At 40.4% G+C, this 57,671-nt stretch carries 49 protein-coding genes (1 of these 49 running past the window's edge); 39 read left to right on the forward strand and 10 right to left on the reverse strand.

Going from position 1 to position 57,671, the window contains the following annotated elements:
• Window positions 1-301 precede the first annotated feature (301 nt).
• The 3 genes from rpsF to rpsR all read left to right on the forward strand — a co-directional run bounded on the left by rpsF (window position 302) and on the right by rpsR (window position 1,537).
• The gene (rpsF, locus tag ACVRZ8_RS06585) at window positions 302-592 is read left to right on the forward strand and encodes a 30S ribosomal protein S6 (protein ID WP_447448525.1); all 291 of its coding nucleotides are present in this window, start codon (window positions 302-304) and stop codon (window positions 590-592) included.
• An 11-nt stretch (window positions 593-603) separates the two neighbouring features.
• Window positions 604-1,104: a single-stranded DNA-binding protein gene (locus tag ACVRZ8_RS06590; RefSeq protein WP_447448526.1), complete on the forward strand. Its 501-nt coding sequence runs from the start codon at window positions 604-606 to the stop codon at window positions 1,102-1,104.
• Window positions 1,105-1,297: 193 nt separating this feature from the next.
• The gene (gene rpsR, locus ACVRZ8_RS06595) at window positions 1,298-1,537 is read left to right on the forward strand and encodes a 30S ribosomal protein S18 (protein WP_000068665.1); all 240 of its coding nucleotides are present in this window, start codon (window positions 1,298-1,300) and stop codon (window positions 1,535-1,537) included.
• 349 nt (window positions 1,538-1,886) lie between these two features.
• Here rpsR and ACVRZ8_RS06600 read toward each other — a convergent pair whose 3' ends face one another.
• Entirely contained in the window at window positions 1,887-2,561 is a 675-nt protein-coding gene (locus tag ACVRZ8_RS06600) for a DUF1129 domain-containing protein (protein ID WP_447448527.1), read from the reverse strand.
• 307 nt (window positions 2,562-2,868) lie between these two features.
• Window positions 2,869-3,813, reverse strand: a complete 945-nt coding sequence (locus ACVRZ8_RS06605; RefSeq protein WP_447448528.1) for a magnesium transporter CorA family protein — start codon at window positions 3,811-3,813, stop codon at window positions 2,869-2,871.
• Between the two features lie 474 nt (window positions 3,814-4,287).
• Between ACVRZ8_RS06605 and uvrA the strand changes: the two genes are divergently transcribed.
• The 8 genes from uvrA (at window position 4,288) to ACVRZ8_RS06645 (ending at window position 11,476) form a co-directional block, all read left to right on the forward strand.
• Entirely contained in the window at window positions 4,288-7,113 is a 2,826-nt protein-coding gene (gene uvrA / locus ACVRZ8_RS06610) for an excinuclease ABC subunit UvrA (protein ID WP_447448529.1), read from the forward strand.
• A 135-nt stretch (window positions 7,114-7,248) separates the two neighbouring features.
• Window positions 7,249-8,319: a M24 family metallopeptidase gene (locus ACVRZ8_RS06615; RefSeq protein WP_447448571.1), complete on the forward strand. Its 1,071-nt coding sequence runs from the start codon at window positions 7,249-7,251 to the stop codon at window positions 8,317-8,319.
• 44 nt (window positions 8,320-8,363) lie between these two features.
• Window positions 8,364-8,825 (forward strand): deoxycytidylate deaminase, encoded by a 462-nt coding sequence (locus tag ACVRZ8_RS06620; protein ID WP_447448530.1) that lies wholly within the window; start codon window positions 8,364-8,366, stop codon window positions 8,823-8,825.
• A 187-nt stretch (window positions 8,826-9,012) separates the two neighbouring features.
• Window positions 9,013-9,573: an elongation factor P gene (gene efp / locus ACVRZ8_RS06625; RefSeq protein WP_447448531.1), complete on the forward strand. Its 561-nt coding sequence runs from the start codon at window positions 9,013-9,015 to the stop codon at window positions 9,571-9,573.
• A gap of 59 nt (window positions 9,574-9,632) precedes the next feature.
• Window positions 9,633-10,022, forward strand: a complete 390-nt coding sequence (locus tag ACVRZ8_RS06630; RefSeq protein WP_447448532.1) for an Asp23/Gls24 family envelope stress response protein — start codon at window positions 9,633-9,635, stop codon at window positions 10,020-10,022.
• Complete coding sequence (gene nusB / locus ACVRZ8_RS06635; RefSeq protein ID WP_447448533.1) at window positions 10,015-10,449, forward strand: transcription antitermination factor NusB; 435 nt, start codon at window positions 10,015-10,017, stop codon at window positions 10,447-10,449. Before ACVRZ8_RS06630 ends, nusB begins: the two co-directional genes overlap by 8 nt.
• A gap of 137 nt (window positions 10,450-10,586) precedes the next feature.
• A complete protein-coding gene (locus ACVRZ8_RS06640) occupies window positions 10,587-11,021 on the forward strand; it encodes a LytTR family DNA-binding domain-containing protein (protein ID WP_447448534.1) in 435 nt (144 codons plus the stop codon).
• Window positions 11,022-11,032: 11 nt separating this feature from the next.
• Entirely contained in the window at window positions 11,033-11,476 is a 444-nt protein-coding gene (locus ACVRZ8_RS06645; RefSeq protein ID WP_447448535.1) for a DUF3021 domain-containing protein, read from the forward strand.
• 49 nt (window positions 11,477-11,525) lie between these two features.
• On the opposite strand, the gene ACVRZ8_RS06650 is transcribed toward ACVRZ8_RS06645, so the two are convergent.
• The 4 genes from ACVRZ8_RS06650 to ACVRZ8_RS06665 all read right to left on the reverse strand — a co-directional run bounded on the left by ACVRZ8_RS06650 (window position 11,526) and on the right by ACVRZ8_RS06665 (window position 16,058).
• Window positions 11,526-12,647 (reverse strand): Acg family FMN-binding oxidoreductase, encoded by a 1,122-nt coding sequence (locus ACVRZ8_RS06650; protein ID WP_447448536.1) that lies wholly within the window; start codon window positions 12,645-12,647, stop codon window positions 11,526-11,528.
• Window positions 12,648-12,650: 3 nt separating this feature from the next.
• Window positions 12,651-13,289, reverse strand: a complete 639-nt coding sequence (locus ACVRZ8_RS06655) for a TetR/AcrR family transcriptional regulator (protein ID WP_447448537.1) — start codon at window positions 13,287-13,289, stop codon at window positions 12,651-12,653.
• Window positions 13,290-13,645: 356 nt separating this feature from the next.
• Window positions 13,646-14,611, reverse strand: coding sequence for a LacI family DNA-binding transcriptional regulator (locus ACVRZ8_RS06660; RefSeq protein WP_447448538.1), 966 nt, complete (start codon window positions 14,609-14,611; stop codon window positions 13,646-13,648).
• 4 nt (window positions 14,612-14,615) lie between these two features.
• Window positions 14,616-16,058 carry a sucrose-6-phosphate hydrolase gene (locus ACVRZ8_RS06665; protein ID WP_447448539.1) on the reverse strand — a complete coding sequence of 481 codons (1,443 nt, stop codon included), beginning with the start codon at window positions 16,056-16,058 and terminating at the stop codon, window positions 14,616-14,618.
• A 188-nt stretch (window positions 16,059-16,246) separates the two neighbouring features.
• Here ACVRZ8_RS06665 and ACVRZ8_RS06670 point away from each other — a divergent pair, with 188 nt between their 5' ends.
• From ACVRZ8_RS06670 to alr, 8 genes are all read left to right on the forward strand, one after another.
• The gene (locus tag ACVRZ8_RS06670; RefSeq protein ID WP_447448541.1) at window positions 16,247-18,202 is read left to right on the forward strand and encodes a sucrose-specific PTS transporter subunit IIBC; all 1,956 of its coding nucleotides are present in this window, start codon (window positions 16,247-16,249) and stop codon (window positions 18,200-18,202) included.
• A 161-nt stretch (window positions 18,203-18,363) separates the two neighbouring features.
• Window positions 18,364-19,254, forward strand: a complete 891-nt coding sequence (gene scrK, locus ACVRZ8_RS06675; protein WP_447448542.1) for a fructokinase ScrK — start codon at window positions 18,364-18,366, stop codon at window positions 19,252-19,254.
• 167 nt (window positions 19,255-19,421) lie between these two features.
• Window positions 19,422-20,372 (forward strand): mannose-6-phosphate isomerase, class I, encoded by a 951-nt coding sequence (gene manA, locus ACVRZ8_RS06680; protein WP_447448572.1) that lies wholly within the window; start codon window positions 19,422-19,424, stop codon window positions 20,370-20,372.
• 152 nt (window positions 20,373-20,524) lie between these two features.
• The gene (gene secA / locus ACVRZ8_RS06685; RefSeq protein WP_447448543.1) at window positions 20,525-23,074 is read left to right on the forward strand and encodes a preprotein translocase subunit SecA; all 2,550 of its coding nucleotides are present in this window, start codon (window positions 20,525-20,527) and stop codon (window positions 23,072-23,074) included.
• 14 nt (window positions 23,075-23,088) lie between these two features.
• Complete coding sequence (locus ACVRZ8_RS06690; RefSeq protein WP_447448544.1) at window positions 23,089-24,120, forward strand: 3-deoxy-7-phosphoheptulonate synthase; 1,032 nt, start codon at window positions 23,089-23,091, stop codon at window positions 24,118-24,120.
• An 88-nt stretch (window positions 24,121-24,208) separates the two neighbouring features.
• A complete protein-coding gene (locus ACVRZ8_RS06695) occupies window positions 24,209-25,234 on the forward strand; it encodes a 3-deoxy-7-phosphoheptulonate synthase (RefSeq protein ID WP_447448545.1) in 1,026 nt (341 codons plus the stop codon).
• 41 nt (window positions 25,235-25,275) lie between these two features.
• Window positions 25,276-25,632 (forward strand): holo-ACP synthase, encoded by a 357-nt coding sequence (acpS, locus tag ACVRZ8_RS06700; RefSeq protein WP_447448546.1) that lies wholly within the window; start codon window positions 25,276-25,278, stop codon window positions 25,630-25,632.
• Window positions 25,629-26,732, forward strand: coding sequence for an alanine racemase (alr, locus tag ACVRZ8_RS06705; protein ID WP_447448547.1), 1,104 nt, complete (start codon window positions 25,629-25,631; stop codon window positions 26,730-26,732). Before acpS ends, alr begins: the two co-directional genes overlap by 4 nt.
• Before the next feature lie 82 nt (window positions 26,733-26,814).
• Here alr and ACVRZ8_RS06710 read toward each other — a convergent pair whose 3' ends face one another.
• The gene (locus ACVRZ8_RS06710) at window positions 26,815-27,186 is read right to left on the reverse strand and encodes a MerR family transcriptional regulator (RefSeq protein ID WP_447448548.1); all 372 of its coding nucleotides are present in this window, start codon (window positions 27,184-27,186) and stop codon (window positions 26,815-26,817) included.
• Window positions 27,187-27,287: 101 nt separating this feature from the next.
• On the opposite strand from ACVRZ8_RS06710, the gene ACVRZ8_RS06715 reads away from it, so the two are divergent.
• Together ACVRZ8_RS06715 and recG are read left to right on the forward strand one after the other, a co-directional pair.
• A complete protein-coding gene (locus tag ACVRZ8_RS06715; RefSeq protein ID WP_447448549.1) occupies window positions 27,288-27,668 on the forward strand; it encodes a carboxymuconolactone decarboxylase family protein in 381 nt (126 codons plus the stop codon).
• A 46-nt stretch (window positions 27,669-27,714) separates the two neighbouring features.
• Entirely contained in the window at window positions 27,715-29,730 is a 2,016-nt protein-coding gene (recG, locus tag ACVRZ8_RS06720) for an ATP-dependent DNA helicase RecG (RefSeq protein WP_447448550.1), read from the forward strand.
• Window positions 29,731-30,372: 642 nt separating this feature from the next.
• Here the strand turns inward: recG and ACVRZ8_RS06725 are convergent.
• Window positions 30,373-30,525: a hypothetical protein gene (locus tag ACVRZ8_RS06725; RefSeq protein ID WP_447448551.1), complete on the reverse strand. Its 153-nt coding sequence runs from the start codon at window positions 30,523-30,525 to the stop codon at window positions 30,373-30,375.
• Between the two features lie 44 nt (window positions 30,526-30,569).
• Entirely contained in the window at window positions 30,570-31,538 is a 969-nt protein-coding gene (locus ACVRZ8_RS06730; RefSeq protein ID WP_447448552.1) for an asparaginase, read from the reverse strand.
• A gap of 71 nt (window positions 31,539-31,609) precedes the next feature.
• On the opposite strand from ACVRZ8_RS06730, the gene ACVRZ8_RS06735 reads away from it, so the two are divergent.
• From ACVRZ8_RS06735 to addA, 11 genes are all read left to right on the forward strand, one after another.
• A complete protein-coding gene (locus tag ACVRZ8_RS06735; protein ID WP_447448553.1) occupies window positions 31,610-32,992 on the forward strand; it encodes a Cof-type HAD-IIB family hydrolase in 1,383 nt (460 codons plus the stop codon).
• Window positions 32,993-33,119: 127 nt separating this feature from the next.
• Window positions 33,120-34,181: a DUF6574 domain-containing protein gene (locus ACVRZ8_RS06740; protein WP_447448554.1), complete on the forward strand. Its 1,062-nt coding sequence runs from the start codon at window positions 33,120-33,122 to the stop codon at window positions 34,179-34,181.
• A 13-nt stretch (window positions 34,182-34,194) separates the two neighbouring features.
• Window positions 34,195-35,955, forward strand: a complete 1,761-nt coding sequence (locus ACVRZ8_RS06745) for a zinc ribbon domain-containing protein (protein WP_447448555.1) — start codon at window positions 34,195-34,197, stop codon at window positions 35,953-35,955.
• Between the two features lie 68 nt (window positions 35,956-36,023).
• Entirely contained in the window at window positions 36,024-37,622 is a 1,599-nt protein-coding gene (locus ACVRZ8_RS06750; RefSeq protein ID WP_447448573.1) for an Hsp70 family protein, read from the forward strand.
• On the forward strand, window positions 37,619-38,140 hold the full coding sequence (locus tag ACVRZ8_RS06755) for a hypothetical protein (protein ID WP_447448556.1): 522 nt from the start codon (window positions 37,619-37,621) through the stop codon (window positions 38,138-38,140). The genes ACVRZ8_RS06750 and ACVRZ8_RS06755 overlap by 4 nt, the downstream gene beginning before the upstream one ends.
• Window positions 38,141-38,145: 5 nt before the next feature.
• The gene (locus ACVRZ8_RS06760) at window positions 38,146-38,934 is read left to right on the forward strand and encodes an ATP-binding cassette domain-containing protein (protein WP_447448574.1); all 789 of its coding nucleotides are present in this window, start codon (window positions 38,146-38,148) and stop codon (window positions 38,932-38,934) included.
• Window positions 38,935-38,942: 8 nt separating this feature from the next.
• Window positions 38,943-39,758, forward strand: a complete 816-nt coding sequence (locus tag ACVRZ8_RS06765) for an ABC transporter permease (RefSeq protein WP_447448557.1) — start codon at window positions 38,943-38,945, stop codon at window positions 39,756-39,758.
• Window positions 39,759-40,007, forward strand: coding sequence for a hypothetical protein (locus ACVRZ8_RS06770; RefSeq protein WP_447448558.1), 249 nt, complete (start codon window positions 39,759-39,761; stop codon window positions 40,005-40,007). It abuts the gene before it with no gap.
• Between the two features lie 9 nt (window positions 40,008-40,016).
• Window positions 40,017-41,345: a DUF6287 domain-containing protein gene (locus tag ACVRZ8_RS06775; RefSeq protein ID WP_447448559.1), complete on the forward strand. Its 1,329-nt coding sequence runs from the start codon at window positions 40,017-40,019 to the stop codon at window positions 41,343-41,345.
• Between the two features lie 236 nt (window positions 41,346-41,581).
• Window positions 41,582-44,809: an ATP-dependent nuclease subunit B gene (gene rexB, locus ACVRZ8_RS06780; protein WP_447448560.1), complete on the forward strand. Its 3,228-nt coding sequence runs from the start codon at window positions 41,582-41,584 to the stop codon at window positions 44,807-44,809.
• 1 nt (window position 44,810) lies between these two features.
• Window positions 44,811-48,434, forward strand: coding sequence for a helicase-exonuclease AddAB subunit AddA (gene addA, locus ACVRZ8_RS06785; protein WP_447448561.1), 3,624 nt, complete (start codon window positions 44,811-44,813; stop codon window positions 48,432-48,434).
• A 78-nt stretch (window positions 48,435-48,512) separates the two neighbouring features.
• Here the strand turns inward: addA and ACVRZ8_RS06790 are convergent, their stop codons facing one another.
• A complete protein-coding gene (locus ACVRZ8_RS06790; protein WP_447448562.1) occupies window positions 48,513-49,244 on the reverse strand; it encodes a DUF554 domain-containing protein in 732 nt (243 codons plus the stop codon).
• A 361-nt stretch (window positions 49,245-49,605) separates the two neighbouring features.
• Here ACVRZ8_RS06790 and ACVRZ8_RS06795 point away from each other — a divergent pair, with 361 nt between their 5' ends.
• The 7 genes from ACVRZ8_RS06795 to pbp2x form a co-directional block, all read left to right on the forward strand.
• The gene (locus tag ACVRZ8_RS06795) at window positions 49,606-50,337 is read left to right on the forward strand and encodes an ABC transporter ATP-binding protein (protein WP_447448563.1); all 732 of its coding nucleotides are present in this window, start codon (window positions 49,606-49,608) and stop codon (window positions 50,335-50,337) included.
• A gap of 2 nt (window positions 50,338-50,339) precedes the next feature.
• Complete coding sequence (locus tag ACVRZ8_RS06800; RefSeq protein WP_447448564.1) at window positions 50,340-51,926, forward strand: ABC transporter permease; 1,587 nt, start codon at window positions 50,340-50,342, stop codon at window positions 51,924-51,926.
• Window positions 51,927-51,955: 29 nt separating this feature from the next.
• On the forward strand, window positions 51,956-52,756 hold the full coding sequence (gene proB / locus ACVRZ8_RS06805; protein WP_447448565.1) for a glutamate 5-kinase: 801 nt from the start codon (window positions 51,956-51,958) through the stop codon (window positions 52,754-52,756).
• 20 nt (window positions 52,757-52,776) lie between these two features.
• On the forward strand, window positions 52,777-54,024 hold the full coding sequence (locus tag ACVRZ8_RS06810; RefSeq protein WP_447448566.1) for a glutamate-5-semialdehyde dehydrogenase: 1,248 nt from the start codon (window positions 52,777-52,779) through the stop codon (window positions 54,022-54,024).
• Window positions 54,025-54,134: 110 nt separating this feature from the next.
• Window positions 54,135-55,085 carry a 16S rRNA (cytosine(1402)-N(4))-methyltransferase RsmH gene (gene rsmH, locus ACVRZ8_RS06815; protein WP_447448567.1) on the forward strand — a complete coding sequence of 317 codons (951 nt, stop codon included), beginning with the start codon at window positions 54,135-54,137 and terminating at the stop codon, window positions 55,083-55,085.
• A 2-nt stretch (window positions 55,086-55,087) separates the two neighbouring features.
• Window positions 55,088-55,411, forward strand: a complete 324-nt coding sequence (ftsL, locus tag ACVRZ8_RS06820) for a cell division protein FtsL (RefSeq protein ID WP_447448568.1) — start codon at window positions 55,088-55,090, stop codon at window positions 55,409-55,411.
• Between the two features lie 3 nt (window positions 55,412-55,414).
• On the forward strand, window positions 55,415-57,671 hold the 5' portion of the coding sequence (pbp2x, locus tag ACVRZ8_RS06825; RefSeq protein ID WP_447448569.1) for a penicillin-binding protein PBP2X. 11 nt of this gene lie beyond the right edge of the window; the window shows 2,257 of its 2,268 coding nt (coding positions 1-2,257); it begins with the start codon at window positions 55,415-55,417; the stop codon falls past the right edge of the window.

A 57,671-nucleotide genomic window follows, 5' to 3' on the forward strand; every position in this document is an offset into this window, starting at 1 on the left:
TAGGAATCTTTCTAATGATGGTTTTGTCGCTTTTCATTATAAGTCATATGGGACTTTTTGTGTATACACTCAAAAAGCCCTATAATATCTGAATGAGATTTACCCACTACAGATATTATAGAGCCCCGATTTCAGTTTTGAAGTCGGATTTCTGTTGTTCTATTATGTGATTTTTAAGAATTCTATTAAAAGATTTTACTTGCATTTACTATAGGAATCGGTTATAATTAATTTTTGTGAGCATACCTCACTTACTCATGGCAGAGTCCATGAGTCATTAGACCAAAAGGAGGAAAAATCAATGGCTAAATACGAAATTCTTTATATTATTCGTCCAAACATTGAAGAAGAAGCTAAAAACGCTTTGGTAGAACGTTTTGATGCAATCTTGACAGATAACGGTGCAACTGTTGTTGAATCAAAAGATTGGGAAAAACGCCGTCTTGCTTATGAAATCCAAGATTTTCATGAAGGACTTTACCATATTGTTAATGTTGAAACAGCAGATGCGGTTGCTCTTAATGAGTTTGACCGTCTGTCAAAAATCAACACAGATATTCTTCGTCACATGATTGTCAAACTTGACGCATAAGAAGGTAGTTTATGATTAATAATGTAGTACTAGTTGGTCGTATGACCCGTGATGCAGAGCTTCGTTACACACCGTCAAATCAAGCAGTTGCGACATTTTCTCTTGCAGTAAACCGCAACTTTAAAAACCAAAATGGTGAACGTGAAGCTGACTTTATTAACTGTGTGATTTGGCGCCAGCAGGCTGAAAATCTGTCAAACTGGGCCAAAAAAGGAGCACTCATCGGAATTACAGGACGCATTCAAACCCGTAATTACGAGAATCAGCAGGGTCAGCGTGTTTATGTAACAGAAGTTGTTGCAGACAATTTCCAGCTCTTGGAAAGCCGTGCTACACGTGAAGGATATAGCGGTGGTGCCTACAATGCAACTGGAAATTCATTTGGTGAATCTTCAAACAGCAGCACCTACCAAACGCAGTCTTCACAGCAAACACCTAACTTTGGTCGTGATGAGAGTCCATTTGGCAATTCAAATCCAATGGATATCTCGGATGACGATCTTCCATTTTAAGGAAGGGTTGGACAATTTAAGTTCGGGTAGAAAGTCTGGAGTTTAGAGGCACAATTGTTTCAATTTTAGTTGAATTACAAATGTGACTGCTTATAGTGCAGACTGTCTAAGAAATCAGGATTTCTTGTCAGTTTTCCCAAATTCAGTTACTTTCTGGTCGCCCTTAACATCATATTTATAAAGGAGAAAACACATGGCTCAACAACGTCGTGGCGGATTCAAACGCCGTAAAAAAGTTGACTATATCGCAGCTAACAAGATTGAATATGTTGATTACAAAGATACTGAATTACTTAGTCGTTTCGTGTCAGAACGTGGGAAAATTCTTCCACGCCGTGTAACAGGAACGTCAGCTAAGAACCAACGTAAAGTAACAACGGCTATCAAACGTGCTCGCGTTATGGCACTTATGCCTTACGTTAATGAAGATTAATAATTGAAAGAGCTTGGAACGACATTTGTTCCAGGCTCTTTTTTTACTTGAGCTTTTTGTTTGAATCGCAGAGGTTGAGAGTAAGACAACTGGCTGTATCACTCCTACCCCTCCCTCTTTATAGTTATTAAGTGATTTTTGATACTTACTTAACAAACTCTATTTCCCTTCTCAATTCATTATCAATTATTTGAGAAATCAACTACTGCTGATTGGAATTCTTGCGTTTTATTTTTTAGGCTTAAATCTGTCCAGCAAACCGCATGTTCAAAAACCTATTTCTTTTATTGAACAATAAAAAAACTTCTCTCTAGCGTTAGCCTAGGGAGAAGGTTTTGTGTATCAGTTGTTAAACTGCTGGTGCAAAAGTACTTTGGGTATTATACTTACGTTTAAGATAGTATTTAACAAGAGCAGCAGCTACTCCAATAATAATAAGAGCAATAGCAGGAAGCTGAGGGTTTAAAATAGTTGGTAAAAATGCTGTCAGTGAGAAAAGAACAAACCAAGAAGTAATCGAAGCTACGATAATAAGGGTACTTCTCCACCATTTTGGACGCTCTTCTTTAGGTTTGTTGGCATGACGATAAACAAAGTGGTAGGGAGTATACATAGCAAGTCCACCCACGAAAGAAAGAATCAGCAAAGAAATCAGACCGTAAGTGGTTTGATTTCCTGTTAAAGCTAGAAAACCATTGAGTAAAGCAACTACTGCTAAAAGAAAGAGTGATGTGTCTAACCACATTTTCCAGGGTGTTTTATCTGTTTCAGCTGTTTTTTTAGCAGTGGCTGAGGTGTTTTCAAGATTTGAATGTTTTTCTGGTGAAAATTGGGCTGCCCAAGTTGTTGGAGCACCTAAAAGTCCGCGGCCAGTGATTCCCTTCTTTTGATTTTCAATCAGAGTTGGAATAATGTCCTCAAGGATAGTCTTGATTTCAGCATCTGATTTACCATCCTGCATTAATTGATGTGTTGCGATATTGATGAATTCTTGGTTTTTCTTGGTTAAATCTTGGATATTCATGTTTTTTCCTTTTGTTTTATGAATAATATTTTATGGTGTGAAAGAGTTTGTCTGCAAAAGCAGCTACCTAGTCATTAGTCAAATAATGAGTCGGTTCAGTATGAAAATTGTCCTATGTGTCTGGCTTCTTTGACAGTTGACATTTAATAACTATGACACGATTTTAAGCAAACGATAATTTACTTAAAAGAGCTAGTAAGTGAGTTAGGTCATTGCCAATAGCAATGGCCGTAGTTTGCCGAGATGCTTTAGCATCCGACATTTGGTAGTTACGACGCGATTTTAAGCATCCGACAAACTTACTCAGTTAAAACCATTTCTTACGGATAAAGTAAGCTACAACTCCGGCGGATCCCATAGCAGCAATCATAACGATAAGCCAGAAAGCATTATCCAGACCGTTTAAAGGCATGGTGTTGTTTTTAAAGTTCATGCCGTAGGCCGAAAAAATAACTGTCGGGATATCTAATGCCATGGTCATCAATGCCAATGTTTTCATGATGGTGTTCTGATTGTTGCCGATGATAGAAGCGGACGTTTCAGCCATAGCATTGAGGACGTTTTCGTAGATGCCAGCCATCTCAATGGCCTGCTGAGTTTCGACTAAAGTATCATCCAGCAAGTCTTCATCTTCAATATATTTTTTAAGGCTGGAAGCATTACCCGTCAGTTTTTTGACAATTCGTTCATTCATTTTTAAGGAAGCTTTCAGGTAGACAATAGATTTTTCCAGCTCCATCATGTCAATAAGCTGTGCATTACGGGTAGCATTTTCCAGTTGTGCTTCCAGTTTATCACTTTGTCGGTCAATGGAACGCAGGGCTGTCAGAAAAAGCTGTGCATTACGATAGAGAATCTGAAAGACAAAACGTGTTTTCATGAAAGTGTAAAAATTACGAACACGGTGATTGAGAAAATTATCAAAAAGAGCAATCTCTTCCAAACAGGTCGTGATAACGACATCATCAGTTACGATGATACCAAGCGGAATGGTCACATAATAGGATTTGTTATTGCGTTCTTCCTGAGTTGGAACGTCAACCAAAATCAAAGTGTAGTCATCTTCGACATCAATACGTGAGGTTTCTTCGACGTCAAGAGGAGCGCGGAGATCTTGGATATCAATGTTGAAACGCTCCGCGACTTTCATGGCTTCTTCCTGGGAAGGATTGACCAAATGAATCCAAGCGCCTGGCTCGAATGTTTCGATTTCTTTGAACTCTGTTCCAGTTGATAAAAACATCTGTTTCAATGGAAAATCCTCCTTAGTTGTTAGTCTCGTCCCTGCAGAAACTGTCTTTAGGACGGTTTTTCTACCGATAATAAAGCAAAGCTGTATTATCAAAATAGACATACTCTACTATTATACTATAAAACATAGTTCTTGGCTCAAGAGTTTGTTAGAAAATTTTGGTATAATGGAAAAGCTAAATCAAAAGACTTTAAAATAGAAATGCATATGAGTTGGAAAACATAGATTAAGCCAATAATTCCTGTGCCGTAGAAAGGATTAGAACACGGGCTAAACACTGTGTGAAAAAGATAGATGAGAGAGTAATTGTCAAACCAGTTTATCTCTTCCACCTATCGTCGTAGACGTCTGGACTTTCTTTAGTGTCATTTTTGAAAGTCCTAGTCGTCTTGACGGGGGTGCGTCTACAAAATCAAAGATTTTGGACTTACCGCCTATTTTCACTTTGTGTTTTACGCCCTTTGTATCATAATTATGCAAGATAAATTAGTTATTCATGGGGCGCGTGCCCATAATTTGAAAAATATTGATGTAGAAATTCCGCGGGATAAGCTGGTTGTGGTGACAGGTTTGTCAGGTTCAGGGAAGTCCAGTCTGGCTTTTGATACCATTTATGCGGAAGGTCAGCGCCGTTATGTGGAAAGTCTGTCGGCTTATGCTCGTCAGTTTCTGGGAAATATGGAAAAGCCTGATGTGGATTCCATTGACGGTCTCAGTCCTGCTATTTCCATTGACCAAAAGACTACTAGTAAAAATCCTCGTTCAACGGTTGGAACGGCAACAGAGATCAATGATTATCTGCGTTTGCTCTATGCTCGTGTTGGTGTGCCTTACTGCATCAATGGACATGGTGCTATTTCAGCTTCATCGGTGGAGCAGATTGTTGATGAGGTGCTAGACCTTCCAGAACGGACTCGTATGCAAATTCTGGCGCCTATTGTCCGCCGTAAAAAAGGGCGGCATAAAGGAATAGTTGAGCGCGTGCAAAAAGATGGTTATGTACGTGTGCGTGTAGACGGAGAGATCTATGATGTAACTGAGGTTCCTGAATTATCCAAGAGCAAGATGCACAACATTGAAGTGGTTATTGACCGTCTGGTTAATAAGGAAGGTATTCGCAGCCGTCTCTTTGATTCTGTGGAGGCTGCACTGCGCTTGGCGGACGGCTATCTCATTATTGACACCATGGATGGCAATGAATTGCTCTATTCGGAACATTATTCCTGTCCTGTCTGTGGATTTACGGTACCTGAGCTTGAGCCACGCCTCTTTTCGTTTAACGCTCCCTTTGGTTCCTGTCCTACTTGTGATGGTTTGGGGAGCAAACTGGAAGTTGATTTGGATTTGATTTTGCCAGACACCAGTAAGACACTGCGAGAAGGCGCTCTGGCTCCATGGAATCCTATCTCATCCAACTATTATCCTCAGATGTTGGAACAGGCTATGACAGAGTTTGGCGTAGATATGGATACTCCGTGGTCAGATTTACCGGACAAAGATAAAAATCTGGTTCTTTATGGCTCTGGTGAGCGTGAATTCCATTTTCATTATGAAAATGATTTTGGCGGCGTGCGGGATATTGATATTCCTTTTGAAGGAGTAGTGACTAATGTTGACCGCCGCTACCACGAAACGAACAGTGATTTCACCCGTAATGTTATGCGTGGCTATATGAATGAACTCACCTGTGTGACTTGTCACGGTTATCGCCTCAATGATGCTGCATTGTCTGTGCGCGTGGGTGGGGAAAATGGTCTCAATATTGGTCAGATTTCGGATCTTTCCATTGAGGATCATTTGAAATTGGTGTCTAATCTTAATTTAGGACAAAATGATGGCATTATAGCCCGCCCAATTCTGAAAGAAATCACGGATCGTCTAACCTTTTTAAATAATGTAGGGCTCAATTATCTGACCTTATCTCGGACGGCAGGTACCCTATCTGGTGGTGAGAGTCAGCGGATTCGTCTGGCGACTCAAATCGGATCGAATTTAAGCGGTGTTCTTTATGTACTGGATGAGCCCTCCATTGGCCTTCATCAAAGAGACAATGACCGCCTTATCTCAAGTCTGAAAAAGATGCGAGACTTGGGAAACACGCTAATTGTGGTAGAGCATGATGAAGATACCATGCGGCAAGCTGATTGGCTGATTGATGTTGGACCTGGAGCGGGAGCTTTTGGCGGCGAAATTGTCGCCTCTGGTACTCCTAAACAAGTCGCTAAAAATAAGAAATCCATTACCGGCCAATACCTGTCAGGCAAAAAAGAAATCTCTCTGCCCTTGGAACGCCGTAAGGGGAATGGCCGCTTCATTGAAATCAAGGGTGCTGCTGAAAATAATCTGCAAAATATTACTGTCAAATTTCCACTTGGGAAATTTATTGCTGTGACAGGTGTTTCTGGTTCTGGAAAATCAACATTGGTCAATGGTGTTTTAAAGAAAGCCATTGCTCAAAAACTCAATCGTAATTCTGAAAAACCTGGCAAACATAAAAAGGTTCTTGGAATTGAACACATTGAACGTTTGATTGATATTGATCAAAGTCCAATTGGACGGACACCGCGCTCAAATCCTGCCACCTATACAGGTGTCTTTGATGACATTCGTGATCTTTTTGCAAAGACTAATGAAGCTAAAATTCGCGGTTATAAGAAAGGGCGTTTCTCTTTCAATGTCAAAGGCGGACGCTGTGAAGCTTGTTCAGGTGATGGCATTATCAAAATTGAAATGCACTTCTTGCCAGATATTTATGTGCCTTGTGAGGTTTGTCATGGTACCCGTTACAATTCGGAAACTTTGGAAGTTCACTATAAAGACAAAAATATTGCTGAAATTCTTGATATGACAGTGGATGATGCAGTTGACTTCTTTGCAGCGATTCCCAAGATTGCTCGCAAAGTACAGACCATCAAAGATGTCGGCTTAGGCTATGTAACCCTTGGACAGCCTGCCACTACCTTATCAGGTGGGGAAGCACAGCGCATGAAATTGGCTTCTGAACTGCATAAACGTTCAACTGGTAAGAGTTTTTATATTCTTGATGAGCCAACGACAGGACTACACACAGATGATATTGCCAGACTCCTTAACGTTTTAGAGCGTTTCGTGGATGATGGCAATACGGTGCTTGTCATTGAGCATAATCTAGATGTCATTAAAACAGCAGATCATATCATTGATCTTGGACCAGAAGGCGGAGTTGGCGGCGGTCAGGTGATTGCAACGGGGACACCAGAAGAAGTGGCTCAAGTCCCAGGTAGCTTTACGGGACAATATCTCAAAGATAAGCTGCATTAAATTTAAAATGGGATGGGAGGCAAAATTGATTTCTACGAATCATAATGGAATCCCATCCTTTTTTGAAATAAAACTTTCAAAAGACTTGGAAAGATGATAGACTAATACTAAACTATCGTGATAAAGGAGATTATGATGTCGTTTATTGAGAAGCGTATTCAAAAGTTTGAAGCTAAATTAGCGACTTCTGATGTGGATGCTATTGTGGTATCTGGTCAGCATAATATTTATTATTTAACAGGTTTTTGGGGGACGGCAGGAACAGTCTTTATTTCAGGCAGCCGCCGTCTCTTTTTAACGGATGCCCGCTACACCCTTATTGCTAAGCAATCAATTCAGGGATTTGATATTATCGAAACACGTTCAGCACTGGCAGAAATTGCTAAAATCATCAAAGATGATAAGCTTTCAGTAATTGGTTTTGACAGTGAAGTTTCATATGCTTATTATCAGAAATTAACGACAACTTTTACAGAGTACCGTTTGCTTGCTCTGACAAATTTTGTAGAAGAATTACGTATAATCAAGGATGCTGATGAAGTTGAAACCATACGTCAGGCTTGTGCTATTTCGGATAAAGCCTTCCTAGATGTACTTGATTTCATTAAACCAGGGCAAACAACTGAGTTGGATGTGGCTAATTTCTTAGATTTTCGCATGCGAAAATACGGTGCCAGTGGTGTATCCTTTGAAACAATTGTTGCATCGGGTTACCGCTCTGCTATGCCTCACGGCGTAGCCAGTGAGAAAATCATCCAAAAGGGTGAAACTCTGACCATGGACTTTGGCTGTTACTATAATCATTATGTCAGCGATATGACACGGACTATTCATATTGGTCAGATAACTGACGAAGAGCGTGAAATCTATAATCTTGTTTTGAAGGCTAATAAAGCTTTGATTGCTGAGGCTAAGGCGGGTCTAAGCTACAGGAGTTTTGATAAGATTCCGCGTGATGTGATTGCAGCTGCGGGCTATGGGGATGCCTTCACTCATGGTATCGGTCATGGTATTGGTCTGGATATTCATGAAATACCTTATTTTGGCAATGTTGAAGGTGAAATTAAATCTGGTATGGTTCTGACAGATGAGCCTGGTATTTATCTGAATGGTAAATATGGCGTCCGCATTGAAGACGACCTTCTTGTGACTGAAGATGGTTGTGAGGTGCTGACATTGGCTCCTAAAGAACTGATTGTGCTTTAGTCCGTTGACAATAGCAGAGCTGCTAAGGCTAGAAAGGAAAGAAAATGACAGATAGACTTTCTTGGCAAGATTATTTTATGGCAAATGCAGAACTGATTTCCAAGCGTTCGACCTGTGACCGAGCGTTTGTGGGAGCTGTCTTGGTCAAGGATAATCGCATTATCGCCACAGGTTACAATGGTGGCGTTGCTGCAACTGACAACTGCAATGAGGTCGGTCATTACATGGAAGATGGGCATTGTATCCGGACGGTTCATGCCGAAATGAATGCGCTGATTCAGTGTGCTAAAGAAGGTATTTCTACGGACAATACAGAGATTTATGTGACGCATTTTCCTTGTATCAATTGTACCAAGGCTCTTTTGCAGGCAGGAATCAAGAAAATCACCTATAAGGCTCATTATCGTCCGCACCCTTTTGCTGTCGAATTAATGGAGAAAAAAGGCGTCAAGTATGTCCAGCATGATGTGCCTGAAGTAACTCTGGGCATGTCTGAAAAGGTGTAAGGAAAATAAGTCAAAACATAACTGCGGCAGCTGACTGTAGCACCGTTAGAAACGAAGAAATAAAGTAATATCCAATAACGGACCTTCTCTTAGGAATCTGCACAGCTATTTTCCATAAAATATTTGAGAAAGCCCTTGTTTTGTGATAAAATGAAGCAATAATAATTTTTGCAAAGAGGTAATAATAATGATTGAAGCAAGCAAGCTCAAAGCTGGCATGACATTTGAAACAGCAGACGGAAAATTAATCAAAGTTCTCGAAGCCAGTCACCATAAGCCAGGTAAAGGCAATACTGTTATGCGCATGAAACTGCGTGATGTTCGTTCGGGTTCAACTTTTGATACGACTTACCGTCCAGAAGAAAAATTTGAGCAAGCGATTATTGAAACAGTGCCGGCACAATACCTTTACCAAATGGACGATACTGCTTATTTCATGAATACTGAAACTTACGATCAATATGAAATTCCAAAGGCTAATATTGAACAAGAATTGTTCTATATTCTTGAAAATTCAGATGTAAAAATTCAATTCTACGGAACAGAAGTTATCGGTGTTCAGGTTCCGACTACTGTTGAATTGACTGTTGCTGAAACTCAGCCTTCAATTAAGGGAGCAACTGTTACAGGTTCTGGTAAGCCTGCTACACTTGAAACAGGTCTCGTGGTTAACGTACCCGATTTTATTGAAGCCGGTCAAAAATTGGTCATTAATACTGCTGAAGGTACTTACGTATCACGTGCCTAAGCTAAAAAGTGCTTCGTATTTGATGTGAATGCACTATTTCCAATGGAAAGGAAAATGTTATGACGACAGAAAATATTGGTGATATTGTTATTTCACCACGTGTTCTTGAAGTGATTACAGGCATTGCAGCAGCTAAAGTTGATGGCGTCCACTCTCTTCAAAACAAAAAAGTAGCAGACAGTTTGAGCAAAACGCCCCTTGGTCGCGGTGTTTATTTGCAAACTGAAGAAGATGGAACGGTTAATGCCGATATTCATGTTTTGCTCCAATATGGGGTCAGTGTTCCAGCGGTTTCTGTTGCTATTCAAAAAGCTGTTAAAGCAGCCGTTTATGATATGGCAGAAGTCTCTCTTTCAAATGTTAATGTCCATGTAGAGGCTATTGTCCCTGAAAAAACACCGAAACCAGACTTGAAATCTTTGTTTGACGAGGATTTCTTGGATGGCTAAAAGTTTTACAGATTCGCGACGTGATTTACGTGAACGGGCTTTTCAAGCTTTGTTTGCACTTGAATTTAGCGGTGAGCTGGCGTCTCAAGCTCAGTTCGCTTACAGTTACGATAAGGAGTTACCAGAGGGTGAAGTTCTTGAACTTCCTGTCTTTTTTATGGCTCTTCTTCAAGGTGTTTCTGAAAAATCGGCAGAGCTGGATAAGAAGATTGAAACCTATCTAAAGGCTGGCTGGAGCTTATCCCGTTTGACCCTTACAGATAAGACTTTGCTACGTTTGGGACTTTATGAAATCTTGTTCCATGAAGAAACTCCTCCTCGTGTAGCAGTCAATGAGACTATTGAATTAGCAAAGAAATTTTCAGATGAAAAGGCTGCTAAATTTATCAATGGCATTCTCAGCCGTTTTATAACAGAAGAAAATTGATGATTTAATAGTAAGAGCACCCCTAGGGGTGCTTTTTCAATGCTGTCACCGTTTATCCAGCAAAATAAACCGATTGTCTCACTATTCTGGTTTTCTGTCTTAGGATTCGCTATACTAAGTTTGCAAGGAGGAAACCGATGAAGCTTGAAATTATCAGAAATATGCAGTTTACAGAAACATTGGTAAAAATTTATGCAGCGCATATTGACCAAAAGACTCAAAAGGTAATTGATTTGATAGAGAATAATACTGTTTATATCCAAGGAAGAAAAAATGACAAAACTTATTTTATTAATCTTGAAGGTATTATCCGCTTTTACACCGCTGATAAAAAGGTCTATTTTGTGACAGCAGCGGAAACCTATAGAGCTAAACAGCGTTTATATCAACTGGAGGAACAGCTGCCCTCAAATTTTGTTAAAATTTCTCAAGGAGAGATTGTTAACATTTCTTATATTCAAAAGCTGGATTTGTCTATGAGAGGAAGTATTTGCGTAATTTTTAAAAATGGCAGCAGCAGTTTTGTTTCTCGTCGCTGCATTAAAGCGTTTAAAAGAGCATTAGATTTATAGGAGGTCATGTGATGAACATCTTAAGAAAAATGGTAAGCAGTGCTTTTATTGGTATAGGAATTGGGTATTTCATTACTTTTTTCGTAACATTATTAGCCTATAGGACTTATAAGACGGCTATCCCAAGCTTTGCGGAGCAATTTTCAACGGAGACGCAGGCCGTGGCCAGTCAGTTGTTTGTTTTTGCCCTATTGGGAATCGGTCAAGGCTTGGCAGCTTTTCTTTTTAAAACTGTTAAAGATAAGCAAGGCTTTCTGTTAATTGTTTGTCTGCATTATATATTAATTGCTTTTCCTTTGCTGGCAGCGGCTTGGTACCTGCATTGGGTGTCTATGACTTGGTTTTCTTTTTTAGCTATGCTTATTGTTATCAGTATGGTTTATGTTCTTGTTTTCATTGTCAACTATCTCAGTGTCAGAAAAGATATTATCCAGATTAATGCCAAATTACATTAAAAACACCTCTTCAGTATTAAGCGATACGCAAAATCTGAGGGGGCTTTTATTAGCTGTTTATGACGGTGATATAGTCGTCCAAATTACGACGAAGGCCAGTGTTTTGACCGTAATTTTTAACAGAGCCTGCACGCAGAATCATTTGGACGGGCTGTGATAGATTTAAGTCTTTCTGTAAATTCTGATTGTACGTATTAACCTCAATCATAGCACTGATAGGCTGAATAGCGATATTGTTTTTAGTACAGTCGTACCAAAATGCTTGAGTCTGTTCACCTACGGAAATCCAGTCAGAAGTGGTCTGCTGACCCGTTATAATGAAGAAGCCACCGCAATTGTTAACCTGATTAGTCATAGTCTTGATGCTTTGTCTGACAAAAGAGCTGCTAGTGGCGTTTTGATGGTTACTGGTCAGGTAATAAAGAGATTTCACAAAAAGATTAAGTCCCAGCATATCTCCAGAAATACCATCTTTTTTCTGTTCAGCTTCTTGATTGGAGAAGCGCAGCCATTTGTTTTGTTCCGCTAAATAATCCTTATCCTGATACTGCTCTTTGGCTGCGGCTAAAGAACCCTTTTGCAGGTAATGAAATTCAGGACTTCCACTGGTGTAATAAGAAATACTGTCATATTTCTGGATTAAGTTTGAAATGACTTTCGCATCAAGCTTTTTTGATTCAAACTTTCTTTTGTCAGTATGCCGTTTTTTAAGGATCGCCAGCTGTTTAGTGTTGGTCTGCTTATCTTTACTTTTTTTGTAATTTACAGAAGCAACTTGGTAATGATTTTCATTGTTAGGAGAGATTTTATGGATGTTTACACGATAGCCGTGGGCTGCAAATGATGCCTTTAAGGATTGGATATAGCAGCCGATGGAAATATATAATTCTCGATTGTTAGGATCAACAACATCTAGTGTACGTTTTTTATCAAGAAAGATGTTCATCTTTTCCTGTTTGGGTTCTAATGTCATTTTCCAGCTCTGCGTATTATGAGAATTAGCCGCAAAAGAAGCGTAGTAAAGGACTTGTTCGATGTCTGATGATACGCCTTTTAGATTGGTGTTGGTTTTTGTCTCAGCAGGTTTTCCAAGCATAAAAAGAATTGTACTTCCACCTACAATTAATAATGAACTGACAAAAAACACCAGTTTTAACATCCTTTTTCTCATTTTTTACCTCCGATAGCTAGATAATAAGGTCAAAAATTCTTCTTTTAAAAAGGCTTCATTATCCAGACCAAGTAGATGATAGTATTCTTGTTTGTTAACTGCCATACGGATAATACCTGACAAAGAACTCCAGAGGAAGATTGTTGCCCGATTAATGTCGATATCTGATTTTAACAGTCCTAGAGTGACGCCTTGACAAATGATAATACTGAGTTGCTGGTTGATATCTAAACCCAGTTGATAAATATCTTTGTAGACTTGAGGTGTTTTTTCTGAAGTGATATCCACATTGATATGACCAATCAGGCCTTCAAAGTAAACAGGGTAGTCTTGACACAGTTGCCAAACAGCCCAGCAGATATTTAAATAGTGTTCCAAGCTTTCCTCTTGTGATTGCGCCTCTTGAGCCGCAATGTCTGCAATTTTTTGGTATAACTGCTTTGTGTGTTGGTGAACCAGTGAGAAAAAAATCTCCTCTTTATTTTCAAAATAGACATACAAGGTCGCTTTGCTGTAACCTGCCGCTTTGGCAATTTGATCAACTGTTGTTGTGGGTACTCCCTTTTTAATAAAAAGTTCACTGGCTGCGTCTGCAATAGTTTGGCGGTGTATACTGGCAGGTTCCTTTTTTCGTCTGGCCATCGTCTTACTCCTTTGAAATAATTAAACTGATAGTTTAATTATAAGTTATCTTTTTAAAAAGTCAATAAAAGAGAGCGAAACCGAAATCAGTAATTCAAAGAATTTGATTTCGGTCCCGCTCTCGCACAGTTAGTTAAGATAGCCGCTATCCCGCCAGCAATGGTTTATTGCTCAAACAATTGAGAATTGTTTGAGGTGGGAAATAAGACTTGCGAAGTAAGTATCAAAAAACACCTAATGAATTGTGCAGAGAAAACTCTAAGTTGACTAAAGTCAACAGGCTTTCTCTCAATCACTGCGTCTTACAAGTAAAACGACAAAAACAAAAGGAGATGAGTACTTTTGCCCCAGTCTCCTTAAATGCTGCCGCCTGAGATAAGCGATATTGGCAGGATATAATCCTTGCTGGTTTTTTCTCCCTTGATTTTTTTCATCAAAATATCAACAATAAGGCAAGCGATTTCTCCAATCGGCTGCTTAATTGTCGCTAATTGCGGATAGAAATTTTCCACAAAGCTAGTCCCGTCATAACCAATAATTTTTAAATCGTCGGGAATAGACAGCCCCATCTGCTGAGCGACCTTTATTATCAGTATAGCGGTTAAATCATCAGAGACGAAGATACCATCAGGTTTATGGTTGGCAATAATAGATTTGATTTCTAATTCACGGCGCATATTAGACAGATTGTTTGGAACATGGCAAACAAGCCCAGACTTGTTAAGATGGTAATTGAATCCCAGCTGACGGAGTCCTGTTGGAGAATCGGAGTTATCGTGGCCGGTAATCATCATGATGTTTTGACAGCCTGCTTTTTGCAGAGTCAGCGCAGCCAATTTTCCTCCCTCAAAATTATCCGAAGCGATGATAGGGACATTTGGTGCCAGATTGCGGTCGAAAGAAACGATAGGAGCCTCGACCTTTTCGTAGTCTGCAATCCCCAAGTTATGACTTGAGGAAATAATGCCATCAACTTGGTTAGCAGACAGCATTTCCAAATAGTCCTGTTCTTTGGCAGGGTCATTCTCACTGTTGCAGATGATACTTTTATAGCCTCTTTGGAAAAGCTCTATTTCCAAATGCTCAATCAGTTCAGCATAAAAGATATTTGAAATATTGGGGAAAATGAGTCCAATCAGCTGAGCAGATTTTCCCTGCAGGCTGCGTGCCAGGTTATTAGGCTTGTAGTTAAGCTCTTTCATGGCATCATGGACTTTATCAATCGTTTTCTGGGAGAGATAGCCTTTTTTGTTAATCACACGCGAAACGGTTGTTGGACTAACGCCGGCTAATTCCGCCACATCAGTAAGTTTTGCAGTCATATTATTAATAGTTTAAGTTGTAATAGTAGCCCTTTGGATTTCCAGAATTAATTTGAATACCTGTTTGCTGTTCCGTAGGAAAAACACGTCCAGTGAAGACTTTTTCGCCTTTATTGATGAAAATTTCAAAGATAGATTTATCAATAAAAATAGAGGCTTCAACGATTTCACCTGTGTCAATAGTACAAGAACGGCTGGTGCCAAAATCAAGTGCATACTGCTTGCCAGCAGCTGAACGGTCAAGGGTAATCTTGCCTGTCTGAGTATCAACAGTGATTTTAAGTCCTCTGCCTCTTGAGTCGGCAAAAAGAACAAGTTCCGTTAAGGTGTCAGATTCAAAGGCTAATTCCAGTTCATAACTGTTATTGGTTGTAGCTTTTGGAACAAAGATTTCCTCTGAGGCGCGAAGGGAGGTGATTGCTTCAACGGGGTACTGGTATAGCTTACCATTTTTTAAGGTTAATTCTTTAACAAGGCTCATAGCACCTTGATAATCATATTTGTCGGTTGGGTAATCTACATCTGGAAGTCCAATCCAGCTTACAATTAAAGCCCGTCCGTCTGGTGTATTGAAGCCTTGTGTTGCATAGGCTTCAAAACCATAGTCTAAGTTGAAGATTGGCGAGCCATCAAGCAAGGCAGGTTTTTCGGCATCGAAGCTTTGGTAAATTTTATAAGTGTTCGGATAGATATTATCATAACTCAGCTCTACCTTGTCCAAACCTTGAGGGCTGTATAAAAGGACAGGTTTTCCATCAACGAAAACTAAGTTAGGGCATTCGATCATGTATTCGCTGCCAGTACCGCCAAACTCCAAGTCGCCAACAAACTTCCAATGGTAAACATCCCTGTCAACAGCTTTATAAAGTTTGATAAAGCCTTGTTTTTCGTGATTTTGTGCGCCGACAATAGCGTAAAAATCATTTTGATATTCAAAGATTTGGGGGTCACGGAAGTGCTCTGTTACATCTTGAGGCTGCTGGATAAGAACCTCTTTAAATTTTTCAATGTGACCGTTTTTATCCATCCAAGCTCCGATTTGCAAAGGATTACGTACCCAATTTTCATCACGGACATTGCCAGTGTAAAAGAGAAAGAGCTTATCCCCTATTTGATAAGCAGATCCTGAATAGGCTCCGTGACTGTCATTGGCATTGTCAGGTTCAAGGGTAATTCCTGTTTCTGAAAAATGGACAAGGTCTGTAGATTCTGTATGAACCCACTGTTTAAGCCCATGAGCTGCGCCAAAGGGCCAATTTTGGTAAAAGAGTTGGAATTTGCCATTAAAATACGAAAAGCCGTTTGGATCATTGAGCAGGCCGGTTTTGGGTTCAATATGATAAGTTGCATGCCAAGGGGATTTAGCAACATTTTCCTGAATTGTTTCTATTTCAGTATCTGACCAGTCAGCATAGGGACGGTAGCGTACTTCTTTAGGTAGGTCCATATTATTCTCCTAATCTTTTTAATACTATTATAGTAAACGTTTTACTCTTAAAAATCAACGATTTTATGACAAAAATAAAAAAACCTGCAAAACGATTGACATATTTTAAAAGTATGGTAAAATAGATTTTGTAAGAAATGTGAAAGCGTTTCATATCAGAAAATTATTTGAGGAGGATTTTACTGCTAATGGATTACAGTAAAGTGGCTTCCGACGTCATTAAAGCGGTCGGGAAGGATAATCTAATCGCAGGTGCTCACTGTGCGACTCGCCTTCGTCTTGTTTTGAAAGATGATAGTAAAGTTGACCAAGCAGCGCTTGATAAAAACCCTGATGTTAAAGGGACATTTAAAATTGATGGTCAATATCAAATTATTATTGGTGCAGGTGATGTTAACCATGTTTATGATGAATTGCGCAATCAAACAGGTTTGACTGAAACCTCAACCGACGAGTTGAAACAAATTGCTGCAAGCGGTAAAAAGCAAAACCCAGTAATGGCCTTTATTAAGGTTCTTGCCGATATCTTTGTACCAATCATTCCTGCCCTTGTTGCAGGCGGTCTCTTGATGGCTTTGAATAATGTCCTTAAGTCACAAGATTTATTTGGTCCTAAGTCTTTGGTTGAACAATTCCCTCAAATCTCAGGCCTGTCTAGTATGCTGACAGTCTTGTCAGATGCTCCATTTATCTATTTGCCAGTCCTCATCGGTATCTCAGGAGCTAAACGCTTTGGCGGTAACCAATTTCTTGGTGCGGCACTTGGATTGATGATGAGTTCTCAAGAGCTTAATGAAGCAATTGTAAAAGCAGCTGGATCTACTCTTGATTGGAACTTCTTTGGCTGGACACTTCATGCTCAGCAATATACTTCACAAGTTATCCCAGCTTTAATTGCGGTTTGGCTTATGTGTATTATTGAGCGTTGGTTCCACAAACACCTTCATTCATCGGTTGATTTCACCTTCACACCGCTGTTGACAATGCTCATCACTGGATTTTTGACTTTCTCTATTATCGGTCCAGTGTTTGGTCAGGTTTCAGAATGGTTAACAGAAGGTTTAGTTTGGCTGTATGATACAACTGGCTTTGTTGGTATGGGTATCTTCGGTGCTTTCTACACCCCTATTGTAGTTACTGGTCTCCACCAATCCTTCCCAGCCTTTGAAACACAGTTAATTTCAGCTTATAATGCTGGTACAGGGAGTGGTGACTTTATCTTTGTTGTTGCTTCTATGGCTAACATGGCACAAGCTGCGGCAGCATTTGCTGTTTGGACACTAACTAAAGACTCTAAAACAAAAGGTTTGTCTTCATCAGCTGGTGTATCAGCTCTTCTTGGAATTACAGAACCAGCTGTATTTGGGGTTAACCTTAAATACCGTTTCCCATTCTTCTGTGCTCTTGTAGGATCAGCAATTGCAGCAGCAATCGCAGGTATTCTAAGAATTATCGCTGTATCACTTGGTTCAGCCGGAGTTCTTGGTTTCCTTTCAATCAATGCCAGCTCAATTCCGTTTTATGTTGTCTGTGAGGTTATCTCATTTGTGGTTGCCTTTGCTGTAACTTACTTCTATGGTAAATCAAAAGCTGCAGATGTTTTTGCCGCAGAAGCCGTAGCTGCAGAAGCTGAAAAAGCTGCAGAAAAAGTGTCACCAGATACTGATTCAGAAGCTAAAACAGCTTCCGTTACAGAAGAAACTATCGCAGCTCCTCTTGATGGAGAAGTTGTAGAACTTGCAAATGTTGACGATCCTGTATTCTCATCAGGGGCTATGGGACAAGGGGTAGCTATTAAACCTTCAAGCAATCAAGTAGTATCACCGGTTGACGGAACTATTCAAATTGCTTTTCCAACAGGACATGCCTATGGTCTTAAATCTGATGATGGCGCAGAAATCTTAATTCACATTGGTATTGATACTGTTTCACTTGATGGCAAAGGCTTTGACCAAAAAGTTGATGCAGATCAAAAAGTTAAAAAAGGTGATGTTCTTGGAACATTTGACTCATCTGTTATTAAAGAAGCAGGCTTGGATGATACAACTATGGTTATTGTGACTAACACAGCTGACTATACTGACGTAAATCCAATTGCTAAAGGAACAGTTGCTGCAGGCGATGATTTGATTAATGTTAAATAATGGCTTAACCGAAACGAGAGTTTCGGTTTTTTTGTATCTTCATTTCTAAGATTTAATTGGGTTAAATTCACTTTTTCATAATGTTTAGATTGTATTTTAACCCGCTTTTTTTTATAATAATAGATATATCATTTAGAGAATAAAAGGAGAAAGCTAAGCTCATGGCTAAACTTTACGGAAGCTTGGAAGCCGGCGGAACAAAATTTGTTTGTGCGGTTGGAGATGAAAATTTTCAAGTAATAGAAAAGACCCAATTTCCAACGACAACGCCCTATGAAACGATTGACAAAACGGTTGACTTTTTCAAGCGTTATGAAGACCAACTAGAAGGAATTGCCATCGGTTCCTTTGGTCCTATTGACATTGATCAGAATTCTAACACTTATGGATATGTCACAACGACACCTAAAGAACACTGGTCAAATGTGGATCTTCTCGGTCTGATTTCCAAAGAATTTAATGTGCCGTTTTATTTTACAACAGATGTTAATTCATCAGCTTTTGGCGAAGCACTTGTTCGTAAGGGTGTTAAAAGTCTGGTTTATTATACTATCGGTACAGGTATTGGTGCCGGTGCTATTCAAAACGGTGAATTTATTGGGGGAATCGGTCACACGGAAGCTGGGCATGTCTATGTTCCGCGTCATCCACGTGATTATGCCAATGAATTTCAAGGAACTTGTCCTTTTCACAATGGCTGTTTAGAAGGGCTTGCAGCGGGTCCTTCGTTAGAGGCTCGTACAGGTATCCGCGGCGAATTGATTGAACAAAATTCGGACGTCTGGGATATTCAAGCATACTATATAGCTCAAGCAGCTGTTCAGGCAACAGTTCTTTATCGTCCAGAAGTTATTGTTTTTGGCGGCGGTGTGATGGCACAAGAACATATGCTTCGCCGTGTTCGTGAGAAATTTAAGGCTCTTTTAAATAACTATTTGCCAGTACCAGATGTTAGTGAATACATTGTCACGCCAGCTGTTGCTGAGAATGGATCTGCAACACTTGGTAATTTTGCCTTGGCCAAAAAAGTGGCAGAGCAATTTGTAAAATAATATAAAAACGAGGCTAGGAGCAAAATCTCAAGCCTCTGTTTGTTTGAAAAAATCAGAACGCTGTAGTGTGTTAGAGGCCTAAAAGATAGAAATAACCTAATTATAGTTCTGCCAGACCGATGTTCTAACCAAGTCTGCTCTCGTTCTGCTGTCTTTTTGAGGAAATAATTATGGAACCTTTGTTTTTAGATTCATCAATGCACGAAAAAATTTGGGGCGGCAGCCGTCTCAAAACAGAATTTGGATATGATATTCCATCTGAACATACGGGAGAGTACTGGGCGATTTCTGCTCACCCTAATGGTCTTTCGTATGTGAAAAACGGTCAATATGCCGGTTATCATTTGGCGGAGCTTTATGCAGACTATCCAGAACTTTTTGGCTACCCAAAGGGATCGGTTTTTCCTTTACTGACTAAAATTTTGGATGCTAATGATTGGCTGTCTGTTCAGGTTCATCCTGATGATCATTATGCTATGGAGCATGAAGGTGAGCTTGGAAAGACGGAATGCTGGTATGTGATTGCAGCTGATGAAGGTGCTGAAATTATCTACGGGCACAGGGCTCATTCAAGAGAAGAGTTAGCCTCTATGATAGCAGCAGGTGACTGGGATAAATTGCTAACCCGTGTTCCTGTTAAATCAGGTGATTTTTTCTATGTACCAAGCGGTACCATGCATGCCATTGGAAAGGGCGTTCTTATTCTTGAGACTCAGCAGTCCAGTGATACGACTTATCGTGTTTACGATTTCGATCGTAAGGATAATAGCGGAGCTAAGCGAGAACTTCATATTGAAAAGTCTTTAGATGTTCTTAATATTGGCCGTCCTAGAAACAGTGTACCCACTCAAGTTAAAATACAGGGCTTTGAGAGCACTTGCTTAACTTCAAATGAATTTTTTACAGTTTATAAATGGGTCTTTTCAGGCAGTGTTTCTATGCAGCAGTCAGCTCCTTACTTACTTTGTTCGGTTTTAGTGGGGAAGGGAACTTTAATGGTTGATCATCGGATTTATTATTTGCGAAAAGGAGATCACTTTATTTTGCCAAATGATGTCAAAACTTGGGAGATTGATGGTCAGCTGGAAATAATTGCCAGTTATCCCAATGAGGCGTGATAAGTCTTAAAAACTTTAAATGAGAAGAGCAAGGAAAAGTTCATAGAAGCCTGCTGTTCTCATTTTTTTAGGGGGTTAGATATGGGCATTTTCTTGTATAGAGGGCTTATTTATGCTAAAATAGGAAGATAAGACTATCGAAAGGATTTAAGATGGCAAACGTATTACGCAGGGTCATTGAAAATGACAAAGGCGAAATTAGAAAACTAGAAAAAATTGCTAAGAAGGTTGAGAGCTATGCTGATGAGATGGAAGCTCTCTCAGATGAGGAACTTCAAGCAAAAACAGAAGAATTTAAAAAACGCTATCAAGAGGGAGAAAGTTTGGATAAGCTCTTGCCAGAAGCATTTGCAGTGGTTCGAGAAGGCGCAAGGCGTGTATTAGGGCTTTATCCCTACCGTGTGCAAATCATGGGTGGAGTGGTTCTTCACCATGGAGATGTTCCGGAGATGCGTACAGGGGAAGGAAAAACTCTGACAGCAACTATGCCGGTTTATCTGAATGCTTTAGCAGGAGAAGGTGTTCACGTTATTACGGTGAATGAATACCTGTCTGAGCGTGATGCGACTGAAATGGGTGAACTCTATAGCTGGCTTGGTTTGTCAGTTGGGATCAACCTGTCTGCAAAATCACCAGCTGAAAAACGTGAAGCTTATAATTGTGATATTACCTATTCGACCAACTCAGAGGTTGGTTTTGATTACCTTCGGGATAACATGGTTGTTCGTAAGGAAAATATGGTACAGCGTCCGCTCAATTATGCTCTCGTTGATGAAGTTGACTCAGTTCTTATTGATGAAGCTCGGACACCTTTGATTGTGTCGGGACCAGTCAGTTCAGAGACCAATCAGCTTTATTATCGAGCAGATGCTTTTGTAAAGACATTGAATGAAGATGATTATGCTATTGATGTGCCGACCAAGACCATTGGTTTGAAAGATACAGGGATTGATAAAGCTGAGGATTTCTTCAAACTTGAAAATCTATATGACTTAGATAATGTTGCGCTGACACACTATATTGACAATGCTCTTCGTGCCAACTACATCATGCTTCATGATATTGATTATGTGGTCAGCCAAGACAATGAAATTCTGATCGTTGACCAATTTACCGGACGTACTATGGAAGGCCGCCGCTTTTCTGATGGGCTTCACCAAGCTATTGAAGCAAAAGAAAGTGTACCGGTCCAAGACGAAACCAAAACATCGGCTTCTATCACTTATCAAAATATGTTCCGTATGTACAAGAAACTGTCAGGTATGACAGGTACGGGTAAGACAGAGGAAGACGAGTTCCGCGAAATTTATAATATGCGGGTAATCCCTATTCCAACTAATCGTCCCGTACAGAGGATTGACCATGATGACTTGCTGTACCCAACTCTGGAATCTAAGTTTCGAGCAGTAGTTAAGGATGTCAAGGAACGTTATGAAAAAGGTCAGCCTGTATTGGTTGGTACGGTTGCCGTTGAGACTTCCGATTTAATCTCTAAGATGCTGGTCAAAGCTGGCGTTTCTCATGAGGTGCTCAATGCTAAAAACCACGAAAAAGAAGCCCATATCATCATGAACGCCGGTCAGCGCGGTGCAGTTACCATTGCTACCAACATGGCTGGTCGCGGTACGGATATCAAGCTGGGTGACGGGGTTCTTGAATTGGGAGGTTTGTGCGTTATTGGGACTGAACGCCATGAAAGCCGCCGTATTGACAATCAGCTACGCGGGCGTTCAGGACGTCAGGGTGATCCAGGAGAATCTCAATTTTACCTATCCTTAGAAGACGAACTCATGCGCCGCTTTGGCTCAGACCGTATCAAGACATTCTTGGAACGCTTGAATGGGGATAACGATGATATTGTTATCAAATCACGGATGCTGACGAGTCAGGTTGAGTCTGCTCAAAAACGTGTTGAAGGGAATAACTACGATACGCGTAAACAAGTCCTTCAATATGATGATGTTATGCGTGAGCAGCGTGAAATTATCTATGCTGAACGTTATGATGTTATCACCGCTGAGCGTGACCTTGAGCCAGAGCTTAAGGCTATGATTCGCCGCACGATTGACCGTACAGTAGATGGACACAGCCGCAATTCTGAAGACGAAGCCTTAACAGGTATTCTTAGCTTTGCTCAGCAGACTCTTGTACCGAAAGACAGTATCACTCTTACAGATTTGGAAGAGGTTGGCAGTAGCAAGCGTGGTGTTGATTATGAAGCCATCAAGGTCTATTTGAATGAATTGGCTGATGATGTTTATGACCGTCAAATCGCTAAACTTAAGGATAAAGAAGCTATTATTGAGTTTCAGAAAGTCCTTATTCTCATGGTTGTTGATAATAAGTGGACAGATCACATTGATGCTCTTGATCAGCTTCGCAATTCAGTTGGTTTACGTGGCTATGCACAAAATAATCCAATTGTTGAATACCAATCAGAAGGTTTCAAGATGTTTCAAGATATGATTGGAGCTATCGAATTTGATGTGACCCGCACGATGATGAAAGCTCAGATCCATAAACAAGAACGTGAAAAAACCAATGATCGTGTTTCTACGACAGCAACTTCAAATATTCGAGCTAACCAAAGACAGGTTTCTCAGGACAGCGGCATTGATTTCTCAAATGTGGGACGTAATGACAAATGTCCATGCGGTTCTGGTAAGAAATTTAAGAACTGTCATGGCCGTAAGCAATTTTAAATATAGGGGACGAAATGGCATTTAAAGCAGTAAGTGAAAAAATTGATTTCTCATCTGTTAAAGAAACAACAACATTAACAGGAGAAGCCTTGGCAAAAAAACAAGCTCGTGATAGAGAACTTGAAGCTATTATTAAAGGTGAAGATAATCGTACACTCTTGGTTATCGGCCCTTGTTCTTCTGACAATGAAGATGCAGTTTTGGATTATGCTCATCGTTTGGCCAAATTGCAAGAAGAGGTAAAAGAACATGTCTTTATGGTTATGCGTGTCTATACTGCAAAACCTCGCACAAATGGTGATGGTTATAAAGGCCTTGTTCATCAGCCTGACGCAGAAGGCGAACCTAACCTGATTAATGGTATTAAGGCTGTGCGCAAGCTTCACTATCGTGTGATCACAGAAACAGGCATTACAACAGCTGATGAGATGCTTTATCCGGAAAACCTTCCTTTGGTAGATGATTTGGTTTCTTATATTGCCATTGGTGCCCGTTCGGTTGAAGATCAGCAGCACCGTTTTGTAACATCTGGTATTGATGTTCCGGCTGGTATGAAGAACCCTACTTCAGGCAATTTGAATGTCATGTTTAATGGGGTTTATGCGGCACAAGCTAAGCAGAATTTCCTGTTCAACGGTGAAGAAGTTGAAACTTCAGGCAATACCTTAGCGCATGTTATTCTGCGCGGTGCAACCAATGAATACGGTAAAAATATTCCTAACTTTTACTATGATAATATTCTTGATACTATCGAACAATATGAAGCGATGGGTCTTGAAAATCCTTTCATCGTGATTGATACAAATCATGACAATTCGGGTAAACGTTATTTAGAGCAAATTCGTATCGTGCGTCAAACCTTGATTAATCGTGACTGGAATGAAAAAATTAACAAAATTGCTCGCGGCTTCATGATTGAATCTTACTTGGAAGACGGTCGTCAGGATACACCGGAAGTTTATGGAAAATCTATCACAGATCCTTGTTTGGGCTGGGAAAAAACAGAAGAATTGGTACGTGAAATTCACGCCACATTATCAAAATAAAATAAGGTAAAGAGTTAAACTAGGAATAGGTCGCCTTGGGAATTTTCCTGGCGGCCTATTCCTAGTTTAAGTAAATTGAATAGTTATTATGGGAATTCATCAAACAAGTTCAGTTATTGATATTAATAACATTAAGAAGGCATACGCTCTATCAGCAGAGGCCACTGCTAAAAAGACGGCAAATGACAAAGAATTGGCAGATATTATTAGGGGAGAAGATGATCGTCTTTTGCTGATTATTGGCCCTTGCTCTTCTGATAATGAAGAAGCTGTGCTTGATTATGCTCACCGTTTGGCTAAGCTGCAGGAAAAGGTTAGAGACAAGATTTTTCTTGTTATGCGCGCTTATACAGCTAAACCTAGAACCAATGGCGACGGTTATAAGGGGTTAATTCACCAGCCAAATGCTAAGGGCGACATTAATCTGTTAGATGGTGTTACAGCCGTACGCAAACTGCATTCTCGAATTATTACAGAAACAGGGCTTCCGCTTGCCGATGAGCTCTTGTATCCCTCGAATTTTGACTATTTTGAGGACTTGTTGAGTTACCATGCCATTGGTGCCCGTTCGGTTGAAGATCAAGAACATCGTTTCTTGGCTTCGGGTATCAATGCTCCTACTGGGATGAAAAATCCTACCTCGGGTAACTTAACTGTTATGTTCAATGGGATTTATGCAGCACAGAGTTCTCAAAACTTTATTTATAAAGACAGAGAAGTCAGAACAGATGGCAATTTGCTGGCGCATGCTATTTTGCGCGGTGCAAAAAACAGCTATGGTCTGCATGAGACCAACTATCATTACGAAGACCTTTTGAAGGCTATTGACCAATATGATACTATGGGACTTAAATACCCATTTATTTTGGTTGATACGAATCACGATAATTCGGGCAAAGACTATCTTGGGCAAGTGCGCATTGTTCGGGAGGTTCTCTTGAACCGCCAATGGGATTCTAGAATTGCCAAAACTGTACGTGGTTTTATGATAGAATCCTATCTTGAAGACGGCTGTCAAGATGAACCGGCAGTATATGGAAAATCTATCACAGATCCTTGTCTTGGCTGGGAGAAAACAGAAAAATTAATAGATGAAATTTATGCTAGTTTATGATAATTCTATGCTAGCTGAGGCTGTTTCGGTAAGGAAGAAACATGATTGTTGGACATGGTATTGATTTACAGGACATTAAGCAAATCAAACGAGCTTATGAAAAACATCCTAAGTTTGCCAGACGTATTTTGACAGTTAGGGAATTGGAGCGGTTTGATAGCTTATCTGGCAAACGTCAGATGGAATATTTGGCTGGCCGCTGGGCCGCTAAAGAAGCTTTTTCCAAGGCTCTGGGAACGGGAATTGGTGCGGTTGGTTTTCAGGATATCGAGATCCTTTCCAATGATAAAGGAGCACCGATAATCACTCAGTCTCCTTTTGAAGGGAAGGCATTTATTTCTATTTCTCACAGTGGGGATTTTGTACAGGCCAGTGTGCTATTGGAGGTGGTTGAATGATTCCCAGTTTACATAGGCCAACGGTGGCCAAGGTTGATCTATCAGCTATTTGGGACAATATTAAGTCCGTTCAGGATCATATCAGGTCAGATGTACTGACTTATGCAGTGGTCAAGGCCAACGCATACGGTCACGGTGCTGTAGCCGTTTCCTGTCATATTCAGCCTCTGGTCGATGGTTTTTGTGTCTCTAACATTGATGAAGGGATTGAGCTACGGCAGGCTCATATTGACAAGCCTATTTTGATTTTGGGTGCAGTCATGCCTGATGAGATTTCACTAGCGCGTGATTACCGCCTGACTCTGACGGTTGCTAGTCTGGACTGGCTGAAAATGGCAGTGCGGTCTGAATGTGATCTGACTGATGTAACTGTGCATGTCAAGGTGGATTCGGGCATGGGACGTATCGGTGTGCGCAGTCTGGAAGAAGCCAATCAGCTTATCTCTGATTTGCGGTTTGCTGGTGCTGTGGTTGAAGGGATCTTCACTCATTTTGCGACGGCTGATGAAGCTGATACCGGGAAGTTTCAGGAGCAGCTTGATTTTTTCACCAAACTAATTGAGGGCTTGGATTACTGTCCGCCTATCGTGCATAGTTCAAATTCTGCAAGCAGCCTTTGGCATGAAGAAACGGTTATGAATGCGGTTCGTTTGGGAATTGTCATCTATGGGCTCAATCCCAGCGGTCAGGAACTGGAATTGCCCTATCCCCTCAAGCCGTCTCTGAGCTTGGAGTCGGCCTTGGTGCAGGTCAAAAAGCTTCCCAAAGGAAGCACTGTTGGCTATGGAGCTACTTATACCTCCAGTCAGGCGGAGTGGATTGGCACTTTGCCAATCGGATATGCAGACGGCTGGACGCGTGATATGCAGGGTTTTGAAGTCTTGGTTGATGACCAGAGATGCCCCATTGTCGGTCGTGTCTCTATGGATCAGATCACCATTCGTCTGCCCAAGGCGTATCCACTTGGGACACGGGTGGTTCTGATTGGCCATAGCAAGACTCAAACAATTTCGGCAACTGATGTTGCTCAAAAGCGTGGAACTATCAATTATGAAGTACTGTGTCTATTGAGTGATCGTGTGCCGAGGCAATATGAATAATTGTAAAATCCTCATCCTGATAAGATGAGGATTTTTATTAATTTTCTCCAGTAAGGTCTGTTGGAGACCAATAGAAGCGGAGTCACTTGTATTTATCGGTCAGTATCTTGCGGTAGAGCTTCATTTTTTGTTTTAGAAAATCTTTGTGGGCTTTGATGTCAGCTTCTTGCTGGTTGAGTCTACGGAGTTGTTCTTCTAAGAGTACCAAGCGCTCTGCAATGGTGCTGTCACCTTGGTATCTCAAGTGAGCGTAGGTTTTCATGTCTTTGATAGACATACCGGTTTGCTTGAGGCGCAGCAGAAAGTCCACCCAATTTTTATCAGTGTCATCATAATAACGACGGTTGTTCTCTAACCGTTTGGCCTGGATCAGGCCTTCTTTTTCATAATAGCGCAGCGTGTCAATAGACAGTCCTGTCAGTCTGGAAAAATCTCCGATAGTATACTCTGGCATAGTATTCTCCTTTAGCGGTATTTTATCATCTTTTTGCAAAAAAGTCTTGACATGGAGTTAACTCCACTAAGTACAATGACAAATAGAAAGGAGGTCATAGGATGACCCAAGATGAACGCTATACAGTCGGATTAAAAAAATTGCAAGAGATTGACGGAGAGGCAGGAGAGGCAGTCATCACTTCTCTGTCAGGCTTAAGTGAAGATATTGGTACTTATATCATTTCCTTTGCCTTTGGTGAGGTTTATAGCCGTCCAAGTCTGGATCTGAAGCAGCGGGAGATGATCACGATCACAAGTTTGCTGTCGCAGGGAGATACAGCGGCTCAGTTGAGAGTTCATATCAATGGTTCTTTGAATGTTGGCTTGACACCGCAAGATATCATTGAAACCTTTATCCAGTGCATTCCTTATGTCGGTTTTCCAAAGGTTTTGAATGCAGTCACTATCGCTAAGGAAGTATTTTCTCAAAGAGGTATCTAAAAAGAAGAGTTCAGCCTTAAGCTGGACTTTTTGCTATAATAGAGGTATGCATTTACAATCACCAATTGCAGATCTCAAGGGTTTTGGTCCTAAGTCTGCTGAGAAATTTACAAAATTGGGTCTTTATACGGTTGAGGATTTGCTGCTTTATTATCCTTTTCGCTATGAAGATTTTAAGTCTAAATCTGTCTTTGAACTGTTGAACGGGCAAAAGGCTGTTATTACGGGAACTGTCGTCACGCCTGCCAATGTCCAGTACTATGGTTTTAAGCGCAATAGGCTGTCTTTTAAAATCAAGCAGGAAGAAGCTGTTATTGCCATTAGTTTTTTCAATCAGCCTTATCTGGCGGATAAAATTGAACTGGGGAGTGAGATTGCTGTCTTTGGGAAATGGGATGCGCTTAAGTCTGCTGTGACTGGGATGAAAGTTTTAGCACAGGTTGAAGATGATATGCAGCCGGTTTATCATGTCGCACAAGGTATTTCGCAGACTGCTCTGACCAAGGCTATTAAAGCCGCATTTGACAGCGGTGCTTTAGCATTGCTGCAGGAAAATTTGCCGCAGATTTTGCTGGAGAAATATAGACTTTTAGGCAGGCAAGAAGCTGTTAAGGCTATGCATTTTCCAAAAGATCTGGATGAATACAAGCAGGCGCTGCGCCGTATCAAATTTGAGGAGCTCTTTTATTTTCAGATGAATCTGCAGATGCTAAAGGCCGCCAATAAGTCTGAAAGCAACGGTCTAGCCATGGCCTATGATGAACAGCAGATTGAAAAAAAAATCGCAGCTCTGCCATTTGCATTGACAAAAGCGCAGGAGCGCAGCCTCTTTGAAATCCTATCTGATATGAAATCAGGTGCTCACATGAACCGTCTTTTGCAGGGAGATGTTGGATCTGGTAAGACAGTCATCGCCAGTCTGGCTATGTATGCAGCTTTTACGGCTGGTTTTCAGTCCGCTCTTATGGTGCCAACCGAAATTTTAGCGGAGCAGCATTTTGAGAGTTTAACAGCTCTTTTTCCCGAGCTCAATATTGCTCTTTTGACGTCTGGTATGAAGACAGCGACAAGAAAGGCTGCTTTGTTGGGGATTGCTGATGGTTCAGTGGATATGATCGTAGGGACGCATGCCCTGATTCAAGACGCCGTCAGCTATCATAAGCTTGGTCTCGTTATTACAGATGAACAGCACCGTTTTGGGGTCAATCAGCGCCGCATTTTTCGTGAAAAAGGTGAAAATCCTGATGTTCTTATGATGACAGCAACACCTATTCCCAGAACTTTAGCTATCACTAGTTTTGGTGAGATGGATGTTTCAATTATTAATCAGATGCCAAAGGGACGTAAACCTATCATTACCCGTTGGGTCAAGCATGAGCAGCTAGAGACAGTGCTGGATTGGCTTAGAACAGAGCTTGAAAAATCAGCGCAAGCTTATGTGATTTCGCCTTTGATTGAAGAGTCGGAAAGTGTGGATTTGAAAAATGCTGTAGCACTGCATCAGGAGCTAACAGAATTTTTTGGTCAAGATGCCACAGTCGCCCTGATACACGGCCGCATGAAAAATGATGAAAAAGATCAGCTGATGCAGGAATTTAAAAATGGAAAATCACAGATTCTGGTGTCAACGACCGTGATTGAAGTCGGTGTCAATGTGCCCAATGCAACTGTCATGATTATCATGGATGCCGATCGTTTCGGGCTCAGCCAGCTTCATCAGCTGCGCGGTCGTGTCGGTCGAGGAGATAAGCAGTCCTATTGCATTTTGGTAGCCAATCCTAACAATGAAACTGGGAAAAAGCGTATGCAGGCTATGTGCGAGACAACAGACGGCTTTGTTTTGGCTGAAGAAGATCTGAAAATGCGTGGTTCCGGTGAGCTTTTTGGCACACGTCAATCAGGCATTCCCGAATTCAAAACAGCTGATATCGTAGAAGATTACAATATTTTAGAAGAAGCCAGAAAGGTTGCTGCCCAGATCGTATCAGATAAGAATTGGGAAACAGATCAGCGATGGAGCCTCCTCGTTCAAAATTTGGAAGACAAAGGTGAATTTGATTAAAGAGATTGGGAAAAAGTCCCAATCTCTTTATAATTTCAGTGATAATAAATTTAAAAACCTTGACGATAAAATGTCTAAAATATTTTTTCTTCTTTAAGCCTGGGCTAAGTTTTCTACAAGCTTGCTTTAAGGCTGAGCCGCTATAATAAGACCATCAAATGAAGGAGGTCGCTTATATGACAGTAAAAATCAAAGTAATTTACAAGGACACCTTCCAAGAGGCTGCTAAAAAGCTCATTCCTTATTCAGCTTAGTTGCCTCTATATCGAAAGGCTATATGAATTCGATGCTTGCTCCCCCATTTCTATAATCCCCTTTTCTTTAATTTGTAAGCTTCCCCTTTCGATAGTCACATGAAGTCTTTGGCAGTGAAATAGCAGAGCTTTTTCTGCAGAATAGCTTTAAAAAGGCGAACACCTAAGACCAAAGCAAAATGATAAGACTCCTGCCTAAAGCAGGAGTTTTTATGTGTATTAAAAAAACATAAAAGCTAAACACATCAAGGACTGACAAATCAACTTTGACAGCCTTTTTCGAGGTTAAATGAAAACATCATAGGAGAGACTCTTTCAGGTCAATAACTAGAAGATTTCACTCTTCTGCGGGTGAGTGCGCAGCAATATGACTGTCTGCACCACTCTCTTATTTTTTAGTCTTTTTATGAAAAGCAGAGCAGATAATAAAGGTGCTGCAGATAAATAAAGTTGATAGAATCAACTGTTTATCAGACAGTTCGAACTGATAATGGAAATCTTGTCCTTTGGGTTTATTGGCTGCGGTAATCGTGAGTTTCATAGATTTTCTCCTTAATTATTTTGTGTCGGTTTAAGATAAAAAGATTATCCTTCTATATAGTTTTTTAAGTCGCTTCCTTTGAGCCCTGCGCTAAGAGCAATGAGCAACTTGAGTCGTGCTTTAGGGGCATTTAGTTCTTTAACGAACATAACACCTGCTTCTTGGAGTTTGGCTCCGCCTCCCTCATAAGCGTAAACGGGTTCTGCTATGCCGTTGAAGCAGCGTGATACTAACACGACAGGAATACCTTTTTGTATCAAGTGTGTCAATTCACTTGCTGCCTGAGGCGGAAGATTGCCAGCTCCCAGAGCCTCAATGACGACTCCGTCAATCTTATCTGGACTGAGAAGGCTGATAATTCCCTCCCCAACTCCCATACCAGCATAGGCCTTAATAATGGGAACTGTTCCTGAAATCTGCTCAAGATCAAAACGTACACGGGTTTCTGCTGTTTTAAAAAAAAGAATATCGTGTTTCATAATAATACCAAGAGGACCATGAGTTGGCGTACTAAAGGTGGCGACATTTGTAGTATGGGTTTTGGTGACATATTTAGCTGCATGAATTTCATCATTCATTACAACTAAAACTCCTTTATTGACAGCTTTATCATGGCTGGCAACACGCAGAGCGCATAAAAAATTATAAACACCATCGCTCCCTAATTCGTTAGAGGAACGCATCGCACCAGTCAGTACAATCGGAATGTTAGGCACCGCCATGGTATCTAAAAAATAGGCGGTCTCTTCCAAGGTATCTGTACCGTGTGTGATGACAACACCGTCATACTGCCCTGCTGTTTTCTTGATTTCTTGGTAAAGATCCAACATGTGATAGGGAGTCATTTGAGGGCTGGGTAAATTCAGGGGATTAAGCACGGTCAATTCCAGATCATCAATTGCAACCTCAATATGCTTCATGGGATTATCTTCAGATGCGTTAACTTTACCGCTGATGTCTGCTGTCATCGAAATGGTTCCGCCAGTGTGGAGAACCAGAATCTTTTTTGTCATATCAATATAACTCGCTATCATATTATGGTATAATTTATTTTAACATAAATTTTCAAGGGGAGGAGAACATTTTGGCAATCAAGGCAGTCTTTTTTGACATTGATGGTACACTTTTAAATGATCGTAAACGTGTTTCCAAATCTACAGAGAAAGCTATTCAGCAAATGAAAGAAGATGGTATTCTGGTGGGACTGGCGACAGGCCGTGGGCCGGGTTTTGTCCAGCCTTTTCTGGATAATTTAGGTTTGGATTTTGCAGTAACTTACAATGGTCAGTATATTTTAAGCCGTGATCGTGTTCTCTATCAAAATCAGCTTCCTAAATCAACGATTTATAATCTTATTCGCTATGCCGGCAAAAGTCGTAAGGAAATTTCACTTGGCACCAGCTCAGGTCTTGTAGGCTCAAATATTATCAGTATGGGTACCAGCCGCTTTGGTCAGTGGGTCAGCAGAAAAGTTCCTAAATCTTGGACTAAAGCTGTTGAGGGTAGCTTTAAGACTCTTATTCGCCGTTTCAAGCCTCAAAATATGGAAGCGCTAAAGACTATTATGCGTGAACCTATTTTTCAAGTTGTTTTAGTCGCAACAAAGGATGAAACTCCCGATTTGGAAAGCAGATTTCCTCATGTTAAGATAACTCGTTCCAGTCCATATTCAACAGACATAGTCTCTGAAGGACAGTCAAAACTTAAAGGAATTAAGTATCTGGGCACTCTGTTTGGTTTTGAGCTTAGTGAAGTTATGGCTTTTGGCGATTCGGATAATGATCTAGAAATGCTGTCTGATGTTGGTATTGGGGTTGCTATGGGAAATGGCGAAGCTGCTGTAAGAGAAGGGGCTCGCTATGTGACAGACAGCAACAATCAAAATGGGATTGCTAAAGCTCTGGCTCATTATGGTGTAATCCATATGGATACTGAGTCTGGCTTTGACAGTAAAGACGATAATTTTAATAAAGTTAGAGATTTCCATCAGCTGATGGACGGTGAAACAAATAATACTCCTCGGGTTTATGACATAAAAGAGGCGGAGCATCGATCGGATTTCAAGATTGAAGAAATTGTTGAATTTGTATATGCAGCTTCAGGTGGGGACTCTGAGAAATTTACTCAGGCGGTGGAAGCTTTGCATAAGGCAGTAGAAAAGGCTGCTGTTAAAATCTCTAGCAAAGAACATCCAGAGACGACCTTAGTTGGTCAAGTGGATGCTTTGACAGATTTACTGTATCTGACTTATGGTTCTTTTGTACTCATGGGTGTAGATCCTAAACCATTTTTTGATACTGTTCATGAAGCCAATATGGGGAAGATATTTCCAGATGGCAAGGCACATTTTGACCCTGAAACACATAAAATTTTAAAACCAGATGATTGGGAGGAACGCTTTGCGCCTGAACCTCACATTAAACGGGAATTAGATCGTCAAATTCAAAAATCTCTGCAGCGCAAATAAGCAAGGCGAGGTATTATCAATATAATATAATTGGCTTATATAAGGCCTTTTGGAAATGACTTGGTTATTATGCCAAATTATGATAAAATTAAAAAGTAAAAATAATATATACAAAAAGGAGATAATCATGACTAAAGAAGATTGGTTAGATTTTTTCGAGGCTATTAATGGTCGTTCAGCAACCGACGAAGAGATTGCAGCAGCTCTTGCTGCGGGTGAGTTCGAAGAAACATCAGCTCAGCCTAATGTGAATTTCCAGCAGCCCTTTGATCCTGCCGCTGATTCAGCACAGTCTCAAACTTTTGCTCAAGCAACACCTGAGCAAGCTCAAATGAATTTCCAGCAATCTACAGCTTCAAGTCAGCCAACACAAGGGCAGACAGTTTTTGGACAGCAAGCTCCAAATCAACAGGCAACGCAAGCTCAATTTCAACAGCAGGGAGCTCCTGTGCAACAGCCTCAGTTCCAACAAGGACAAGCTGGTTCGGGCTTTCAGCAGCAAGGAATTCCTGGTCAGCAGCCGCAATTTAATGGTCCAGCAGTTCCCAAGCAGCCTTCGGCTTTCACGTCAGCTGTGAAAGGTTTCTGGGATTGGCTTTTCAATGCTTGGAAAAAACCGGCAACTGTATTTTCAGATAGTGCTTCAAATGGCTTTATCAGTTTTGGATTGCATGTCTTCATTTTGACTGTTTTCCTGTTTACATTGCTTTATAAAACAGTAAGTAATTATATCGGTTATGCAAGTTATGGTGGTTATAACACAGCTGGGCTTGGCTTTTCTGCTTTCTTTTTCATCCTGTTATCGGCAATTATTTTGATTTTTGCCTATGTGCTTGCTGGTTTCACAGCCCGTAAAGCTATTTATCGTGATGCCGATACAACCTTCATTAATTCTTTTGAGAAATTTGGCCGTTTGACTGCTCTCAACTTGCCAATTATGTTGCTTGGTTTCCTAGTATCTTTAGTTGGTTTAACAGGTTTTGGAAATTTCTTGCTTTCTATTTCCCTTGCTGTTTACGGTTTGGCTAATATCTTTATCACATTTCCTCTTGATAGCAAAGCTACTTGGGACAAATTCTATCAATATATAGTATCGTTCCTCATTAATGCTGTTATTGTAGGTATTGCTTTTTACATTATTGTGACTATCTTAAGTAACTATATTCAAGGTATTTTCACATCGTTCTAGGAGCAGGTGATTTATGACATCACAGGAAAAGTGGATTGATTTATTCGAAAAAGTAGTTGGCCGCAAGCCAACTGCTTTGGAGTTTCAAGAAGGAAAGTCTTTAGATTTTGATTTAAAAGCCATCAAAAGAATCGCTGCTAAAGAATCGGGAGAAAGCGCCTCAGCCCCTCTTTTTTCAGCAGATCATTTAGCGACAGAAAGTTCTCCAGAAACTGATCAGGAAGAAATGTTCTCAACTGCTGAGGATGTTTTTGATGTGGCAGAGGAATCCTTTGAAGAACCTATATCTGCTGATGCCGAATTAGCTTCGAAAGAGCTTACCAATCCAATAGATGAATCAAAAGAAGATATGATTGCTTCAGATTCACAAGATGTCTGGTTGAAGGCATTTACGACTTATGTTGGCCGTCAGCCCCAGCCTGAAGAATTCATGATTGGTAAAGCATCAGGCTTTGATGTTTCAACTATTCACCAATTTATTTCTGATAATAAATCAACTGTTTCAAAAAAGTCTGGTATGGCAGGCTGGAAGAAGGCTCTGATTGTCTTTGCTGTTATACTTTCCTTGTTTGGAATTGCAGGCTATGTTTATGGTTATCAGTATTACTCTCGAGAAGCAGTTGCAGAGCGTTATTTGAAAGCTGTTAAAAAAGATTTTAATGACTCTCTGGATTATCAAGTTTGGTCTGATACAGAAAAAGTTATCAAAAAATCAGACCTTAAGTATACTGATACAAAAACTGTTGCTAAATATACCAAAGATGAATTGCTTTCGGGTTCTATCATGAAAAAAGTTGGTCGTAAGTTTTTGATTTTTGCAGACTGGAAAGTTGTGGTGGAACCTGTTAATGTTAATTTAGCAGTTAATACGGCAGATCTTGCTGTGACAATTAACGGTGTTAAATATGACACAACAGACGGAAACAATTATACGGCGACCATTAAGCATCTCTATCCGGGGTCATATGATTTTGTGGCTTCTGGCAAGGTTGATGAACAAGATATCACCGTTTCAACAGAGGAAACGGTAACATCAAATACAGATGTTGATCTTTCGGTAGAATATCTGAGTTTTACGGTCAAGTCCAATTTAACAGACGGCGATCTTTATGTTGGAAGTACTAAAATCGGAACCTTAACATCGGGTAAGCTGGAGGTAGATGATGTGGCTGTTACGGGCTCTTCGGCTGTTTATGTGCAAAAGTCATTTGAGGATGGAACAGCTTCCAAAACAGAAACGGTTTCTATTGATCAAATTGCTAGCGGACAGACGATAACCCTAGATGCAGAAGGAATTTTAGATCGTGATACAGCTGATGATCTGATGGAGGTAGCTTACACGAAACTTCAGTATTATTCGTCAAATGATAATACAACTCCTGATGGGTTAACAGATGTTTTTCTGAATGGTTCTGAAGATTCTCTCTATAAAGATGTTACAGCTATGATTGATGAAAATACCACAGGCGCCCAAAATCGAGCGGCTGACAGTATTACTTTTTCGGATGTAGATGTGACACAGGTTAAACAGACAAGTGAAAAAACATATACGATTACCTTTACAGTGGTCTATGATTTTTACTATGCCTATGACTCTAATTTCAAGACATCTGGTCACATCAAGCAAAAAAAGTCTTGGTCGGCTAATGTAGAATATGTAAGTGGTGAAAAAAGTAAGGATAGAGGCTCTTATTCAGCTACTTCTTCGGATTATCGTGTCAGTGGCAAAGCTGGCGAATCTACTGAAATCAGCAAGGAAGATACGGTTAAGTAAAAACATAAAATTGGGCTTTGTCTCTATGAGGCTTAGCCTTGTTGCGTCTTTATATTGAAAGGAAAATGATGAGAAAAAAAGCAATTGGAATTGATTTGGGAACAACTAATTCAGCTATGGCGGTCGTAAAAGAAAGAACACCAGAAATTATTCCTATGGGGACCAATGACGAACAGGTATTGCGTTCAGCTGTTTATTTTTCAGCTGTGGCTGGACAAAACCATGTCTTCTTTGGTAAGGATGCTATTGAGCGCGGAACGGAAATTGGAAGTACGGAACATTTCAAATTTGACTTTAAACGTGATATTGCTCGTCCTATTGAAAGCGACACCCCTAATCATACGCGAGTGAATTCAGTCATTCTGTCTGCTTTAGTATTACATGAATTTAAAAAACGTGCTCTTATTGTTGGTCAAGAGCTGGGATTGCCTCAGGGAATTCAGGATGCTGTTATTACAGTACCGGCTTATTTTACCTCTGATCAACGTGCGGCCACTAAAAATGCTGGCCGTTTAGCAGGGTTTAATGTTTTACGTATCATTAATGAACCTACTGCGGCAGCTATTGCTTATGCCCACATCAAAGGTGCTCAAGGGAATGTTCTTGTGTATGACCTTGGTGGGGGAACTTTTGATGTTACCATTATGAATGTGACAGATCACTCTTATGATATTTTAGCAACGGATGGGAATTCACGTCTAGGTGGAATTGATTTTGACAAGCGTTTGGTTTCTTATATTATGACAGAACTAGAAAAACAAGGCGTCAATATGACAAACCTGTCAGAAAAAGAGAAAATTCAGCTTCAGTACAAGGTAGAGCAGATAAAAACCAGTTTGTCAGTTAATGAAAAGGCTCTTTACGAACATTATGTTAATAATCAAGTTTATGGAGTTATGTTAACGCAGTCAATTTTTCAGGAAATCACCATGGATTTGGTCAAAGATACTGAGCTCAAAGTACAGTCAACTCTGCAGGCGTCAGGTTTGTCTTGGGAGCAAATTGACCATATTCTCCTAGTAGGCGGTTCAACACGTATGCCAATGATTCGCCAAATGATTCGTTCAATAAGTGCTCAAGAGGCTAAGTACGATCTTAATCCTGATACAATCGTAGCTCAAGGAGCCAGTATATTGGCTGATTTGATTGTTAATGACGAGATCAGTTTCTCTGAACAGCAAGATGGTCAAACAACAGAGACAGACCGTGTTATTGTCAAGGATGTTACGTCGCAGGGAATTGGGCTTTTATTTAAGAAGAATCCTACTCATGATTATCCGTTTGTAGGAGATTATTATAACCGTGTCATTGTTCCTCGTAATTCCGTTTTGCCTCTTGCAATCACTAAAGATATTTATGCGGTTGTTGATGGTCAGACTAAGTTTAAGCTGCGCGTGACAGAAGGTAATTTTGAAAATCCTTTCTCTGTTAAAATTCTTGGTCAAGTAACAGGAACGGTGGCTCAGCCGCGACAAAAAGGCCAGCTAATGGCGCATGTTATTTACGCTTTTGATTCAGAACAAATCGTAACGATTACAATTGTTGACAGTTTGACAAATGCGGTGGTTTCACGTTTTTCAGTTGATGCTCAAACCAGCCAGAAGGAAGAAATTGTTCACGATGATCTGTCAGAATTGGCAGAAATCTATGCTAAATTTATCTCATGATTGATTATTATAAAGGCCTTGATGTAACGACAGGGGAACCCGTTTCTCATTTAGAAGAATTGAGCTATCATATCTCGAAAGACATGTCTGCTGATGAGTGTTTTAAGGCTCTGTCTCTTTTGCGGGAAGAATTAGATGATCGCTGGCGAAATGGAAGTCTTGATAACAAAAGCCAGTTGCTCAAGGATGAGTTAGACAAAATCCGAACCTATTTTATGTCTGCCGAACAGAAAATGCGTTATGACAAAGCTTTGGAGGAAGCTTGGCATAAAAACCGTGCAGCAAAAGAGCCTGTGGAATCTGTTAAACCTAAGGAGCCTGTTTTTTCAAAGCCTGTTACTTTACCACCCCTTGGCAATGAGGATGACAGCTCAAATGGTCTGCCAATATGGCTTTATTTTGCCTTCGTTCTACTCATTTTGGGATTGTTGGCAGCAATGTTTATTTTTAACATTAACCTTATAGGGCTGATTATTGGGGTTGTCCTTATCTTTGCCCTTATTCTCATCATGTCTTAGGAAATATTATGACAGCAAATCAACTAACATTTGAACATATTTGTTTTAAGTATAAAGAAAATACTGAGCAGTTATTTACCAATCTTGATGTGACAATGTATACAGGTCAGGTAGTTGGTATTTTAGGAGCTTCAGGATCTGGTAAGACAACCCTAACAGAAATACTGCTGGGAAAGCTAAAACCAACCTGCCATCAATTTCGAATTTTAGAAAATGGTAAGCCTATTACGGGTGATTCTAAAGCCTGGTCTTATGTTCCGCAAAAAAATCTTCTGCGCGATTATCTTAAGGTATCAGAGTCTTTTGCTTTTTATGCAGATCATCATTTAAAAGGTGTCAGCAAAAAAGAAAAGAAGCAGCGCATTGCTCTTATCATGGAAGATTTAGGACTGACGCCTTTTGCAAATAAAAAGGTATCAGAGCTGTCTGGAGGTCAGCAGCGACGGGTTTCTATTGGAATAGAGCTGCTTAGTCCCAGTCCCTATTTCATTTTAGATGAACCCTCATCGGGCTTAGATGCTCTTAGTGATCGCAATCTTTTACGAACCTTGAAAATATTGGCTCAGTCTGCCAATAAGGCAATTGTTGTTATTACCCATAATACAGAAAACTTATCTATTTTTGATAAGATTATCTTTTTATCAAAAGGACGTCCGACCTTTGTTGGGACATATGAGCAGTTGCTTTTGGATTATAAAACCAGTGATCGTTACATGATTCGCAAATACATGGATATGAATATTGCTGAAGTTTATCAGGAGCTCAATGCTTCAACAAGAATTTACAAGATTTAGGGAGACTTATGAAAGCAGCGTTACGGCTTAGTTGGTACAAATTTAAGCACCATTATATGGATTTTATTAAGGTTCTTCTGGGAATTTTAGTCTTTGAAGGACTTATTCTCTATATTCAGGATAAGGGATTTCTCAAGGATTTTGAAACAACCCGTATGGCTTTGTTTCTTCTGCTTTTTTCGACAAGTCTTTTGATTGTTGTTCAAAACAGTATTTACATTTCAAGAGAGCGGGCTATCTTGAATCGGGATTTTTTCTCGGGGCTTAGTCGTTCAGCTTTTGCTCTAGCCAGCCTTCTTATTCATAGTTTTTTTGCTTTGCTTGAAACGTTTGTTTTTATTGTTGGTTTTGCTGGACTTAATCATCTTTTTGATAAGGAACTGCCAAGCAGCGGTCACATTATGTCAGCTTATCTTTCTGAATTAGGAGTGACTGTTCTTCTAGTGTTTTTAGCTTCGCATTTTATCGCTCTGCTGATATCTGCTATTGTAGGAAAATCAGAAATTACCTCGGTTATCTTAGCGGTTGTAGTTGGCATTATGCAGTTTTCTTTGTCAGGAACCATCCTTCAGCTGCCAAAGGCAATTGACTGGATTCAAAATGCTATCTATTTGGGATATGGACATAAGCTTGCCGGCGTCTCAACAAATCTGACTGATTTTCCTTCTAGTTTGGCTGCTTTTGGAGTCACTTTGACAAAAGAGGAACTTTCCTTATTCAAATCCTCTCATAGCGAATTTTTAGGGCAATGGCTGGCACTTTTGCTTCATTGTCTAGTTTATGCTCTGCTATTTTTCATCAGTATACAGAAAAAGGAGAATTAAATGAGTAAACGTGAGGAATGGCTGATTGATTTTCAGGTTAGAAACGGACGTAAGCCAAATGTGCAGGAAATAACTGCTGCAGAAGAAAATGGTTATGATTTTGACCTATCAGACCTCTCTGCTAAATCTGGATGGATGTCTAAGATTGGCTTAGGCGGTATTCGTTTTGGCTGGTTTATGCTGCTGGAAATTTTTTTGCTGCTGCTTATAGCTATTTTGGGGTATATGGTAGGCTACTTGTTCTTGTAGGAGGCTGTAATGAAAAATATTAAACATAAAAAGTTTTTAGGTCTCGCTTTGATTGTCTTTTTGATTTTTCTGGTTCTGGGTAAATACACACAAAGTAGAGCTTGGACATCATCCGCTGTCTATGCGACAACGGTTACTGATAATGAAACGGGTCAAGAAGTTCGTTTTGAAGTTCGTAAAGTTGATGATGGCTATGAGGTTACTAATACCGAAACGGGTGAGGTTTATAAGGCTGATGCTCAAGAAGACGCCGGTCGTTCTAAGAGCTTTAAGTTATCGGATGAAAATGGCGAGGATCAAGGGACTATTGTAGTAACAGATAGTATAGTTCCTTGGGGAGAAGCTGATGTCAAAATGGTTGATTCAGAACAATATACTCAAGTAGAGGGAAGTTCTGAAGTAACAGAATCTAGTAGTACGGATGAGTCTCCCTCAAGCGAGGAATCCAGTTCGTCAGAAAACTCAGCTAAAAGTGTTATTCAAGACATTGTAGATGGCTCAAGTACTTCTTCGGATACTTCATCTTCTTCTAGCACCTCAAGCTCATCTTCATCAGATACAACAGAGTCTTCCTCAAAGACCTCTTATTCAAGTGAAGAGGCCCAAACTGATAAAGACGGTACTACTGAAACAACTGTTTCGGCTGACTACTCAATAGAAGATTTGCAAAAAATCTCAGATGAATTTGCTGAGTGGCTTTATGATTCAGATTATGCTAAAAATGCGGTGCTGGTTAAGGGCAGTTTTGACGAAATTACGTCAAATGGTTCAGGGAATCCTCTGTTTCTGACTTTCAAGGCACCATCAGAAAATAAAGGCAAGAAAACTCCGGTACTTGCAGGTCTACTTAATGCCGATGGTTTTGATTCGCTGTCAGCCATCAAAAAAGGCACTGTTGAAGGAGAGGAAGTCAATAATAAGGACTTTATTGCTTATAAGGACAGCTTTGACTTGACCGTTTTAGGTATAGATAAGTCAAGTGCAGATGTTGACGATTACAATCCAACGACTTCTTTTCGGATTTATACTTTAAAGGATAAGAAGCATGCCTACTATGAAGATACTGTTGATGAACAAAATGCTCTTTTCAAAAAATTTTCAAGTAAGGAAAAGATTGGTACCCATCATTATGGCTATGATAAGCTATATGGTAAATTGGTTAACCAAGATGCTAAATCTTATCAAATTGTCCTTGCTTCAAATGGTCTGGTTTATTATGTCACCAATTATTGGATAGGAAAATATGATAAGTCAGATGTTCAAACTTACAAAGAGGCTCCTAAGGATATGCAAAAAGCTTATCAGAAGCTCTTAAAAAAATATGCTGGAGAGGATTGATTAAACCCAAACATGTGTGCAGTTAAGTGCTTATTTCATGTTTTGGGGTATCTCTAACCAGAATACTATTAAAAGTAATAGTTAGTCCAAGCCTTGGCTTGGTTTTTTTGTCTGCATTAATTTGTTATTTCTAGCAATAAAGTCTGATGTGTTATAATGAAAGAAGTTAATTGTCAGTTGTTGTGAGAGCCTCTTTATGCAGCTGGCAGCCACTCATATTTGATAGAAGGATATCTATGAAACTCTTATATACCGAAATGACACAGGATATGACAGCTATCCTAGCTAAAGAAGCTCAACAATTTGCCCAAGAGGGCAAGCGTGTTTTTTACATAGCTCCCAATTCACTCTCTTTTGAAAAAGAGCGAAGTGTGCTTTCTTACTTAGAGCAAGAGGCTTCTTTTGATATCATCGTCACGCGCTTTACTCAGATGGCTCGGTATTTTGTGCTGAATGCTGTCAACCCTAAAAGTCAGCTGGATGATACTGGTCTGGCGATGATGTTTTATAAGGTGCTGTCGCGTTTTTCGGATACGGATCTCAAGGTTTACGGACGTTTGCGTAAGGACAGCCATTTTATTAATCAGCTGGTGGAACTCTATAAAGAACTCAAAACAGCTCATATGACTGTGCTTGATTTGAACTATTTAGATGAGTCGGAAAAGCAAGCCGATTTGATTAAGATCTTTTTGGCGGTTAATGAGCTGCTGCAAGAAGGAAATTTTGATAATCAAACTCAATTGGCTTTTTTTGCCCAGCAGATTGAAGCAGCTTATCTGGATAAGGTTTTAGCTGAGACGGTTATCGTTATTGATGGTTTTACCCGATTTTCTGCAGAAGAAGACTATCTGCTTAATTTGCTTGATGCCAAATGCCATCAAATTATTATTGGGACTTATATCAGCCAAAAGGCCTATCGTTCAAATATCCTTTATGGGAACATTTATCAAGCTTCCAGCGATTTTTTGCATACTTTGGCTAATCGCTTCGCGGTCAAACCAGAATTCATTGCGATTGAAGATAGAAAAGAAAACACCTTTTCGCGCCTGACGCGTCTGCTTGAGAGCCGGCATGATTTCAGTCAAACAGACTTGGTACTGACAGAATCCGATAAACAGGCTGTGCAGATCTGGGATGTTATCAATCAGAAGGAAGAAGCAGCCCAAACAGCTAAAGCTATTCGTCAGCTTTTGGCGGATGGTGTGCGTTATAAGGACATTTTGGTTCTTCTGGGAGATGTGGATTCTTATCAGCTGCAGATTGGTAAGATTTTTGATAAATTTGCTATTCCTTATTATTTTGCTAAAGCAGAATCAATGTCGACTCATCCGCTGATAAATTTTGTGGAGTCTCTGGAACGTGTTAAACGTTATCATTACCGTGCAGAAGATGTTATGAACTTGCTGAAGTCAGGGCTTTATGGAAATCTTTCTCAGAAAGATATTGATCATTTTGAACACTATGTAACTTATGCTGATATCAAAGGACGTCGTAAATTTACACAGGATTTTACGGCAGCAAATGGTCAAAAATATGATTTGGTACAGCTCAATAAATGGCGGGCACAGCTTATGGAACCTCTGGATCAATTACTGAGCCTGCGGCCTCAAAAAGGGCATAATCTGCTTAAAAAGCTCAGCCATTTTTTAGAAGCAGTCAGACTGCCTCAAAATATGGCGCTTCTAACACAGGGAGCAAGCGATACGGAATTGGACAAACACGAGCAGGTTTGGAAAGCTTTTTCTCACATTTTGGAGCAGCTGCAGCTGATTTTTGGAGAGGAAAGGCTTAAGATTGATGAGTTTTTAGCTCTTCTGCGTTCTGGTATGTTGGCGGCAGAATACCGTACAGTTCCAGCAACTGTGGATGTGGTCAGAGTCAAATCCTATGATTTGGTAGAGCCTCACAGTGCAAAATATGTCTTTGCCTTGGGCATGACTCAGTCACATTTTCCCAAAATCACTCAGAATAAGAGTCTAATTTCAGATGAAGAGCGCAGCCGTATTAACGAAGCCGCAGGAGAGCAGTCTCGTTTTGATCTGGTCAGCAAGGAAAATGTTAAGAAAAACCATTTCATGGCTTTATCTCTTTTTAATGCTGCCACGAAACGTTTAATCTTATCCCTTCCGCAGCTGCTTAACGAAACTGAGGATGATATGTCTGTCTACCTTAAAGAATTGCTGGATTTGGGTGTTCCCTTGATTGATAAGGGGCGAAATCGTTTTGATGCCCGATCAGATAATATTGGCAATTATAAGGATCTTTTATCAACAGTTGTTGCTATTAATCGTGGCGATATGGATAGTCAGCTAGATAAAGAAAGTCAGACATTTTGGTCAGTTGCGGTGCGGTATCTGCGCAAGCGTTTGGAGAAGGAAGGTGTTTTAATACCGCACCTCTTAGATGATGCTGTCACTAGAGAGGTCTCTCCTGAGGTTATGCGCATAAAGTTCCCTGATGAAGAACTGCTTCCATTGTCTGCTTCAGCTTTGACGGCTTTTTACAATAATCAGTATCTCTATTTCTTGCAGTATGTCCTTGGGTTGCAGCAGTTAGAAAGCATCCATCCGGATGCACGTCAGCATGGTATTTATTTGCACCGCGTTTTTGAACGTTTGATGGCTGATAATTCGTCAGCGAATTTTGATACCAAATTAGACCAAGCGATTGCAAAAACCAATCATGAAAAAAACTTTGCCCTGCTTTATGAGGAAAATCAGGAAAGCTTGCTGTCACGTCATATTTTAGAAGATATTGCCCGCTCTACTGCAACGGTTCTGAGGGACAATGCTGCTGTTACAACGGAAAATCAAGAAGCTAGATTTGATTTGCTTTTTGAAAATACGGTTAAGGTGACAGGAATTATTGACCGAGTAGATCGTCTGCGTGACGGTAGTATTGGAGTTGTTGATTACAAGTCAGGCAAAACTGTCTTTGATATTCAAAAATTCTATAATGGACTGAGTCCGCAGCTGGTGACTTATTTGGAAGCGCTGCGTCAAGATTATCAGCTGGATATCAGCCAATTGTTTGGGGCTATGTATTTACATATGCAGGAGCCGCGCATTGATTTATCAAAAGTGGCTGGATTAGATAAGATTTTGACACAGGCACACAGCAGCCTGACTTATAAGGGTCTCTTTTTGGAGACCGAAAAAGAACATCTGGCAGCTGGAAGTTATAGTTTGCGTGATTCAGTTTATGATAAAGCAGAGCTTGAGACCTTGTTAACTCATAACCTTAATTTATTTACCCAAGCGGCCAAAACCATTAGAAGCGGCGCTTTTCTTATCAATCCTTATACAGAGGACGGTGAGAGTGTGCAAGGCGAGCAGCTTAAGGCTATTACGCATTTTGAGGCAGACCGCCATATGGGACAGGCCAGAAAATTAGTACGCCTTCCCAAAAAAGGAAAGAAAGATGCGTTTTTAGCGCTGATGAATGATGCAGGAAAGGAGAACTGAGATGCCTGTTAGAGCATTTTTAACAAAAGAGGAAATTCAAGATCGCATTGCCCAAGAAGCGGCTTCTGATAAGCCTCGTAAGCTGACGGCTGAACAAATTGAAGCTATCTACAGCAGCGGCAATAATATCTTGGTGTCTGCTTCTGCCGGTTCAGGGAAGACTTTTGTAATGGTTGAACGTATTTTGGATATGATTAGCCGAGGGGTCAGTATTGAACAGCTTTTCATTTCGACTTTCACCGTTAAGGCAGCCGGAGAACTTCGCGAACGCTTGGAAAAACGTTTGATGGAAGCGTTAAGTCAGGCTGATAGAAATGAGGATAGGCTGTTTTTATCTGATCAGCTGAATCAGCTGGCGACAGCTGATATTGGTACGATGGATGCCTTCACACAAAAATTGGTCAGTCAGTACGGTTATCTTTTAGGGATTTCCCCCATTTTTCGTATTATGCAGGATAAGTCTGAGCAGGATATTCTTAAAAACGAAGTTTTTGCAGACTTATTTGAAGATTACATGCAAGGGGAAGATTTTAAATGTTTTCAAGACTTGGTCTGCCAATTTGCTGGGAATCGTAAGGATTCCAAGGCATTTCGTTCTGCTGTTTATAAGGTATATGCCTTTAGTCAGGCGACAGCAGATCCTGAAAAATGGCTGAGCCAAACTTTTTTGAAAGCCCATGAGTCATGGACAAACTATGATGCCCTACCAGACAGCATGATTGAGACTTTTCTGGACAGTATGGCTGATACTGCCAGTCAGCTGCGTGAACTGACAGACAGTCCAGACTATGTTCAAACGAAAAAGGATGGCAAACCCACTGCTGTTTATAGCAAGCATCTTAAGATGATTGAAAAGCTGACAGAATGGTCAGTGGATTTTGCAGCACTTTATGGACGTGACAGATTGGGGCAGCTGGCCAGCGATGTCGCCTCTCTTATACCGTCTGGCAGTGATGTGACGGTTAATAAGATAAAGTATCCTATTTTTAGAAAACTTCAGGCTCAATTGGTTGGGCTTAAACACTTGGATATTATCTTTAAATACCAAAGCAGAGCATTGCCGATTTTGAGACTTATGCGAGACTTTGTAGGGGATTTTTCAGACCAGTACCTTCAGGCTAAAATTCAGGAAAATGCTTTTGAGTTTTCAGATATTGCACATTTTGCCATTCGTATTTTGGAGGAAAATCCTGATGTTGCTGAGCATTTTCAAAACAAATACCATGAAGTTATGGTAGATGAATATCAGGATAATAACCATACACAAGAGCGTATGTTAGAACTTCTGTCAAATGGTCATAACCGTTTTATGGTGGGAGATATCAAGCAGTCCATTTATCGTTTTCGTCAGGCGGATCCGCAGATTTTTAACAGCAAGTTTAAAGAGTATCAGGCAGACCCGTCAGCTGGTAAATTAATTCTGCTTAAGGAAAATTTTCGCAGTCGCTCAGGAGTATTGGCTGCTACCAATGGTGTTTTCCAGCATTTGATGGACGAGGAAGTCGGAGATATTCGCTATGATAAAACACATTTTTTGCTAGCTGGAAGTTCAGCTCAAAAAGAAGCTGATCCGAAAGATAAGACAGAGGTCTTGATTTATAACACAGATGAGACGGCTGTTGCTGATGATGAGCAAATGGCAGCTATCAGCCGAGGGGAGATTGATTTAGTTGCTAAGGAAATTATTAGGCTGCATAATGAGCAGCAAGTTCCTTTTTCTGATATCACTCTTTTGGTTTCTTCACGAACGCGAAATGATGCTTTGCTGACAGCTTTTGAGACTTATGGTATTCCAGTCGTATCTGATGGCGGTGAGAGTAATTATCTCAAGTCATTAGAAGTTATGATTATGTTAGATACTCTGCGGGTCATTAATAACCCTCTAAATGATTACGCGTTGGTTGCTCTTTTACGTTCGGCTATGTTTGGTTTTGACGAGGACGATTTGACACGTCTGTCCTTGCAGGCTAAAAACGGTGAACTTTACGATAAGCTGTGCTTGGCTCAGACAGGAAACGGCCTGCATCCGGAACTTCTAACCCAGCCTTTGGCTCAAAAACTGACCGCTTTTATGGAAACCTTTCAGGAGTGGCGTACTTTTTCGAAAATGCATGCGCTCTATGACTTGATTTGGAAGATTTACAATGACCGTTTCTATTATGATTATGTGGGAGCTCTGCCCAGAGCAGAGCAGCGCCAAGCCAATCTTTATGCCCTAGCTTTGCGTGCCAATAATTTTGAAAAAACAGGTTTCAAGGGCTTGTCACGGTTTATCCGCATGATTGATAAGATTTTGGACAGTCAAAACGATTTGGCGGATGTAGAGGTTGCCCTGCCTAAAAATGCGGTGCAGCTCATGACCATTCATAAATCCAAAGGTTTGGAGTTTAAGTATGTCTTTGTTCTTAATATAGATAAGACTTTCAGTATGGAAGATATTCGCTCAAAACTTATTATCAGCAGAAAAAACGGTATTGGTGTCAAATACTTAGCAGACATGAAAGAAGAATTTGACACAGAATTGCCAAAAGTTCAGGTGAACATGGATACACTGCCTTACCAGATTAACCGGCGTGAGTTAAAATTAGCAACGCTTTCTGAACAAATGCGTCTGCTCTATGTTGCCATGACCCGAGCTGAAAAGAAACTTTACTTGGTTGGCAAAGGCAGCAAAGACAAGCTGACGGATAAGTTTGACGGACGGTCTGACAATGGGCGTTTACCAGCCAGTGCCCGTGAAAACATGACTTCCTTCCAAGATTGGCTTTTAGCCTTGTCCGCTGCCTTTTCTGATAAGGCTTTGCAGTACAGTTTGCGTTTTGTTGAGTCCTCTGAAGTAACAGCTGATCAGATTGGCCGTTTAGAGACTTCAGATGTTATTCAGACAGATGATTTGACCGACAACCGTCAAACTAAGGATATCAAACGCGCCCTTACTATCCTTGAAAGTGTCGAAGAACTTAATCAATTATACAGCCCAGCTATTAACCTGCCATCTGTTCGTACCCCTAGTCAGATTAAGGCTTTTTATGAGCCAGTCATGAACGCAGACGGGGTTGAGATTATGGATAATGCTAGCGCAAAAACCAAAGTGGGCTCAACAGAGTTTCGCCTGCCGGATTTTAACAGAAAACCTGCTGTTACGGCTGCCGCTGTCGGAACGGCTGTTCATGAACTAATGCAGCGTCTAGAAATTAGTGATAAAGTTACAAAAAAAGCCGTTATGGAAGCCTTGTCCGCTGTTCAGGCAGATGATGATATTAAAGCTAAGATTGATGTTGATAAAATTTTAGCTTTCTTTGCGACAGATCTTGGTCAGCTGATTCAGGCAAATAGAGATAAGCTAAAACGCGAAGCTCCATTTGCTATGCTAAAGGAGGATTTTGTTAGTCAAGAAAAAAGTGTTTTCCGTGGAATTATTGACGGTTATCTTTTGTTTGAAGATCGTATCCTTCTTTTTGATTACAAGACAGATAAATTTACAAACAGTCAGATTATAAAGGAACGTTATCAAGCTCAGATGGCACTTTATGCTGAAGCTCTAAGCAAATCGTATCAGATTCAGCAAATTGATAAATATCTTATTCTGCTTGGGGGCGACAGCCTAGAAGTAGTTGCTCTTTAAGCTTTTATCTAACAGATATTAGATGGACAAATACTCACCCCTCTGAAATTTAGTTTCAGAGGGGTGCTTTGCTATTTTCTAAGATAATAAAGGTAAAATCCAGTTGACCCAAGCCCAGGAAATAGGCATGGCTAAAATCATAGAAGGAATCATATCAGCTGTGGGAAACTGGCGCAGTTTCATAATGCGAAAGCCTGTAGCCAGCATGAGAAAACCACCGCAGGCCTTGAAATCGCCAATCATAGCATCAGTTGTTAAGGGAAGTATAAATCCTGCACTGAAAAAAAGAGCAGCGAAGATTAGAAATTGCGGAATGGCAATCATAGAAACAATATAACCCAAACTGCAAGAGAAGATCATGGCGGTGAAAAAATCTAAAACTGATTTGGAAATCAGAGTTGAAGCATCGCCTGTCATACCGGATTCTAAGCTCCCGTAAATGCCGGTTCCGCTGGCACAAAAAAGAACGATTACTGTCAAGAGCTGGGCATAAAATTCGTCATGTGCCAAACCTGTTGATTTACTAGGGGTCAATTTAGACAGTCCTTTTTCCATAAGGCCGGCACCTTTATTAATCAAATGGCCAAATTTAAGAACCAGTCCCAGCGCTGTTCCAATGACAACTGAAAAGATAACCGCAGGCATGTAAACCATATTAGTAATGGCTGTTATTCCCATTCCCATAGAAGCTAAGCCAAAAATAAGATTGAGATTCTCCTTGAAATCTTCCTTGAGGTAGTCTCCAAATAATCCTCCTGCAATACCGCCTAGAATAATAGAAAGTGAGTTGATAATAACACCGGTTGGCATGCCATTCTCCTTTACATTTTTGCCTTATTTTATTTTAACAGGATAAAAAGGGATTTCAAGTTTATTTTAAGAATTATTTTAAGAAAAAATAATCAAGCATTTTTGAAATGAGACCCCTGTCTGTTCTCACTAGAGAGTATCAGCAGATAGGATGATAAAACGAAGCTGATAAACAACCTTCTAACCTGATAACTGCAACTGAAGTGAGATTTTGGCTTGCAAGAGGCATTGCTATTTAAACGATAACAAGTGCTGGCTAATAATTAGAAAAATATTATAATTATGATGGCTATTTTTTTGACATTGATTTAGGTCAGTGATACAATACTTAAAAGTATATAATGAAATGGAGAAGATGCATATGATTCATTTTGATCATGTAACCAAGCGTTACGAGGATAAGGATGCTTTGTCTGATTTGCAGCTGGATATTAAAAATGGTGAGATTTTTGGGCTCATTGGTCACAATGGAGCCGGCAAGACAACGACTATTTCTATTTTAACTTCTATTATTGAAGCGACTTACGGCGAGGTTTATGTAGATGATTTAGCTTTAAGTCAGAACCGTGATACCATTAAGAAAAAGATTGCATACGTACCGGATTCACCAGATATTTTTCTCAATCTAACGGCTAATGACTATTGGCATTTCTTAGCTAATGTCTATGATTTGGATATTCAAAAGACTGAGGAGCGCCTAGAGCATTTGATGGCAACTTTTGAGATGTCCAACAACCGCTATGAATTGATTTCCTCTTTTTCGCATGGTATGCGGCAAAAAGCAATTGTTATCGGGGCGCTTTTGATTAATCCGACGATTTGGGTTTTAGATGAACCTTTGACAGGACTGGACCCTCAAGCTGCCTTTGACTTGAAAGAAGCTATGAAAAAGCATGCTCAGGCGGGGAATACTGTCATCTTTTCAACTCATGTACTCAGCGTTGCAGAACAATTATGTGACCGCATTGCTATTCTCAAAAAAGGGAAGCTCATTTTTGTAGGGACTTTAGCAGATCTCAAAAGTCAGCATCCAGACAAGGATTTAGAAACAATCTATCTGGAAATGGCTGGGCGAAAAGCCGAGGAGGTTTAGATATGAATTGGCGTCATGTTTGGGAATTGAGCAAAGTCAATCTCCTTTATTCTAACCCCAGCACCTTGACACAGATAGTCAAGAAGCAGGAAAAGAAACCTAAGGAACAATTTTCTCCTATTAGATCTATGTTTTTGCAGCAGCTGCTGATGGCTGGCTTCTTTTCACTGATTTATATCTTAATGTTTGGTTTTATTGATTTTCGTCAGTATCCAGGCATATTCAGCACTTATGTTGCGACTTTCGCAGTTATGAGTATCATGCAGTTTTTTACAGCTCTTTACAGTATTTTTTATGAAAGTAAGGATAGCCAGCATTATCTGCCTCTGCCGGTAAGCTCAAGAGAAGTCTATTTAGCTAAGATCTTATCTTCTATTACGACAGGTGTGGTTTTTCTCATGCCGATTCTTAGTCTTTTTGGTATTGCTTATTGGCAGATTTTAGGCGGGCCGCTAGGATTTCTGCCCATGATTTTGAATTTTCTGGTGATTTTTGTGACGGTGGTCATTTTTGCAACAGCTGTAACGAGCCTTTTAGGTGGTTTGATCATTAAAAGTTCTCGCCGAAAGTTCTATTCAACAGCTATTATGGTTGCCTCTTATGTGTTTATCATGGTTCCTATTTTCTTGATGAATGCGATTGGCAACGGAGCAAGTGATGGTTCCGCATTAGATCGCCCCTTGCTGCCTTATACTAGAGGTTTTTATGATATAGTAGTTGCTCCTTTTTCTGTAAATGCAGGGCTGAATTTCTATTTACCTCTTTTAGTGGCATTAGGTATGGCCATTTGGCTTTACAAGGTCAGAATGCCCCGCTATTTTCAAGAGGCCTTTTACAGTAAAAAAACTAGGAAAACAAAGACAAAAGCGGTTAATCGCAACTTGCGGCAAACCTTGATACGTCACCACTTGTCTACGTTGGGAAATCCTACGCTTATTATAAATACCTTTTTATTCCCTCTGCTTTATGTTGCTACTCTTGGCGGACTAGGAGGTATTGTTTCAAAACTTGATGCAGACTTCTTTGGAATTGCTCTTTGTACTGGAGCACTCTTTGGAACTTTTTCAGCTCATCCAATGAGTTTTTTGGCAGTGGGGGCTTCCTTGGAGGGAAATAATTTTTATTTTATTGAGAGTCTGCCTCTCAATAGCAGGGATTACCTCAGGCAGAAGTTTTGGCTGTTTTACAGCCTTCAGGTTGGTCTGCCTATCATCTTTTATAGCTTGATTTCTTTGTGGTTTGGCTTCAATTTTATATTGGCAATCAGTTTTATGGTTGGTTTTGCTGCAGTTGTTTATCTTTTAGGCGGTTATTTCTTTGAAAGAGACTTGCGTCTCTTTGAACCTAATTGGCAGGAAATCACTCAGCTTTTTAACCGCAGCAGCGGGAATTGGATTTTTTTCATTGCTGTATTTGGTGCTATGATTTTAGGGACGCCTGTGATTATCTGTGCTGTTCTATTAAGTGCTGTCTTTGGAAGTTTTGTTGTCAGTACTGCTATGGCTATTATTCTCCTTATCGGGGGATTGCTCTACTATATCTTGGCTGACAGAAAACGTTGGCAGCGAATCGGAACTAAACCGTGCTAAGTCACGGTTTTTTTTGTATAATAAAGATTATGAAACGAAATTTTGATACGGTAAAACGTCTAGTGATTAAAATCGGAACCAGCTCTCTGGTGCTTCCGACAGGAAAAATTAATCTGGAAAAAATTGACAAACTAGCCTTTGTTATCTCAAGTTTGATGAATAAGGGTAAGGAAGTTGTTCTGGTCTCATCAGGTGCTATGGGGTTTGGCCTAGATGTGCTGCATTTGGACAAACGCCCTTCTGAAATATCGCAGCAGCAAGCTGTGTCTAGTGTTGGTCAGGTTGCCATGATGAGCCTCTACTCGCAAATCTTCTCCCATTATCAGACCAATGTCTCCCAGATTTTACTCACTCGAGATGTGGTAGAGTTTCCTGAAAGCTTGGAAAATGTTACCAATGCTTTTGAGAGCTTGCTTACTTTGGGAATTGTTCCCATTGTTAATGAAAATGATGCCATTAGCGTAGATGAGATGGATCACACAACCAAGTTTGGAGACAATGACCGTCTATCAGCGACAGTTGCTAATATTGTCAAGGCTGACCTGCTCATTATGCTATCAGACATTGATGGCCTCTTTGATAAAAATCCAACAATTTACGACGATGCTGTTTTATACAGTCATGTTCCAGAAATTACGGAAAAAATTCTTGCTTCCGCGGGCGGTGTAGGCAGCAAATTTGGGACAGGCGGTATGCTAAGCAAAATCAAGTCAGCTCAGATGGTTTTTGACAATAAAGGACAAATGGTATTGATGAATGGAGCAAATCCGCGTGATATCCTGCGTTTATTAGATGGCAAAAATCTGGGCACTCTCTTTAAGCAAAATTAAAACTGAAAGGAAGTAAAAAGATGACTTATATTGAAACCTTGGGACAAGCAGCTAAACAGGCTTCGCAAGAGCTGATTAATCTTTCAACTGCAGAGAAAAATTCCCTGCTGCGCTTGATTGCTAAGCGGCTGGTGTCTGAGACAGCTTTTATTATCGCTGAAAATGCTAAAGATATTACTAATGCTAAAGAAAATGGTATTTCTGATATCATGATTGATCGCTTGTTCTTATCTGCTGAACGTATTGAAGGAATTGCTGAGGGAGTCCGCCAAGTGGCAGACCTTCAGGATCCTATTGGACAAGTCGTGCGCGGCTACACGAATCTTGATGGCCTTAATATTGTTCAAAAGCGGGTACCAATCGGTGTTGTCGCTATGATTTTTGAAAGCCGTCCAAATGTGTCTGTTGATGCTTTTAGTCTGGCTTTCAAAACCAACAATGCTATTATTTTACGCGGCGGACGTGATGCCCTTAATTCCAACAAAGCCTTGGTTGCCGTTGTTCGTCAGGCGCTTTCAGATGGCGGGCTCAACCCGAACATTGTACAGCTCGTAGAAGATACCTCCCATGAGATAGCCGAGGAGCTCATGCAGGCAACTGATTATGTAGACCTTCTTATTCCTCGTGGCGGCGCTCGCCTCATTCAGACCGTCAAAGAGAAGTCGAAGGTTCCTGTTATTGAAACGGGGGTGGGCAACTGCCATATTTATGTTGACGAGGCTGCCGACTTAGACATGGCACTTAAGATAGTCATCAATGCTAAAACCTCCCGCCCAAGTGTCTGCAATGCGGCAGAGTCTTTAGTTGTTCATGAAAAAATAGCAGAGCTCTTCTTGCCAAAATTAGAAGCAGCTATTGCTGAAGTTCATCCTGTCGAATTTCGTGCTGATGAAGCTGCGCTAGCCATTTTCAAAAAAGCTAAATTAGCAAAAGAAGAAGACTTCGCGACAGAATTTTTGGACTATATCCTATCTGTTAAAGTCGTTTCCTCTGCTGATGAAGCTATCAAATGGATTAATCGCTACACGACTCACCATTCCGAAGCTATCATAACTCAGGACATTACAAAAGCCCAGCGTTTTCAAGATCTTGTGGACGCAGCAGCAGTCTACGTCAATGCCTCAACCCGTTTTACCGATGGCTTTGTCTTTGGATTGGGAGCAGAAATTGGGATTTCTACTCAGAAAATGCACGCCCGAGGCCCAATGGGCTTAGAAGCTTTAACCTCAACAAAATACTATATCAATGGTGATGGCCAGATTAGGTGATATTAAAAAGCTGGGGAATCTTCCAGCTTTTTTACTGTATAAGGATGGTCAGCCCATTTTGACTTTGGTTTTTAAAGACAGTCTTTCCTACTTGTGGTATAATAAAAGTTATGACAAAAGATTTTCATCATATCACAGTTCTGCTGCATGAAACCGTTGATATGCTTGACGTTAAGTCAGATGGTATCTATGTGGATGCCACACTTGGCGGAGCGGGACATAGTGAATACCTTCTCTCAAAACTAGGGTCAAAGGGGCATTTATATGCCTTTGATCAAGACCAAAAGGCTATTGACAATGCACAAATCCGTCTAAAAAATTATATAGATAAAGGACAAGTAACCTTCATCAAGGATAACTTCAGGCATCTGGCCTTGCGTTTGGCTGATTATGGTGTGACTGAGATTGATGGGATTTTATATGATCTTGGAGTATCCAGTCCGCAGCTGGATGAGCGGGAGCGCGGTTTTTCTTACCAAAAAGATGCTCCGCTGGATATGCGTATGAACGAAGAAGCCCGCTTAACTGCTTATGATGTGGTTAATACTTATGCTTACAAAGACTTGGTTAGTATTTTTTTCAAGTATGGTGAGGATAAATTTTCCAAACAAATTGCCCGCAGAATTGAGCAGGTTCGCAGCCAAAAACCGATTGAAACGACAAAGGAGCTGGCAGAAATCATCAAATCTGCCAAGCCTGCCAAAGAATTAAAGAAAAAGGGGCACCCTGCCAAACAGATTTTTCAAGCCATTCGCATTGAGGTCAATGACGAATTAGGAGCTGCAGACGAATCTATTCAGCAGGCTTTGGATCTGCTTGCAGTTGGCGGACGTATTTCTGTCATTACCTTTCACTCGCTGGAAGATCGTTTGACCAAACAGCTGTTTAAAAAAGCCAGCACAGTTGATGTGCCCAAAGGGCTCCCTTTTATCCCAGAAGAATTGCAGCCCAAATTTGAGCAGGTCAGCCGCAAGCCCATTCTTCCCAGCAAAGAGGAATTGGAAATGAATAATCGTGCGCATTCAGCCAAGCTGCGTGTTGCTAGAAAAATTAGGGAATAACTATGACTGATAATAAGGAAAACAAAGCAGTAAACCGTGCCTTGCAGCGTCATATCAGACAATTGTCACGCATGGAAAAGGCCTTTTACGGGGCTATTATTTTGACGGCTATTATCATGAGTGTTGCTATCGTCTATCTGCAAGGACGCAACCAAGAAGTTAAACAGCAAATTACATCACTTAACAGCAAGATCAGTGATGAAAAAGCAGAGCTCAATAATGCTAAACAGGAAGTCAATGAATTGACTAACTCTGAACGCATTAAGGAAATTGCTTCCAAGGCTGGTTTGACTATTAATAATGACAATATTCAAAATGTGGAGTAGTGGATGAAAAGCCTCAGAAATCTTAAAAATCGTTTTTTGAATTACGTGGTTAAAGACAGGCGAAATCCTGCTCAAAACCGAGAACGTGTTGGACAGAATCTTATGCTGCTCAGCATTTTTATCTTTTTTGTTTTTATCATAAACTTTGTCATTATCATTGGAACAGACAGTAAGTTTGGCGTAGATTTATCTGAGCAAGCTTCTAAGTCTTACAAAACGACAACGACTGTAGCAGCTAAGCGCGGTACCATCTACGATCGTAACGGAAATGTATTGGCAGAAGATTCAACAACCTATTCTATCTATGCTATCGTCTCTAAGACTTATGTATCTGCTGATAATGAGAAACTCTATGTTCAGGAATCCCAGTATGATAAGGTTGCTCAAATTCTAAATGAAAAACTGGGAATTGATACTCAGGAGGCTTTGAAGCAGCTCAAAACAGAGGGAGCCTATCAGGTTTCTTTTGGGGCCAATGGGCAAGGGCTTTCTTATACAAAAAGGCTTGATTTAGAAAAAGCATTTAAAGATGCAGGTATCAAGGGAATGGCTTTTGAATCAACCACTTCTCGTATGTACCCCAATGGTATTTTTGCCTCTGAATTTTTAGGTCTTGCTCAGCCCGTTGAAAATAAAGACGGTTCTCGTTCCCTTGTAGGACAATCGGGTCTGGAAGCCTCAATGAATACCATTTTGACAGGAAAAGACGGAAAGGCTACTTATGAAAAGGATCAAAGCGGTAATACCCTTCTGGGAACTGAAACAGTAACCAAGGATGCAGTTGATGGTCAGGATGTCTATACAACCCTTTCTGCACCGCTTCAAACCTATCTGGAAACTCAGATGGATGCTTTTATGACCGCTTCTGGCGGAACCTATGCCTCAGCTACCCTTGTTAATGCGCAGACCGGTGAGATTTTAGCAACTTCTCAGCGCCCGACCTACAATGCAGATACTTTAGAAGGCATGTCCACTGATGGCTATTCTTGGACCAATATGCTTTATGAAAATCAGTATGAACCTGGTTCAACGATGAAGGTTATGCTTTTAGCATCAGCTATTGACAATGGCACTTTCAATGCCTCAGAGACTTTCAGCAATGCTAACGGTCTGGCTATTGAAGACACTACTGTCAATGACTGGGGGATAAATGAAGGCGTCTCAACGGGGCAGACCATGACCTTTGCACAGGGTTTTGCCTATTCAAGTAATGTTGGAATGACCTTGCTTGAACAAAAAATGGGGGATACAGCCTGGTCTAATTATCTCTCCCTCTTTAAATTTGGGCTGCCAACTCGTTTTGGAATGGACGGAGAATCTTCAGGTGTTCTGTCTGATAATGCGGTAAATATCGCCATGTCAGCTTTCGGACAGGGGATTTCAGTTACCCAAGCACAGATGTTACGTGCCTTTACTGCCATTTCGAATGACGGGGAGATGCTGGAGCCGCAGTTTGTAACTCAGATTGCTGATACGACTAATGGCACTGTGCGTTCGGCCTCTTCGGAAGTTATTGGCAATCCTGTTTCAGCTTCTGCAGCTGAGCAAACACGTAATTATATGGTGACAGTCGGTACAGATCCTTATTATGGAACCATGTATTCTAAAACTGACGGTGGTCCAATCATTCAGGTTGGTGATTATAATATTGCCGTCAAATCAGGTACCGCCCAAATTGCAGACACCGCTAATGGCGGTTATCTGGAAGGAGCACACGACTACATTTATTCGGTAGTTGCTATGGTACCAGCGGAAAATCCTAAATATATTATGTATGTTACTCTGCAGCAACCAGAACAATGGAGCAACTCTTATTATGCAACAGTTGTGACTCCTGTTCTTGAAGAAGCTATGTCCATGGGGGATACTTTGACAACATCAGTTAAAGATACTACTTCAAGTAAAACTAAGGAGACGAAATATACGACGGGAGATATTATTGGCAAAAACCCTGGTGATGTTTCAACTACCTTACGTCAAAACCTCGTTCATCCGATTGTTTTGGGAACCGGTGGTAAGATTAAGAAAGTATCAGTTGCTTCTGATGAGAATTTGTCAGCCAATCAGCAAATCTTGATTCTAACCAACGATTTGACAGTGCTCCCAGATATGTATGGCTGGACAAAGGAAAATGTCAAGACTTTTGCAGACTGGACAGGAATTAAGATTACATACAAAGGTAACAAATCAAAAACAGTTACCCAGCAATCGGTCAAAGCAGGCACGAAACTGAGCGATACCGATTCTATTACGATTACAT

The sequence above is a fragment of the Streptococcus dentiloxodontae genome (genome assembly GCF_053206925.1).

What these genes read in the sequence shown, in the direction of transcription:
- rpsF (WP_447448525.1), top strand. Translation starts at nt 302, where the DNA reads ATGGCTAAATACGAAATTCTTTATATTATTCGTCCAAACATTGAAGAA.
- ACVRZ8_RS06590 (WP_447448526.1), top strand. Translation starts at nt 604, where the DNA reads ATGATTAATAATGTAGTACTAGTTGGTCGTATGACCCGTGATGCAGAG.
- rpsR (WP_000068665.1), top strand. Translation starts at nt 1,298, where the DNA reads ATGGCTCAACAACGTCGTGGCGGATTCAAACGCCGTAAAAAAGTTGAC.
- ACVRZ8_RS06600 (WP_447448527.1), bottom strand. Translation starts at nt 2,561, where the DNA reads ATGAATATCCAAGATTTAACCAAGAAAAACCAAGAATTCATCAATATC.
- uvrA (WP_447448529.1), top strand. Translation starts at nt 4,288, where the DNA reads ATGCAAGATAAATTAGTTATTCATGGGGCGCGTGCCCATAATTTGAAA.
- ACVRZ8_RS06615 (WP_447448571.1), top strand. Translation starts at nt 7,249, where the DNA reads ATGTCGTTTATTGAGAAGCGTATTCAAAAGTTTGAAGCTAAATTAGCG.
- ACVRZ8_RS06620 (WP_447448530.1), top strand. Translation starts at nt 8,364, where the DNA reads ATGACAGATAGACTTTCTTGGCAAGATTATTTTATGGCAAATGCAGAA.
- efp (WP_447448531.1), top strand. Translation starts at nt 9,013, where the DNA reads ATGATTGAAGCAAGCAAGCTCAAAGCTGGCATGACATTTGAAACAGCA.
- ACVRZ8_RS06630 (WP_447448532.1), top strand. Translation starts at nt 9,633, where the DNA reads ATGACGACAGAAAATATTGGTGATATTGTTATTTCACCACGTGTTCTT.
- nusB (WP_447448533.1), top strand. Translation starts at nt 10,015, where the DNA reads ATGGCTAAAAGTTTTACAGATTCGCGACGTGATTTACGTGAACGGGCT.
- ACVRZ8_RS06640 (WP_447448534.1), top strand. Translation starts at nt 10,587, where the DNA reads ATGAAGCTTGAAATTATCAGAAATATGCAGTTTACAGAAACATTGGTA.
- ACVRZ8_RS06645 (WP_447448535.1), top strand. Translation starts at nt 11,033, where the DNA reads ATGAACATCTTAAGAAAAATGGTAAGCAGTGCTTTTATTGGTATAGGA.
- ACVRZ8_RS06650 (WP_447448536.1), bottom strand. Translation starts at nt 12,647, where the DNA reads ATGAGAAAAAGGATGTTAAAACTGGTGTTTTTTGTCAGTTCATTATTA.
- ACVRZ8_RS06655 (WP_447448537.1), bottom strand. Translation starts at nt 13,289, where the DNA reads ATGGCCAGACGAAAAAAGGAACCTGCCAGTATACACCGCCAAACTATT.
- ACVRZ8_RS06660 (WP_447448538.1), bottom strand. Translation starts at nt 14,611, where the DNA reads ATGACTGCAAAACTTACTGATGTGGCGGAATTAGCCGGCGTTAGTCCA.
- ACVRZ8_RS06665 (WP_447448539.1), bottom strand. Translation starts at nt 16,058, where the DNA reads ATGGACCTACCTAAAGAAGTACGCTACCGTCCCTATGCTGACTGGTCA.
- ACVRZ8_RS06670 (WP_447448541.1), top strand. Translation starts at nt 16,247, where the DNA reads ATGGATTACAGTAAAGTGGCTTCCGACGTCATTAAAGCGGTCGGGAAG.
- scrK (WP_447448542.1), top strand. Translation starts at nt 18,364, where the DNA reads ATGGCTAAACTTTACGGAAGCTTGGAAGCCGGCGGAACAAAATTTGTT.
- secA (WP_447448543.1), top strand. Translation starts at nt 20,525, where the DNA reads ATGGCAAACGTATTACGCAGGGTCATTGAAAATGACAAAGGCGAAATT.
- ACVRZ8_RS06690 (WP_447448544.1), top strand. Translation starts at nt 23,089, where the DNA reads ATGGCATTTAAAGCAGTAAGTGAAAAAATTGATTTCTCATCTGTTAAA.
- ACVRZ8_RS06695 (WP_447448545.1), top strand. Translation starts at nt 24,209, where the DNA reads ATGGGAATTCATCAAACAAGTTCAGTTATTGATATTAATAACATTAAG.
- acpS (WP_447448546.1), top strand. Translation starts at nt 25,276, where the DNA reads ATGATTGTTGGACATGGTATTGATTTACAGGACATTAAGCAAATCAAA.
- alr (WP_447448547.1), top strand. Translation starts at nt 25,629, where the DNA reads ATGATTCCCAGTTTACATAGGCCAACGGTGGCCAAGGTTGATCTATCA.
- ACVRZ8_RS06710 (WP_447448548.1), bottom strand. Translation starts at nt 27,186, where the DNA reads ATGCCAGAGTATACTATCGGAGATTTTTCCAGACTGACAGGACTGTCT.
- ACVRZ8_RS06715 (WP_447448549.1), top strand. Translation starts at nt 27,288, where the DNA reads ATGACCCAAGATGAACGCTATACAGTCGGATTAAAAAAATTGCAAGAG.
- recG (WP_447448550.1), top strand. Translation starts at nt 27,715, where the DNA reads ATGCATTTACAATCACCAATTGCAGATCTCAAGGGTTTTGGTCCTAAG.
- ACVRZ8_RS06725 (WP_447448551.1), bottom strand. Translation starts at nt 30,525, where the DNA reads ATGAAACTCACGATTACCGCAGCCAATAAACCCAAAGGACAAGATTTC.
- ACVRZ8_RS06730 (WP_447448552.1), bottom strand. Translation starts at nt 31,538, where the DNA reads ATGACAAAAAAGATTCTGGTTCTCCACACTGGCGGAACCATTTCGATG.
- ACVRZ8_RS06740 (WP_447448554.1), top strand. Translation starts at nt 33,120, where the DNA reads ATGACTAAAGAAGATTGGTTAGATTTTTTCGAGGCTATTAATGGTCGT.
- ACVRZ8_RS06745 (WP_447448555.1), top strand. Translation starts at nt 34,195, where the DNA reads ATGACATCACAGGAAAAGTGGATTGATTTATTCGAAAAAGTAGTTGGC.
- ACVRZ8_RS06750 (WP_447448573.1), top strand. Translation starts at nt 36,024, where the DNA reads ATGAGAAAAAAAGCAATTGGAATTGATTTGGGAACAACTAATTCAGCT.
- ACVRZ8_RS06755 (WP_447448556.1), top strand. Translation starts at nt 37,619, where the DNA reads ATGATTGATTATTATAAAGGCCTTGATGTAACGACAGGGGAACCCGTT.
- ACVRZ8_RS06765 (WP_447448557.1), top strand. Translation starts at nt 38,943, where the DNA reads ATGAAAGCAGCGTTACGGCTTAGTTGGTACAAATTTAAGCACCATTAT.
- ACVRZ8_RS06770 (WP_447448558.1), top strand. Translation starts at nt 39,759, where the DNA reads ATGAGTAAACGTGAGGAATGGCTGATTGATTTTCAGGTTAGAAACGGA.
- ACVRZ8_RS06775 (WP_447448559.1), top strand. Translation starts at nt 40,017, where the DNA reads ATGAAAAATATTAAACATAAAAAGTTTTTAGGTCTCGCTTTGATTGTC.
- rexB (WP_447448560.1), top strand. Translation starts at nt 41,582, where the DNA reads ATGAAACTCTTATATACCGAAATGACACAGGATATGACAGCTATCCTA.
- addA (WP_447448561.1), top strand. Translation starts at nt 44,811, where the DNA reads ATGCCTGTTAGAGCATTTTTAACAAAAGAGGAAATTCAAGATCGCATT.
- ACVRZ8_RS06790 (WP_447448562.1), bottom strand. Translation starts at nt 49,244, where the DNA reads ATGCCAACCGGTGTTATTATCAACTCACTTTCTATTATTCTAGGCGGT.
- ACVRZ8_RS06795 (WP_447448563.1), top strand. Translation starts at nt 49,606, where the DNA reads ATGATTCATTTTGATCATGTAACCAAGCGTTACGAGGATAAGGATGCT.
- ACVRZ8_RS06800 (WP_447448564.1), top strand. Translation starts at nt 50,340, where the DNA reads ATGAATTGGCGTCATGTTTGGGAATTGAGCAAAGTCAATCTCCTTTAT.
- proB (WP_447448565.1), top strand. Translation starts at nt 51,956, where the DNA reads ATGAAACGAAATTTTGATACGGTAAAACGTCTAGTGATTAAAATCGGA.
- ACVRZ8_RS06810 (WP_447448566.1), top strand. Translation starts at nt 52,777, where the DNA reads ATGACTTATATTGAAACCTTGGGACAAGCAGCTAAACAGGCTTCGCAA.
- rsmH (WP_447448567.1), top strand. Translation starts at nt 54,135, where the DNA reads ATGACAAAAGATTTTCATCATATCACAGTTCTGCTGCATGAAACCGTT.
- ftsL (WP_447448568.1), top strand. Translation starts at nt 55,088, where the DNA reads ATGACTGATAATAAGGAAAACAAAGCAGTAAACCGTGCCTTGCAGCGT.